The organism is Dickeya dadantii NCPPB 898 (assembly GCF_000406145.1).
Taxonomy (GTDB): Bacteria; Pseudomonadota; Gammaproteobacteria; order Enterobacterales; family Enterobacteriaceae; genus Dickeya; species Dickeya dadantii.
This window is the reverse complement of the sequence record NZ_CM001976.1, coordinates 2,999,692-3,057,362: the sequence shown is the minus strand read 5'-3', so window position 1 is coordinate 3,057,362 and position 57,671 is coordinate 2,999,692. Positions and strand designations below refer to the sequence as shown.

Genomic DNA, 57,671 nt, shown 5'->3' with positions numbered 1-57,671 from the left:
GTCGGCAGCCTACTACAGCTTTGCCCGCAGCACCTGATAGCCAGGCGACACCTTCTTCAACAAGCCGCGATTCACAGCAGAGGTGACCCACGTGAGCATGGACATGAGTGCTTTTTATCAAACATTCTTTGATGAAGCAGATGAATTGTTGGCGGACATGGAGCAGCATTTATTGCAACTTGATCCGTTAGCGCCCGATACGGAACAGATGAATGCCATATTTCGCGCTGCTCACTCGATTAAAGGGGGCGCGGGAACGTTCGGTTTCAAGGTATTGCAAGAAACCACACACATATTAGAAAACCTGTTGGATGGTGCCAGGCGCGGTGAAATGCGATTGAGCACTGATATTATCAACCTGTTTTTGGAAACCAAAGATATCATGCAGGATCAGTTGGATGCTTACAAAACCGCGCAAGAGCCCAACGCCGAAAGCTTTGAGTATATCTGCCAGGCTCTGCGCCAGCTTGCTCTGGAGTCCAAAGAAGATGGTGCTGCCGGAGCTGTCCCTGTCAAGGTAGCGGCTGAACAACCGGTTTCCGCGACCCCTGCACCGGCTTCCGCCGGCGGTCATTCGGGATTGCGTATTGCCCTTACCAATCTGAAAGAGTCGGATATTCCCCAGTTGCTTGAGGAACTGGGAAATCTGGGTACGGTGAAGGATACGGCGCAGACTAGCACTAGTGTTGAACTAACGCTGGATACGTCAGCCAGTGAAGATGACATCAGCGCTGTGCTGTGTTTTGTGCTGGAGCCGGACCAAATCAACTTCAAATCTGTCGCTGAGGCGGCGCCAGCCGACGCGGCACCACCCGTTGCACCGGTCGAATCTGCGCCTGCTGCGCCCGTTCAGCCTGTTGCGCCAGTGGCGTCTGCACCGACGGCCAAACCGGCAGGCGGCAATGACGCGGCCAAAGGCAGACAAAAAACTGGTGATACCAGTATTCGTGTGGCGGTGGAAAAAGTTGACCAGCTCATTAACCTGGTTGGTGAGCTGGTGATTACTCAGTCGATGCTGGCTCAGCGTTCCAGTGCTCTGGATCCGGTCGCTCATGGCGACCTGCTTAATAGCATGGGGCAGTTAGAACGCAATGCGCGTGACTTGCAAGAGTCCGTGATGTCCATCCGTATGATGCCGATGGAATATGTATTCAGCCGTTTCCCGCGTCTGGTTCGCGACCTGGCCGCCAAGCTGGGCAAAGAAGTTGAACTGACCCAGTTGGGGAGTTCAACCGAGCTGGATAAGAGTCTGATCGAACGCATTATTGACCCGTTGACGCACCTTGTGCGTAACAGTCTCGACCATGGTATCGAATCACCGGAAAAACGTATTGAAGCGGGCAAGTCGGCCGTGGGCAACCTGACGTTGTCTGCGGAACATCAGGGCGGCAATATCTGTATCGAAGTAATTGACGACGGCGCCGGTCTGAATCGCGAACGTATCCTGGCCAAAGCCCTATCTCAGGGGATGGCGGTAAGCGATAGCATGACTGATGAAGAAGTCGGCATGCTGATTTTTGCTCCCGGCTTTTCTACTGCTGAGAAAGTGACAGATGTGTCGGGCCGTGGCGTTGGCATGGATGTGGTGAAACGGAATATTCAGGAGATGGGTGGGCATGTTGAAATTCATTTCGTGAAAGGGAAAGGAACCACCATCCGCATTCTTCTGCCGTTGACGCTGGCGATCCTGGATGGGATGTCGGTCAAGGTCAATAATGAAGTATTTATCCTGCCGCTTAACGCGGTCATGGAGTCCTCGCAGCCGCAGGCCGAGGATTTGTATCCTCTGGCGGGTGGGGAGCGTGTGCTGCAGGTTCGTGGCGAATATCTGCCACTGGTTGAGCTGTATCAGGTGTTCGATGTCGCCGGAGCAAAAACGGATGCCACTCAGGGTATCGTTGTTATCCTGCAGAGTGCCGGTCGTCGTTATGCCTTGCTGGTTGACCAGTTGATTGGTCAGCATCAGGTTGTTGTGAAAAACCTGGAAAGCAATTATCGCAAGGTGCCAGGCGTTTCAGCCGCAACTATTTTGGGTGATGGTAGCGTAGCGCTGATTGTGGATGTTTCTGCGTTGCAGGCGCTTTATCGGGAAAAGCGTGTGGTTGAAACCGCAGCTTAACAGCAAATTACAGCTATAGATTAAAGGTGAGAAACATGACTGGACTTGCAAATGTCACAAAATTAGCAGGCGAGACAGTAGGTCAGGAATTTTTGATTTTCACGCTGGGTGACGAAGAGTACGGCGTGGATATTTTGAAGGTTCAAGAGATTCGCGGTTACGATCAAGTCACTCGCATTGCCAACACGCCTAGCTTTATTAAAGGCGTTACCAATCTTCGCGGCGTCATTGTGCCGATTGTCGATTTGCGCATTAAATTCATGCAGCAGGAAGTCGACTATGATGACAATACGGTCGTCATTGTTTTGAATTTGGGGCAGCGTGTCGTGGGTATTGTGGTTGATGGCGTGTCTGACGTGTTGTCACTGACTGCCGATCAAATTCGTCCGGCGCCGGAGTTTGCGGTGACCCTGTCGACGGAATATCTCACCGGTCTGGGTTCTCTGGGCGAACGTATGCTGATTCTGGTTGATATTGAGAAACTACTCAGCAGCGAGGAAATGGCGTTGGTTGACAGCGTCATGAAGGTTTAATAAACCAGCCATATTGGGCCACTTCGGTGGCCCATGTCATTTGATACCCTCAATCTCTGGAATTCAAAAGTTATAGAGATGCTCAAGCATCAGTGATCGTTGTTATTAAGGCTTAATATGCTGAATCGTGTAAAAGTTGTTACCGGGCTCGTTATTGTTCTTGGACTATTCATTGCTCTTCAAATCATTTCTGGTGGGTTATTTTTTAATGCACTGAAGTCGGATAGAGATATCTTCACGACAACGCGAATTATTAATCAGCAGAAATCAGAACTGGAATCTACCTGGTCTTATTTATTGCAGACGCGCAACACGTTAAACCGTGCCGGAACGCGTTATGCCATGGACGCATCAGGCGGCGCTTCTGGCGGCGTGTCAGCCAAGGAACTGATTGAACTGGCGAAAAAACAGCTGGTTATCGCTAATACTCACTTCGCCAACTATGAAAAAATCCCTTATACCAATCAGCAGGATCCGGCTGTAGCTCAAGTGGTGAAAGATAATTACACCGTATTGAACAGCGCATTAAGTGATCTGATTGTTTTTATTTCCAATGGCAAGCTGAAGGAGTTTTTTGATCAGCCGACCCAAAGTTTCCAGGACAAGTTCGAGAAGGCCTATTATTCTTACAAAGAATCTTACGACAAAGTCTATGCCAATGCCGTGGAGGAAAATAATTCGGCTTATTCGACGGCATTATGGCTGCTGATATCGGTAGCGATACTGGTTGTCGTGATGGCGCTGCTCGTCTGGCTGGGTATCAACCGTTCGCTTATTCAGCCATTGACTAATCTTATCGAACATATCCGACATATGGCGAAAGGCGACCTGACTACCCGGATTGATTTCCATGGCACGAACGAAATGGGGATCCTGGCCGATAGCCTGCGTCACATGCAGACTGAGTTCTTTACGACGGTCAGCGCGGTTCGTCAGGGGGCAGAAGCCATTTATACCGGTGCATCGGAAATCAGCGCCGGCAATAGTGACTTGTCCTCAAGAACCGAACAGCAGGCTGCCGCGCTGGAGGAAACCGCAGCCAGCATGGAACAGTTGACATCCACCGTGAAGCAGAACGCCGAAAATGCGCGTCAGGCAAGTCAACTGGCGTTGAGCGCCTCTGAAACAGCGCAGAAAGGCGGTAAGGTTGTCGATAACGTGGTGAAAACCATGCATAACATTGCCGGTAGTTCGCAGAAGATTGCTGATATCACCAGCGTGATCGACGGTATCGCTTTTCAGACCAATATCCTGGCGCTGAACGCTGCTGTCGAAGCGGCCAGAGCCGGGGAGCAGGGAAGAGGCTTTGCTGTTGTGGCAGGAGAGGTACGTAATCTGGCACAACGAAGCGCTCAAGCGGCAAAAGAGATTAAATCTCTGATTGAGGATTCGGTAAATCGGGTTGAAGAAGGCTCTGTACTGGTTGAAAGTGCGGGTGAAACCATGGGCGAGATCGTTGGTGCCGTTACACGCGTTACTGACATCATGGGGGAAATTGCTTCGGCGTCTGAGGAGCAAAGCCGCGGTATCGATCAGGTTGGCCTGGCGGTAACCGAGATGGACCGAGTGACCCAACAGAATGCTTCGCTGGTGGAAGAGTCGGCTTCTGCGGCGCACGCGCTTGAAGAGCAGGTTCGGGTGCTGAATCAGGCGGTGGCCGTATTCCGGTTGTCAGACAACGCGATGGCTGGACGCCCAACTGCGATTGCCTCGCGGGCGCCGGTCGCGAAACCAGTTCTTCTGGCAACGTCGGCTTCTGCAGAAAAAGAGCAAAAGGCCAGAACCAGTAAAACCACCGAGAACTGGGAAACCTTTTAATCGCTGAGTCGGATGGGCCAGGTTATCGGCCCATCCGATAAATAGACAAGCAATAATGAAAACTTATCCTGAGCAACAATAACAATGCTGAGCATAGATTTTCATCTGATGATTTTTACAGCTTTCTTTTTTCTTACTAATGAAAGCTGCATCACGGAACAAAAAAATGGCAGGGAGACGCTATATTGGATGATGTTTACTTAAGATATTTTTAAGGGATTCTGTGCCTTAATGTTATGCAGGCGGTATTGATACGGCTGCGGTTTTGAGACAAAGGTTGCAGTTTTAATTTTTGTTACCGTTATGACGCTTCTTTAGTTAAAGAAAGGTTTAATACGGCCGATTGATATAAGTAATGCCAACTGTATGGGCATATTTTAACGGGATTCTGAACGTGGTTGCTAGTCAGATACGGGTCGGCAGCGCTCAGGAGCGAATGGTGACTATATGCATATGGTGACAATATAGAGTGGCATTACTTTTCGGTGAGCAATCTTCACGGTGAACAATGCCGAAAAGGCATCAATGTAAACCATCGCATGATTACCGCCATTAATCCGTCGGAGAAGGGCTGATGAAAGCACGCTTCCCGCTGGTATTATGGATGGTACCCGGTTCATCGTATAAGAAGATGCCGGAGATTAAAGCATGAGACCTGTAATAGCTATAATGGGAAGTCTGATTGGAAAACAATAAAATCATCTATCCATTTTCGGGCGGTCAGATATGAAAAATACACCATCGCCAAATCGTTCAGGTTCTACATCTATTTTAAGTCAGATGGTTGAACGGTTGCCGCTGTCTGATGTTCATTTTCGAAGAATCAGCCAGCTTATCTATCAGCGTGCTGGCATCGTGCTGGCTGACCATAAACGTGAAATGGTCTATAACCGCCTGGTCAGACGGTTGCGCTTACTGGGAATCAACGATTTTGGCCAGTACCTTGCTTTGCTGGAGTCGGATCCGAACAGTGCTGAATGGCAGGCATTTATTAATGCGTTAACGACCAATCTGACCGCGTTTTTTCGTGAGGCACACCATTTCCCCATTCTTGCCGAGCACGCACGCAAGCGGCCTGGCGGATACAGCATCTGGTGTACTGCCGCGTCTACGGGAGAAGAACCCTATTCACTGGCGATGACCCTTGCTGAAGTCTATGGTGACCGTGCCAGTAACTGTCAGATCATAGCCAGCGATATTGATACACAGGTTTTAGAGAAAGCGTCTGCCGGCATTTACCGGCAGGAGGATCTGCGTTCGCTTTCTCCACAGCAGATGCAGCGTTTCTTTTTACGGGGAACCGGGCCGCACAGCGGGCTGGTCCGCGTGCGGCCGGATCTGGCGAACATGATACATTTTCAGCAAGTGAATCTGTTGGCTCCCGAGTGGTCTCTGCCAGCGCCTTTTGATGCGATTTTTTGTCGTAACGTAATGATTTATTTTGATAAAGAGACTCAAGAGCGCATTTTACGTCGTTTTGTTCCGCTGCTTAAACCGGGCGGATTATTGTTTGCCGGGCATTCAGAGAACTTCAGTCAGATCAGTCGGGAATTTTACCTGCGCGGGCAGACTGTTTATGGGCTGGCTAAGGAAAGATAATGAGCAAAATAAAAGTATTATGTGTTGATGATTCTGCGTTAATGCGTCAGATCATGACCGAAATCATTAATAGTCATCCCGATATGGAGGTGGTTGCCACTGCACCTGATCCTTTAGTGGCTCGTGATTTAATCAAGAAGTTCAATCCGCAGGTGTTGACGCTCGACGTGGAAATGCCGCGCATGGATGGCCTTGATTTTCTTGAAAAATTAATGCGACTCCGTCCGATGCCAGTGGTAATGGTGTCTTCGCTGACCGGCAAAGGTTCGGAAATTACTTTGCGGGCGCTTGAGCTCGGGGCGATCGATTTTGTGACCAAGCCTCAGTTAGGTATTCGCGAAGGAATGTTGGCATACAGTGAGCTGATTGCGGAAAAGATCCGTATGGCTGCCAAGGCACGTTTGCCCCAGCGCAACGCGGCGCCGGCGCCTACGGTGCTGATTCCCAGCACACCGTTGCTCAGTAGTGAAAAGCTGATCGCGATTGGCGCCTCAACCGGCGGCACCGAGGCGATCAGGCATGTCTTGCAGCCGTTGCCGCCGACCAGCCCGGCGTTGCTGATTACTCAGCATATGCCGCCGGGATTTACCAAATCTTTCGCTGAGCGGTTGAATAAACTGTGCCAGATTACAGTGAAAGAGGCCGAAGACGGTGAGCGTGTCCTGCCAGGGCATGCGTATATCGCGCCGGGTGCCCGCCACCTTGAACTGGCGCGTAGCGGTGCGAACTATCAGGTGAAATTGCATGATGGCCCGCCGGTTAATCGCCATCGTCCTTCTGTTGACGTACTGTTCCACTCTGTTGCACAGTACGCCGGGCGAAATGCGGTAGGAGTAATCCTAACCGGCATGGGAAATGATGGGGCCGCGGGAATGCTGGAGCTTCATAAAGCGGGAGCGTATACGATCGCGCAAAATGAAGCCAGCTGTGTGGTATTCGGTATGCCGCGAGAGGCTATTGCACTCGGTGGTGTCGATGAGGTGGTGGATTTGCACCAGGTGAGTCAGCGGATGCTGGCACAAGTTTCTGCCGGACAGGCATTACGTATATAGCAGCTCCGGGTGAGCAATAATATTAGGAGTAGGTATGGCTGATAAAGAACTCAGATTTTTAGTAGTGGATGATTTTTCGACGATGCGTCGTATTGTTCGAAATCTACTAAAAGAGCTGGGCTTCAACAATGTGGAAGAAGCGGAAGATGGCGCTGATGCTCTGAACAAGCTCCGTTCGGGCGGTTTCGATTTTGTCATTTCTGACTGGAATATGCCTAATATGGACGGACTTGAGCTGTTACAGGCTATCCGTGCCGATGGTGCGCTTTCCAAGCTTCCCGTACTGATGGTAACCGCTGAGGCAAAGAAAGAGAATATTATTGCTGCAGCACAGGCTGGTGCCAGTGGTTATGTTGTTAAACCGTTTACTGCCGCTACGCTTGAAGAAAAACTGAGTAAGATTTTCGAAAAGCTTGGTATGTAAGGAGATGCCATGAATCCACATCCGATGCCCATTAACGATCATGCGTCTGCCACAGAGATTATTTCTCGTATCGGGCAATTGACACGCATGCTGCGTGACAGCCTGAAAGAGCTTGGTTTAGATCAGGCGATCACTGAAGCGGCGGAAGCGATTCCTGACGCTCGCGATCGTCTTGATTATGTAGTCCAGATGACCGCGCAGGCGGCAGAGCGTGCATTGAGTTGTGTTGAAGCAGCTCAACCGCGTCAGAATCAACTGGAAGAAGAGTCTAAATCCCTGAAGGTTCGCTGGGATCAGTGGTTTGAAAATCCGATTGAACTGTCGGAGGCGCGTGAGTTGGTTACCGATACGCGTAACTACCTCGAATCCGTCCCGGACCATACTGCGTTTACCAATGCGCAGTTGCTGGAAATCATGATGGCTCAGGATTTCCAGGATTTAACCGGACAAGTGATTAAGCGCATGATGGATGTTGTCCAGGAAATCGAAAAACAACTGCTGATGGTCTTGCTGGAAAACATTCCGGAAAAACCGTCTGAAACCCGTCGTGCGAATGAAGGCCTGCTTAATGGGCCCCAGGTTGATAAAACCGCTGCAGGTATTGTTTCTAACCAGGATCAGGTTGATGACCTGTTGGATAGCCTGGGTTTCTGATTTTCCCCCGACACCCATTGCATCCGTATGAGTGGGCATCGTGGCGTAAGGTATGTGGATGTTTACGATCGGGCGTGTCTCGATCGTAAATTCCTGCGCCCCGTCTTATGCAATAAAATAAATAGCCGCTTATTTTCTCCTTTTTTCTACCCATCGCGATTTGCCGGATTTGTCATGCTAGCGGTGTATAACTTTATGTCGGCGAGCATTAACAGGAGCGGCTGTAGTGGCAGACGATAGCGATCTGGAGAAAACAGAAGCTCCCACCCCCCAACGAACGGAAAAAGCTCGAGAAGAAGGTCAGATCCCCCGATCGCGAGAATTGACGTCGGTGCTTATGTTGATCGCCGGCCTGGCGATTTTGTGGGGCAGCGGCTCCGGCATGGCTGCCAGGTTGACGGATATGATGGCCAAAGGATTGATCTTTGACCATAACTTCATCAGTGATGAGCGGTTAATCATTTCCCATGTCGGCTCGCTGATCGAGCAGGCGGTGATGGCGCTTGTTCCCATCTTATTCGGTCTGGTGCTGGTTGCCCTGGCTGCGCCGGTATTGCTGGGGGGACTGATTTTTAGCACCAAGGCGATCAGCTTCGATTTTGGTAAAATGAATCCGCTATCGGGGTTGAAACGTATGTTTTCAACTCATGTATTGGCCGAATTATTTAAAGCCATCCTCAAAGCCGTCATTGTCGGCTGCATTACTTTCTGGTTTCTCAAGCACAACTGGAATAGCATGCTGCACCTTGTGTCAGAGCCATTGGGGAGCGCGATAAAAGATGCGCTGAACATTGCTTTCCTGTGCTGCTTTTGGGTGATTCTGGGGCTGTTTCCCATGGTGGCTTTTGACGTGGGCTGGCAGATATGGAGCCATATTAAGCGGCTGCGTATGAGCAAGCAGGAAATTCGCGACGAATACAAAGAACATGAAGGGGATCCGCATGTCAAAGGCCGTGTTCGTCAACAGCAGCGTGCGATGGCCCAGCGCCGAATGATGGCGGATGTGCCGAAAGCGGATGTGATTGTTACCAACCCGACCCACTATGCCGTTGCACTAAAGTATGATGAGAAAAAAATGCATGCGCCCAAGGTGCTGGCAAAAGGCGCCGATCAGATAGCGCTGCGCATTCGTGAACTGGGGTCAGAGCATCGTATCCCGATTCTGGAAGCACCACCGCTGGCGCGAGCCCTTTACCGCCATACTGAGATCGGGCATCACATTCCTACCGGACTATATGCGGCGGTTGCTGAAGTGCTTTCCTGGGTCTACCAGCTCAAGCGCTGGAAACGTGAAGGCGGTTTGATACCGCGTAAACCTAAAAACTTACCTGTGCCGGATGCACTGGATTTTTCTAAAGAGAAAACAACCGATGGCTAATCTGGCCTCTTTGCTTCGCCTACCAGGCAATATGAAAGGTTCACAATGGCAGATTTTGGCAGGACCTGTTCTGATATTGCTCATCTTGTCGATGATGGTTCTGCCGTTGCCACCGTTTGTTCTGGACTTGCTGTTTACGTTCAACATCGCACTGTCCATCATGGTGCTGCTGGTCGCCATGTTTACCCAGCGCACACTCGATTTTGCCGCCTTTCCCACCATCCTGCTGTTTTCCACGCTGTTGCGTCTGTCGCTCAACGTGGCATCGACACGTGTCATTCTGATGGATGGGCATACCGGCGCCGGCGCCGCCGGACGTGTGGTTGAAGCATTCGGCCATTTCCTGGTCGGCGGCAACTTCGCTATCGGTATTGTGGTGTTCATTATCCTGGTGCTGATCAACTTTATGGTTATCACGAAGGGTGCTGGCCGTATCGCTGAGGTGGGCGCGCGCTTTACGTTGGACGGTATGCCGGGTAAGCAAATGGCCATCGATGCCGACCTGAATGCCGGGTTGATCGGTGAAGATGAAGCCAAGAAGCGGCGTTCTGAAGTAACCCAGGAGGCGGATTTCTACGGCTCTATGGATGGTGCCAGTAAGTTCGTGCGAGGTGACGCCGTCGCCGGGCTGATGATTATGGCTATCAACATCATTGGTGGGCTGCTGGTAGGGGTAGTTCAGCATGATATGGTGCTGGGGCAGGCGGTTGAGAACTACACGCTGTTGACCATCGGTGATGGTCTGGTGGCGCAAATCCCTGCTCTGGTGATTTCAACCGCGGCCGGTGTGATCGTGACTCGCGTCAGTACCGATCAGGATGTTGGCCAGCAGATGGTGACTCAGCTGTTCAATAACCCGCGCGTCATGATCCTGAGCGCCGGGGTGTTGGGGCTGATCGGTTTGGTCCCCGGCATGCCTAACTTTGTTTTCCTGCTTTTCACCGGCGCGTTGTTAGGGTTGGCCTGGTGGATGAAGAAAGGAGAAAGCAAAGCGGAGTTTGCGGCGAATGAAGCGGCGGCTACGGCACCTGCTGCACCGCAGGTGGTGGAGGCCAGTTGGTCTGATGTACAACTGGAAGATCCGCTTGGCATGGAAGTAGGGTACCGCCTGATTCCGATGGTCGACTTTCAGCAAAATGGCGAGTTGCTCGGGCGTATTCGTAGTATCAGAAAGAAATTTGCTCAGGAAATGGGCTTTCTGCCCCCGGTGGTGCACATTCGGGACAATCTGGATCTGCAACCGGCCAGCTATCGTATCCTGATGAAAGGGGTTGAGATCGGCAGCGGAGAAGCCCATCCGGGGCGCTGGATGGCGATTAACCCCGGCAATGCGGTAGGCACCTTGCCAGGGGATTTGACGAAAGACCCCGCTTTTGGCTTGCCTGCGATCTGGATTGAAAGTGCGCTGAAAGAGCAGGCGCAAACACAGGGGTACACCGTGGTTGAGGCCAGCACGGTCGTGGCTACGCACCTGAATCATTTACTCAGTCTGCATGCCAGTGAGTTGTTCGGTCGCCAGGAAGCGCAGCAATTGATGGACCGTGTGTCTCAGGAAATGCCGAAGCTGACCGAAGACTTTATTCCGGGCGTGGTGACCTTAACGACCCTGCACAAGGTGCTGCAGAATCTGTTGAGCGAACAGGTTTCGATTCGGGACATGCGCACGGTTATTGAAACACTGGCCGAACAGGCACCGGTGCAAACCGATCCCTATGAACTGACTACCGCGGTGCGTATTGCGCTGGGGCGGGCTATCACGCAACAGTGGTTCCCGGGCGATACGGAACTGCAGGTGATTGGCCTTGATAGTGCGCTGGAGCGTCTGTTGCTACAGGCGCTTCAGGGCGGCGGTGGACTGGAACCTGGATTGAGCGACAGATTGCTGGAGCAGGCAAAACAGGCATTACAACGACAGGAAATGCTGGGAGCACCGCCGGTGTTGCTGGTTAACCACGCACTGCGCGGATTATTGTCACGTTTTCTGCGCCGCAGTCTGCCGCAAATTGCGGTATTGTCGAACCTTGAGATCAGCGATAGCCGGCAGATCAGAATGACGTCGATGATTGGTGAGTCTTCCTGATGAAGAAAGTGTTGATAGCCGGTTTTATTAGTTTAGCGGCAGGGGCGTTTTCATTCAGCGCCCACGCTCAACAAGGCGGGTGGAATACAAACCTGACCGGGCCATCATTTCAATACAAGGGGGCGCTGGCTTCTTCGCCGGCGCTACTTCCTCCCTCGGGATTGGGCGTAACGGCAGCCCAGTCCGTGACGGTAATCTACTGGCGATACCAACTGAAATCTCCGGCCCCGATAGATCTTGCCGTCAAGCTTTGCGCTGCTAATCGTTGCGTCAATCTGGATGGCGCCAGCGGGCAAACCTACGGATTGCAGGGCGTACCTGCCAACAGCGAGTTTAGGATGTTGTTCTATGTACCCGGAAGCGGGCGGATGGTTACGTCGGTGGATGTGGCATCCAATGAAATATCGGTGAACTATAAATAGTGCATTACGATGATATGCACTGGCATTTCTACGACTAGATATGTGAGTAAACCGACTGGCTCAAACCAAATCAGATACTGATTCGCCGACCAGAAATCGAATTGCTGCGAGATTGGCCGTCCGGCCCGTACAGAGACTGTGCGTGACGAGGTTTCAGCACCGCCAACGCTTTTTCATTATGATCGAGATGATAACCAAGCAGTAAGCCGTTGTGCTGGTTTTTATCGCGCAGTGACTCACTTAACGCGGTGATCTGTTGCCAGGTTTGCTCCAGGGCGGCATGGTTAGAATAAGGTGCTTTCACACGCAACACTGATTCTCCCTGCAGGCGAATTTTATCCAAATGCTGGATAGTCGATAATAAAGAACCCTTTTTATCGGTAACCACTTGCAGAGCTGGCCCATCAACATGGCCTGCGCAGAGCAACAACTGCTCATCAGACAGCACAGCTTCAAGTTCACGCATGTTGAACAGAAGTTGCTCCAGCAGCTTTACAAGTTTTTCCATAGGGTTAGTCGCCTGAGATTAAGTCCTGAGCATCTTTAATTAATGCATCGGCAATTTTACCAACGTTCATTTTTAATGAGCCGTCACGAATAGCCTGCTTCAGGGTTTCCACGCGCTGCATATCGATGTCCTGCGACGACGGTTGCATCAGCTTGGACTGTGCATCGCTCAGTTTAACCTGAGTTCCGGTCACACCGCTTTGCTGCCCTGTTTCTTCCTTCCGCTTCAATTTTGCTACGTCGCCGGTATCCCGGGGTTGAACCTGGCTTACCGGTTTGACTGACTGGGTCCGATCAATGCTCATGGTAGTGTGCTCGCGTCATGAAAAATATAAATGATGATAATCAATGAGATGGTTAACACCATCTAAAGCTGGCATTTATTTAACCAGTATATCATCAGCGACTATGTACATCATATCGGCAGCATTGAGCATTACTTTAGCAAATTATTGCGAGATCAGAATAATCCCATCGTCGGTGGCGATGCCGGATACAACCTGCCCTGAAGCCGTGCGGGCTCTGGCAGACTGACCTGAAGCCGCATTGTTCATGGCCTTTCCTTCGCTACGTACGCTAAAGCCATCCCCCTGGGCCAGAATCTGCACGTTTTGCCCGGCACGGATCACCCAGGGTTTCCTAATCATGACCTGGGTAAGGGCCTGACCTGGCGCGATATCCCGCAACGCCACCGCGCCTTGGGCCTCTTCCGGGGTGAACAAAGCACGGGGAGGAAGTTGATCGATCCTGCCGCGGATGGTTCGAATATCGCCGGATGTCAGCTCAGCTCCCCGGCCGATAGGCGCTGCGGCGACCACATAGTTCCCAGTAACCTGTACTTCAACCTGAACAAAACGCCGCTCTTGGCTACAGCGCACAGACACCGAAAGATTGCCCCACATTTTGGCATTACCCGGCAGTGAAATTTGCGGATTTTCACAGTCGAGCCATTGGGCCTCAGGCGTCTTCACCACCACATTAATCGTATTGGATGAACCTTTAAAATTATCCGAAAAGAAACGGGAAATTTGTGATGCAAGATCGGCAGCATTCACCAGTACCGGGGCAAACAGGATGCCCAAAATCGATAACTGTATGTATTTTCTGATATCCGGCATCAGTCTTACGCTCTCCAAAAACCGGTTAATTTCACGCTATTAGTGTAACGGTACTTGCTTACAGTTAAGGCAATAAATAGCGCTTCATTTTATGTCTATTCTTGCGATGATTTTTACAGGATGAGAATTATCCTACCAGCACTAAAGTTTAAATTGCGGAGGGAGCATGCTCGATAAATTGGATACCGCGCTACGGTTTCAGCAAGAAGCATTGAATCTCCGTGCCCAGCGTCAGGAGATTCTGGCTGCCAACATTGCCAACGCGGATACTCCTGGTTATCAGGCGCGTGACATTGATTTTGCCAGCGAACTGAACAAGGTCATGGAGCAAGGGCGTGCCAGCGGTCAATCCGTATCGCTGAGCCTGACGTCTGCACGTCATATTCCCGCTCAGACAGTACAGCCGCCCGAACTTGATCTGCTTTATCGTGTCCCGACTCAGCCGGCTCTTGATGGAAACACGGTCGATATGGATCGCGAGCGTACCAACTTCGCGGATAACAGCCTCAAGTATCAGAGCAGCCTGACGCTCATCGGCGGGCAGATCAAAGGGATGATGTCGGTACTTCAGTCCGGGTCATCATAACAGCATTGGCGACAACTATAAGGTTGATGTCTCATGTCGTTACTTAATATTTTCGATATTTCCGGCTCGGCGCTTTCTGCCCAGTCTCAACGCCTTAACGTCAGCGCCAGTAACCTGGCCAACGCCGACAGCGTTACGGGCCCCGACGGCCAGCCCTATCGCGCCAAGCAGGTGGTTTTTGAGGTTGATGCAGCGCCGGGGCAGGCGACTGGCGGTGTTAAGGTCGCCAAAGTGGTCGAAGATCCTTCTCCGGAAAAACTGGTTTATCAGCCGGGAAATCCGCTGGCCGATGCCAAAGGCTATGTCCGCATGCCGAATGTGGATCCCGTCAATGAAATGGTTAACACCATTTCGGCGTCCCGAAGCTATCAGGCGAACGTGGAAGTATTGAATACCACAAAATCGATGATGCTGAAGACATTAACCATTGGTCAGTAATCTGGAGAACTCATGGCTACCACCTCTTCTGTCAGTGACGTCCAAAGTACATCGTCCACATCGACATCATCATCTATCAGCGGAAGTAGCAGTGCCGATTTACAGAATAGCTTCCTGACTTTGCTGGTTGCCCAGCTGAAAAATCAGGATCCAACCAACCCGATGGATAACAACCAGTTGGTCTCTCAGCTGGCTCAGTTAAACACGGTGAGCGGCATCGAGAAGCTGAATACCACTCTGGGATCCATTTCTACGCAAATCAACAGTAACCAGTCCATTCAGGCTGCATCATTGATTGGTCATGGCGTGCTGGTGCCGGGCACCAAAGTGTTGGTGGGCAATGAAACGACTACGCCGTTCGGCGTTGAGCTGGAAAATGCGGCGGAGAACGTTACCGTCAATATCACCGATAGCTCCGGCAAAGTAGTTCGCAGTATGGAACTGGGTTCATTGAGCGCCGGGGTTCATGCCTATTCCTGGGATGGCAAGGCCTCTGACGGTACCACCGCGCCAGATGGTGCTTATACAATCTCTGTTTCCGCTACCTCAAATGGGACTCAGCAGGTAGTAGAGGCTCTGAACTACGCGTACGTGAATGGTGTGGTTACCAACAGCAGCGGAGCATTACTGGATCTGGGCCTGAGCGGCCAGTCCACGCTGGATAACGTACGTCAGATTTTGTAGCAGTTACGGATATAACGCGCGTCACTTTTTAGTGAATAACAGTTCATCAATATTCAGGAGAGCACTATGAGCTTTTCTCAGGCGGTCAGTGGTTTAAACGCTGCCTCTAACAATCTGGACGTGATTGGCAACAACATTGCCAACTCCGCTACCGTTGGTTTCAAGGCCAGTAATATCTCTTTCGCCGATATGTATGCCGGCTCCAACGTAGGCCTGGGGACCCGGGTTGCATCCGTACTGCAGGATTTCAGCAACGGTTCTATCACCAGTACCTCTCGTTCATTAGATGTGGCAATCAACGGTAATGGTTTTTACCGTCTGCTCAATAGCAATGGCAGCGTCGTATATAGCCGTAACGGCCAGTTCACGCTGGATAGCAGCCGTAACATCGTTAACGCGCAGGGTTTGCAACTGACCGGCTACCCGGCTACCGGGACGCCGCCAGCGATTCAGCAGGGCGCGGATCCGGTCGGTTTGAGCATTCCGGAAACCACCATGTCGGCCAAGGCCACCAGCACTGCGTCGATCATCGCCAGTCTGAACTCGTCAGACAGCACGAATACCTGGGATCCTACCGATCCGACTAATACGTCAAACTATAAAGGTTCTATTACCACCTACGATAGTTTGGGTAACGCACATAACTTCGCGTTGTATTTTGTGAAATCAGCCTCTAACAGCTGGGATGTCTATGCTCAGGACACCAGCATTACCGGTGCGGGTTTCCAGGGGCCGACCACGCTGTCTTTCAATACCAGCGGTGCGTTAACCACCACGACTCCTGCTACGATTAGCATGGCGACGCTGAACGGTTCTGCCGCCAGCACGTTCAATCTGTCTTTTACGGGTACCGTTCAGCAGAATAGCGGTTCCAACAGCACCAAAACGCCGACTCAGGATGGCTATGAGCCGGGCGAACTGACCGGTTACAGCATCAGCGAAGACGGCAGTGTTGTTGGTTCCTATTCCAACAAGAAAACCCAGCTTCTTGGGCAGATTGCTCTGGCTAACTTCGCTAACCCGGAAGGGCTTTCTCCGCAAGGCGACAACGTATGGGCTGCAACCGGCAATTCTGGTCAGGCTGTGGTTGGATCGGCGGGTACCGGCAACCTCGGGAAACTGGTGGGTAAGGCAACGGAAAGTTCTAACGTCGATATGAGTAAGGAACTGGTTAACATGATCGTTGCTCAGCGTAACTACCAGTCGAATGCCCAGACCATCAAGACGCAGGATCAGATCCTCAACACGTTGGTTAACCTGCGTTAATTATCATAACGAGGATATTGCATGGATCACGCTATCTATACAGCGATGGGCGCGGCGAGTCAGACGCTGGAGCAACAGGCCGTTACGTCGCATAACATGGCTAACGCCTCTACGCCGGGCTTTCGTGCGCAACTGTCTGCAATGCGTGCCGTGCCAATCCAGGGCGTTACCAATGAGACGCGTACACTGGTGATATCTTCGACTCCTGGGGTGGATACCACCCCAGGTTCGATGGATTACACCGGGCGTTCCATGGACGTTGCTCTTTCGCAGGATGGCTGGCTGGCGGTGCGTTCTGCGGATGGCAGCGAGGCATATACCCGCAACGGTAATATGGAAATTAACGCCAATGGGCAGTTGACCATTCAGGGCAACCTGGTGATGGGCGACGGTGGCCCGATTGACGTTCCGCCTCAGACGCAGCTTACTATCGGCCCCGACGGCACCATCAACGCGCTGAACCCTAGCGATGCCGCGAACACAGTTACCCAGATCGGGCGCCTGAAGCTGGTCAAGGCGACAGGAACCGAAGTGACCCGTGGCGACGACGGCCTTTTCCGCGTGTCCCCGGCTGCGCAGCAACAGCGCGGTGCGGCATTACAGAATGACGCAACGGTCAGGGTAATGCCGGGGGTACTGGAAGGCAGTAACGTCAATACGGTTGAATCGATGGTGGAGATGATTTCCAACTCGCGCCGTTTTGAAATGCAGATGAAAGTGATCAGCAACGTTGATGATAATACGCAACGTGCTAATCAGATACTTGCAATGAATTAAGTGCCCTTGCGCACAGGAGTGACTCGATGATCCGTTCTTTATGGATTGCCAAAACCGGTCTGAACGCCCAGCAAACCAATATGGATGTTATATCCAACAACCTGGCGAACGTCAGCACCAATGGTTTTAAGCGTCAGCGTGCCGTATTTGAAGACCTGATGTACCAGACTGTTCGTCAGCCGGGGGCGCAGTCTTCAGAACAGACCACGCTGCCGTCAGGTTTGCAACTGGGTACTGGTGTGCGTCCGGTGGCGACCGAGCGCATTCATACGCAAGGCTCCTTTTCCGAAACCGGTAACGTGAAGGATATGGCGATCAAAGGTGCCGGTTTCTTCCAGGTGCTGATGCCGGATGGAACCACGTCGTATACTCGTGATGGCTCTTTCCAGCAGGATTCCAACGGTCAGTTGGTGACATCCAGCGGCTTTCAGGTTCAGCCGGCGATCACTATCCCGGCAAACTCCAGCAACCTGACGGTTGGCCGCGACGGGGTGGTCACTGTAACGCAGCAGGGGCAGACCGCGCCGGTACAGATCGGGCAGCTTAACCTGGCTATGTTCATCAACGAGGCGGGTCTGGAAAACCTCGGTGAAAACCTGTATGCGGAAACCGCCAGTTCCGGTGCGCCGACCCAGAGCACGCCGGGCCTGAACGGCGCGGGTCTGATCTATCAGAAATTCGTTGAAACATCGAACGTGAACGTCGCCGAAGAGTTGGTGTCAATGATTCAGACTCAGCGCGCGTATGAAATCAACAGCAAGGCGATTTCTTCTACCGATCAGATGTTGCAGAAATTGACCCAGCTGTAATCTCTCCTGGGTAGCGCTTGTTAAATAGGGTGGCGTTTTACTGATTTGCGGCTGGAATGCAGATGGGTAAAGTGGCCACCTTGATTCAATATGTGGATAGATTACTGAAAGTAAGGCGATATCCGTAGTGATGATGAATACGAAGTCGGTTGCAGCGTTGCAGCCATGTCGGCCCCGTCTGCTGGCATACGTGATGATGTTAACACTGTCCGGTTGCGCCTATATACCTCACGACAAGGTGGTGACCGGCCCAACGACAGCGCAGCCTGCACCGCCTTTACAGGCTATTCCCAACGGATCCATTTTCCAGACCGGTCAGGCGATGAACTATGGTTATCAACCGATGTTTGAGGATCGCCGCCCGAGAAACGTAGGGGATACGCTGACCATTGTGCTGCAGGAAAACGTCAGCGCCAGCAAGAGTTCGTCGGCAAATGCCAGCCGTGATGCTTCCGGCTCGTTCGGCATGACCACAACGCCGCGTTTGCTGGAAGGCCCACTGGGCAACAACCGGGCCGCATTTAACGCCACCGGCAAAGATGATTTTACCGGGAAAGGCGGTGCCAACGCGAATAACACCTTCACCGGTACGATAACGGTTACCGTGGATCAGGTGCTGACGAATGGCAACCTGCATGTCGTGGGTGAAAAACAGATTGCAGTTAATCAGGGAACCGAATTTATTCGTTTCTCCGGGGTGGTGAACCCAAGAACTATCAGCGGCAGCAATACCGTACCGTCAACGCAAGTGGCGGACGCGCGTATGGAATATGTGGGTAATGGCTACATTAATGAAACGCAGACCATGGGCTGGCTGCAACGGTTCTTCCTTAATGTTTCGCCGTTCTAAATTGATGAGGCATACAATGCGGATCACTTCAATCTTTACCGTTCTTCTTGCTTTGCTGATGGTGGTGGCTCCGCCAGCATCGGCTGAGCGTATCCGCGATCTGGTGAGTATTCAGGGCGTGCGTGATAATGCTCTGATTGGCTATGGTCTGGTGGTAGGTTTGGATGGCACCGGTGACCAGACCACGCAGACGCCGTTCACCACTCAAAGTCTGAGTAACATGCTGTCCCAGTTGGGGATCACCGTTCCGGCCGGCACCAACATGCAGTTGAAAAACGTAGCTGCAGTCATGGTGACGGCTAAGCTGCCGGCGTTTGCCCGCTCCGGACAACCAGTGGATGTTGTCGTTTCTTCCCTGGGGAACGCCAAGAGCCTGCGTGGCGGTACGCTGCTGATGACGCCGTTGAAAGGGGTGGATAATCAGATTTATGCCATCGCACAGGGGAACGTCTTGATCGGCGGCGCTGGCGCGTCCGCGGGTGGCAGCAGCGTGCAGGTAAACCAACTGGCGGGCGGCCGTATTAGCGGCGGTGCAGTCATCGAACGTGAACTGCCCAATACCTTTGGCACCGGCAATACCATCATGCTGCAGTTAAATCAGGATGATTTCACCATGGCGCAGAGCATCAGCGATGCCATCAACCGTTTTGGTCGCGGTGGTTCGGCAGCGCCGCTGGACTCGCGTACTGTTCGGGTTGTGGTGCCTGCCGGCAACAGTGCTCAGGTGAGGTTCCTGGCCGATATGCAGAATATTGAGGTGAATGTCGGCACGCTGGACGCCAAGGTTATCATTAATTCCCGTACCGGCTCGGTGGTCATGAACCGTAATGTCCAACTGGAAAACTGCGCGGTCGCGCAGGGCAACCTGTCCGTCACCATCAATCAGCAAAATGTGGTTAGTCAGCCGAACACACCGCTGGCGGGTGGGCAAACGGTAGTGACGCCGCAGACGGAAATCTCCGTGCGTCAGGAGGGCGGCGCGCTGCAACGAGTAAACTCCAGCGCCAACCTTAACAGTGTGGTCAGGGCGTTGAACTCGCTTGGTGCTACGCCGATGGATCTGATGTCAATTCTTCAGGCGATGGAAAGTGCCGGTTGCCTGAGAGCGAAGCTGGAAATTATCTGATGAGCGATATGAAGACGTCTAACAATGCTGCTTATGAGACACAGTCACTTAACGCGCTGAAGCGGGATGTATCCAGTCATCCCCAGAGCCGGGAAGGGATCCGCGCTGTGGCTAAACAGTTGGAAGGCGTCTTCGTGCAGATGATGATGAAGAGCATGCGTGACGCGTTGCCGAAAGATGGTATTTTCAGCAGCGATCAAACCCGCATGCTCACATCAATGTATGACCAGCAATTGGCCCAGCAAATGTCGTCGGGCAAAGGGCTGGGATTGGCTTCCGTGATTGAAAAACAGATGATGGGTCAGGGTATTGCCGGGAACGAACCTGCATCAGCGGCACCTTTCAAGCCCGATGGCCAATTAGCCCGTGCCATGCCCTCGTTTGTACTGGAACAGATGGTGCGTAAGGCGGTACCTAAGCTGCCGGAGAAATCGTCTGCGCTGCCGATGAGCAGCACCGATTTTATCTCCCGGTTGTCCACACCGGCCATGCTGGTTAGCCAGCAAAGCGGTATTCCTCATCACCTGATTATGGCGCAGGCTGCACTGGAGTCCGGTTGGGGACAGCGTGAGATTCCTACCGCCGATGGGCGCCGCAGCCACAACATTTTTGGTATTAAAGCCGGCAGTAGCTGGGATGGTCCGGTCACTGAAGTGACTACGACAGAATACGAGCAGGGTGTCGCTAAAAAGGTCAAAGCGGCCTTCCGCGTATACGGCTCTTATCTGGAAGCATTAAACGATTACGCCAAATTGCTGACGCAGAATCCCCGTTATGCCGGCGTTTCTGCCGCGTCCACCGCGGAGCAGGCTGCGGTGGCATTGCAACAAGCAGGATATGCGACCGATCCGGCTTATGCGAAGAAACTGGTAAGCATGATTCAGCAGATGAAAAATTCGGGCGAAAAGGCAGTTCAGGCTTATACACACGACCTGAGCGGGATTTTCTAATTCTCCTCAAGTTTTCAGCCCGCCTGCCGATAGCTATACAAGTTAATTTATAACGGCGATATCTTTTTGTGCCCGGCAATAGGTACTTTCCTGTCTGTGCATGAGTAAGAGTAAAAGGAACCCAGCATGTCCAATCTGATTAACACCGGAATGAGTGGTTTAAGCGCTGCCCAGGCGGCGTTAAGTACCGTCAGTAACAACATCAGTAACCAGGCTGTTACAGGGTATAGCCGTCAAAATGCACTGTTGGCACAGAACAACGGCACCAATATTTCCGCCGGTTACATTGGCAATGGGGTCACCGTCGTCAGCATCAATCGTGACTACAACGATTTTATTGCTAAACAATTACGTGCAGCACAAACAACAAGCAGCTCGACCACGTCGTATTACAGTCAGATCTCCAAGATAGATAACTTGTTGTCGAGCAGCTCATCCAGCCTGTCCACCACGATTCAGGATTTCTTCAAAAACCTACAGAACCTGACCAGCAATTCCAGCGACTCCTCAGTACGTCAAACCGTGCTGGGTAAAGCTGAAGCCTTGGTCAACCAGTTCAAGATCGCCGATCAGTACCTGCGCGATATGGACAGCAATATCAACGGCGAGATTTCCATCACCGTTACGCAAGTTAATACTTATGCCAAGCAGATTGCTGATATCAACGATCAGATTGTTCGTCTGAAAGGTGCCAATAACGGTGCGGCGCCGAATGATCTGCTGGACCAGCGCGATAACCTGGTTAATGACTTGAATAAGTTGGTTGGTGTGGATGTGGCGGTTCAGGACGGCGACGTTTACAACGTCTCACTGAAAAATGGCCTGACCCTGGTTCAGGGCAAAAGCTACAATACGCTGGTTGCGACCCAATCCAGCACCGACCCGACTCGCACCACCGTTTCTTATAACGATGCGATTGCCGGTGCGAGCGAAGTGAAAGAAAGCACCATCACCGGTGGCTCTCTCGGCGGTTTGCTCAGTTTCCGCACCAGTACGCTGGATAGCGCCCGCAATCAGTTGGGACAGATGGCGCTGGCGTTTGCCGATGCTTTCAACCAGCAGCACAAAGCCGGGTTCGACCTGAACAACGCGCAGGGTGGGGATTTCTTTGGCGTTGGCTCATCCGTCACGTTAAAGAGTGCCAAAAATACGTCCGCTACCGAGTTGACCTCTTCCTACCTGAGCGATACTTACTCGATGCAGTACAACGGGACGTCCTGGAGTGTTACCCGCTCTGACGGTACGACAGCCGCCTCAACCCTGTCAGGCTCCGCATTGACCTTTGATGGTTTCACTATCGATATTTCCGGTTCGGCCGCATCAGGCGATACTTTCAGTTTCAAAGTATCACCGGGACAATCAGCAATTTCGCAGACTGCCCCGACAGGCTCTACTTCCGCTGCCTCACTGACCCGTAACGACACCAATTACATCAAGGCGAGCGACTATAGCGTCAAATTCGTTGGTCCGTCAGCTAATGACTGGTCGGTCACGCGCTTGTCGGATGGAGCTGACCTGTCTTCCTCTGCGACGTATACCGCCGCCAGCGGCTCGACATCGGCCAACCTGATTTTTGACGGCATGAAACTGGATATCTCTGGTACGCCGGCAGCGAAAGACCTTTTTACGGTCAAGGGTGTTCGCGATGTTATCGTGGATATGTCGGTAAAAGTGACGGATTCATCCAAGATTGCAGCGGCCGGCGTCTCGTTGACGTCAACTGGTGGCGGCGTGAGTGATAACACCAACGCCAAAGCGTTGTTGAATCTGCAAACTACTAAGGTTGTCGAGAACAAATCCAGTGTCAGTCAGGCTTATGCCAGCCTGGTCGGGGATATCGGCAACAAAACCAGCACCGCCAAGGTTACCGATACCTCGCAGAAAAATGTGGTGTCGCAACTGACTACTGAGCAACAGTCTGTATCTGGTGTCAACCTGGACGAAGAGTATGGTGACCTGGTTCGTTTCCAGCAGTATTACATGGCGAATGCCAAGGTAATCCAGACTGCTTCGACGATCTTTGATGCCCTGTTGGCGATCCGTAGCTAAATTTGTGACGGTAAAATAGTAAGGAATAAGTTATGCGACTGAGTACCAGTATTATTTTTCAGCAGAGTATGCAAGGCGTCACAGATGGATTATCAGCCTTTAGCAAGACGGGGCAGCAACTTGCCAGCAATACTCGTGTGCTCACCCCTTCTGATGATCCGATAGCGGCGTCCAAGGCGGTTATGGTTAACCAGGCGCAGGCTCAGAATGAGCAGTATGCGCTGGCGCGTACTTTTGCCGAAAATGGTATGAATAGCGAGCTGTCCGTGCTGACCAACGTGGCAACCGCATTGACCTCTGCCAGCACGACGCTGTTAAGTGCCGACGGTACAAAGAATGATAACGATCGCCAGCTTATCGCAACGTCTCTGCGCGGCCTGAAATCTCAGTTGCTCAATCTGGCTAACAGTACGGATGGCAATGGCAGTTATGTTTTCGGCGGCTACAAGACCGACTCTCAGCCGTTTACTACCAATGCGTCCGGCACCGTTAGCTATGTGGGTGGTAATCAAGCCATTTCCCAGCAGGTGGATGCTGACCGTGTCATGACTGTCGGGCATATCGGTTCCGACGTATTTAACAACGCGGGCGGCACCGCGGATATCTTCGGTGCGCTGGATAGCGTGATTAGCGCGCTGGAAACCCCACTGGAAGGCGCCACCACCGCAGTCAAAGACGCGAATCTCGCTACTATCAACGCAGCCAGTCAGGAGCTCAAGAACGCGCTGACCAACGTGTCGTCGGCTCAGGCAACGTTGGGCGTTCAGCTGCAGGAAATCGATACGCTGGATAGCATTGGTACCGATCGTACTACGGCGAACAAACAGACACTGAGCGACTTGGTTGACATCGATATGGTTGCGACCATCTCCACGTATATGATGCAACAACAGTCTCTGCAGGCGTCATACAAGGCTTTTAGCGATATGCAGAGTCTTTCGCTGTTCCAACTGAATAAATAAAACGGAATAGCGAACCGTATTTGGATACGCTTAAACCGGGCGTATTCTTTTTGGCATGTCATCCTTCATAAGATGACATGCTTTTTTTTGCTGCGTATTTTTCGATGCGATGCGAATCAGGTAATTTGGGATACGTCGTCGGGAAGATACAGGGAAGAACGGAAAAAATGAGCGGGCTACCCGACAAAGCGGCTCAATAAGTCAGCCAGCAGATCGTAGGTTTCACCAAACAGTTTTTCTGCATAAGGCGAGAGCAGGAAGATGAGAAAGCCCACGGTGATGATTCCGGCGAAGAGGGTGATGGGGAAGCCGATAGCGAAGATGGTTAGCTGTGGTGCGAGCCGGCTTAATAAGCCAAGCGCCATATTGATAGTCAGCAGTAGTGTGATGAGTGGCAGGGCAAGCATCAGCCCGTTAGAAAATATCCTTCCGCCAGCCTCGGCCAGAGTCATAAATACATTACCGCTGATAGGTTCGGCACTGATGGGGATGGTGTGAAAACTGTCGACCAGTAGCGATATCAGCCATAGATGCCCATTCATGCTCAGAAAAAGTAGCAACGCCAGCAAGTTCATGAGCCGGGCGATCACCGGCATATTCGGGCCGCCGCTGGGGTCAAAGAAGGTAGCAAACGAAAGTCCCATCTGCAGGCCGATAATATCACCGGCCAGACGGATAGCTGCAAACGCCAGTTGCATGGCGAAACCCAGCATCACGCCTATCAACACCTGCTGGAATAGCATCCAGATACCGGCGGCGGAAAATACTGGAATCGAGGTGTGAGGGATACTCGGCGTAATGACAATGGTGATCAGCACTCCTAGTCCGATCTTTACCCGACGAGTGATAGAACGTTCACTAAAGATAGGCGCGGTGCTAATAAGCGCGAGGATCCTGACCAGTGGCCAGAAAAACTGGTTAAACCAACCGATCATGTCGATGCTGCTGAGGGTGACCATGTTTATCCAATCATGTTGGGGAATTGGCTGAACATTGTGCGCATATAATCAAGAATGACGCTGAGCATCCAGGGGCCGGCAACCACCAACGTGAAAAACACTGTCAGCACTTTGGGTATGAATGACAGGGTCATTTCGTTGATTTGTGTGGCGGCCTGGAGCAGGCTGATAATCAGGCCGCTGACCAGTGCGGCGACAAGAGGAGGGCCTGCCAGCATCAGCGCTATTTTCATTGCTTCATAGCCTAAAGCCATGACGGATTCAGGAGTCATACGGGCATTCCTCTGACGTGGTGAACAGCAGTAACCGCACCGACTAAGTATAGAAACTCTGGGCCAGCGACCCCAGCAACAATTGCCACCCGTCAACCAGCACGAAGAGCATCAGCTTGAATGGTAACGAGATGGTGGCCGGGGGAACCATCATCATACCCAGCGCCATCAGCACACTGGCGACAACCAGGTCGATCAGCAGGAAAGGAATGAAAATCGTAAAACCGATCTGAAAGGCGGTTTTCAGCTCACTGGTAACATACGCCGGTACCAGTACCCGCATCGGAACCGCTTCCGGGCCTTGCAGTGAAGGAATTTGCGCCAGACGGGTAAACAAGGCTAAGTCCGCTTCCCGAGTCTGCCGGAGCATAAATTCACGCAACGGCTGTGAGCCTTTCTCGATAGCCACTTCCATACTGATTTTATCTTCGCTGAACGGGCGATAAGCTTCGTCATAGATGCGGTTCAGCACCGGCGACATCACAAAAAAAGTCAGAAACAGGCTAAGTCCCAGCAACACCTGGTTGGGCGGCGCGGTTGGCGTTCCCAATGCGTTGCGCAGCAGGCTCAGGACGATGATGATACGGGTAAAACAGGTCATCATCAGCAATACAGCCGGAATAAAGCTCAGCGATGTGATGAAAACCAGCGTTTGAATCGGCAATGACCAGCTCTGTCCGCCATTGGCCAAGGGTTGGCTGATAATACCGGGAAGTTGTGCCAGTGCGTGGGGTGCGATCAACAACAGAATAGAAGCCGCAGGATAACGTAGCAGACGCAGCCATGCAGAGAAAGAAGTCGGACGCAGGGTGGTACTCATTCGGTTTTTTCCGGACGCGTGGTCGCTTTCTTGAGAAACTTGAGAAAATCGGCTGGCGCAATTTTTTCTGCCGATGTCGCATTGCCAACAGGGCGCGCGGGCAGGGTATGCAAATGGGTGATCTGCTGAGCCGTTACCCCTAATACAAGCCAGGTATCGTCAACTTCAACAATTACGATACGTTCACGCTGCCCGACCGCGCAAGACGACACCACTTTCATAACATTACTGCTTTTTATCTGGGGCGCGATGCCCAGTTTTCGTAGCAGCCAGGCGACCAGCAAGATCAACAACAGCACACCGCACAAGGCGGTGCCGATTTGCGACAATAGCGCACCGCCGGAAATAACGGATTCAGCAGCCGCGGGCGGCTGCTGAATCGTAGAGACAGTCTGTTGTGCGGTACCCGTCATTAACGGCCTAACCTGCGCATACGTTCTGACGGCGTAATAATATCGGTAATACGTACGCCATACTTGTCAGAGACGACGACTACTTCACCCTGAGCAATCAGATACCCGTTAATCATGATATCCAACGGCTCACCGGCCAGGCCATCCAGCGCGACCACGGAGCCCTGCGACAAACGCAGCAACTCTTTGATGGTCATTTTGGTGCGGCCGAGTTCTACCGTTAGTTTGACCGGAATATCCAGAATCAGATCGATATCCTGCATTGAACCCTGAGTGTCCTGCACATCAAAGTTCTTGAAGATACCTTCGGTACCACCCGGCGCGCTTTTTTCTGCCGACTGCTGCTCGTTAAATGCATCAGCCCACAGATCGTCCACGGAATCCGTTTCTTCGGACGGTTTCTTGATGTCACTCATTGAGCGGTTCCTCGTCATTCAGAGAATTTAAAATTGGATTAATCAAGTGTTCAACACGCAAGGCATATTGGCCATCTAACGTACCGTATTGACAGGTCAATACTGGCACACCATCAACATGAGCCACCAGGCGTTCAGGTTTATCAATCGGCAAAATATCTCCGGGTTTGAGTTTCAAAACCTTTGACAGTCGAACCGGTATATCAACAAAGTTGGCAACCAGCTCCAGCTCCGAGTGCTGTACCTGTTTTGCCAGTGTTTCACGCCAGTGCTGATCTTCCTGCTGCGAGTTCTCCAACGGCGGGTTGGCCAGCAATTCGCGTAAAGGCTCAATCATGGAGAAGGGAATACAGATACTGAATTCGCCGGTCAGAGTCCCGATTTCCAGATGGAAAGGGGTTGTCACCACGATATCGTTGGGCGATGTAGTGATGTTGGTGAATTTTACCTGCATTTCCGAACGCACGTATTCCACATCTAGCTTGTAAATCGCATTCCAGGCATCACTGTAGGATTCGAGCGCCAGTTTAAGCATCCGGCGCACAACACGCTGCTCGGTATGCGTAAACTCACGACCTTCAACCTTGGTGGGGAAACGACCGTCGCCGCCGAACAGGTTGTCAACGGCAATGAAGACCAGGCTGGGGGAGAACACAAACAGCGCCGTGCCGCGCAGAGGCTTCAGATGTATCAGGTTGAGGTTGGTCGGAACCGGCAGGTTACGCGCAAACTCATGATACGGCTGAATCTTGATGGCCCCGACGGTAATATCCGGGCTACGACGAAGCAGGTTGAACAGCCCCATGCGGAACTGACGTGCAAAACGTTCGTTGATGATCTCCAGCGCCTGCAGACGTTCACGAATGACGCGCCGTTGTGTATTGGGATCGTAGGGTTTGACATCCCCGTCTTTCTGCGAAGCAGCGTTGCTGGCATCAGCGCTATTATCGCTACTGTCACCGTTTAGCAGAGCGTCAATCTCTGCCTGTGAAAGAATGCTGTCACCCATAATGATTACCGCAAAATGAAAGCAGTGAACAGGACATCGCTGACTACCTGGTTAGGTTGTCCAGGAACCAGCGGTGGGCTTAATACCTGCTTGATATCTTCAACCAGTTTTTGCTTGCCTTGTTCCGTTGCCAGAACAGACGAGCTCTGACGAGAAAACAGCATAATCAAACGACTGCGAATTTCCGGCAGATAGTTGGTCAGGCGCGCACGAGTCGCTTCATCCGGCAGTCGCAGGGTGATCCCCACATACAGCACCCGATCCGGGTTGTTATCCGCAGATAACAGGTTAACGGTGAATGTATCCAACGGCATAAATACCGGCGCAGGCGGCGGAGGCGGCTCGCTGGCTGCCATTTCGGTTTTTTTATGACTCAATAACCACCAGCCAGCACCCGCTGCGGCAGTGGCTGCCAGGGCGATAACAATCAAGAGTATCAGCCAGAGGGACCTCTTATTACCGCCTGACTGGGCTTTCTTATTAGACGTAGCCAATGATATATCCTGTTATTTATCAGTATCTAATGGCAAAGGCAGCTATTAGATAAATGCGTGATATCACGATTATCCCGCCTATTCACCGCTTCAATACAATGAATAAACAATAAAAAAAGCGTTAACTTCTTCATTAGGCAAAGATATCAACGCCATTAATACCCGTTGCCATTGACTGTAGCCGTGCCGGTACCGCCAGTGGTTCAACTTCGGCGGCGTTATGCTCAGATTGGCCGAATTGCTGCTGATAAGACGAGGCGTTGCCGCCGCCGTTACCATTGGCGTTGCTTGCCACTTGCTGCTGTGACTGCTGCCAACTGCTGGCATCCGACCCTACGCTGCTTTGTCCCAGGTTGATGCCGCTCTCGGCCATCGCGCTGCGCAAGTGGGGGAGTGCGGACTCCAGTGCGGAGCGCACCTGGCTGCTACCGGAAACCAGGTGAATCTGCGCCTGATTGTCTTCGATTTTCAGCATGATATGCAGTGAGCCCAACTCTTCCGGGTGAAGTTTCAGTTCTGCAGTCTGCTGACCGTTACGGCTAAACATCACGATCTGCTGACCCAGCGCATCATTCCACTGTTGCGTACCCAACGGCGCATTGATCTGGCTGGTTACGTGCTGGGCGGCAGGTTGCGTTGGCGTGGCATTGTTGGCGAACAGTGACGACAGCGTGTGCAATGACGAGTTGGCGCCGGCATCGGCCGGCGCGGATGCCGCTATCGGATTACTGGCGCTGTCTTCCTTACGGGATGCCAGCAGGGAGCTATCTTTGGCTTGGTCAGCCTCTACCTGCAGCCCGTTATTTTTGGCGGCGGCAGAGGTACCTGCGGCAGCCAGGGATGATGCGGCCGTACTATCCGCCGTTGCGGATCCATTCAGCGTAAATTTATCTTGTGACGATGCGTCGTCGGTTTTCGCCGAGTTCAGCAACGAGCTCAAAACGCTGTTGCTGGTCTTGCCGTTTTTCAACTCGCTCAACGCGTCGGATAAAGACGAGTTGGATGCCGTACCTTCCGTTACCGCTTTTGTCTGAGCCGTAGTTTGTACCGGAATCATGGCAAACAACGCCTGCATAGCCAGCGCATCGTTATCAGTCGTTTTCTCGTCCTTTGCACTGACTTTTTTCTGAGCCTTGGCCAGCAGCGATTCAAGAGAATTGCCTGATTGCAAGTCAGCCAGCGTCAAGGTGCCTTTAGTCAAGGCGCCCAGGATGGCATTCAATTCGTCACTGTTTGCTTCAATGCCGCTTTTTGCCAGTGCGTCTTTGAGATCGGCGCTTTCCTGATCGCTGATAATGGTCTTTTTGGCGGACTGTGCCGATGACAGTTTCTGCGAGAGCAACTGAACAAAATTTTCCGGTAGCTGGTCTTTGCCCAGCAGCGCAAGTAAAGAATTCCCCTGAGGCGCAGTTGTGCTTGCATCAGTCGTAGTGGTGATCGGCATTGCTGGCAAGTTCATAATTATGTTTTCCTCATTGATGCGCGTTGGGCGAATTCATCCATCCGCTTTTGTTCCAGGCGATTTTCATGCGCCAGCATTTTAGTCTGTTCGCGCTGTTGTAAGGTACTAAATGCATTCAGTCGCTGTTGCTTTTCCTGCCAGGCTTTCATCGCCTGATTCAAACGAGAAGACCAATTTAATAACTGATGCTGGTGCTGCTCAATCGCTTTTTCCAGAGTCAAAATAAATTGCTGATAATTTTGCCAGGAGGTATTGGCCATGCCTTCGGTCATTGAGTCATTGAGCCGCTGGCGATAATCATCATGGTAACCTAACAACGCATTAAGTTGCTGTTCAGCCTGCAAATAGGCTTTTTGTATCTGACCCAGATGCGTTGTCGCGGCATCAACCTCTTTTTGGGCCAAATCACGCAGCATGACGAAAGTAGACTGAGTCCTCATTCGTCCTCCTACCGATTATACGGGAAAATGTTATCCAGTGCCTGACAGGCTTCCTCAAATGAGCTTCGCTCAAACATTCCCTGCTGCAAAAAGTGTTGCATCTGCGGATAAAGTTGTATTGCCCGATCCAGCAGCGGATCGCTACCGGCGGCATAAGCGCCGACATTAATCAGATCGCGGTTGCGCTGATAGCTGGATAGCGACTGCTTGAATTGCCTTACCGCAGAATAATGGTTTTCATCTATTAACGCCGTCATCGCACGGCTAATAGACGCTTCGATATCAATGGCCGGATAGTGCCCGGACTCCGCCAACTGGCGGGACAGCACAATATGACCGTCCAGAATGGCGCGAGCCGAATCGGCAATTGGGTCCTGCTGGTCGTCGCCTTCGGTCAACACCGTATAAAACGCCGTGATAGAACCGCCACCGGAAATACCGTTGCCTGCACGCTCTACCAGAGCGGGTAATTTAGCAAAAACCGAAGGCGGATAACCTTTGGTTGCGGGCGGTTCGCCAATCGCCAGTGCGATTTCACGTTGAGCCATCGCATAACGCGTCAGCGAATCCATAATCAGCAATACATGATGACCACGGTCGCGGAAATCTTCTGCGATGCGCGTAGCATAAGCCGCGCCCTGCATACGCAGCAGGGGAGAGACATCCGCCGGAGCGGCGATCACCACAGAGCGGGCAAGCCCCTCTGTGCCGAGAATATTTTCGATGAAGTCTTTGACTTCTCGCCCACGCTCGCCGATCAGGCCGACTACGATCACATCGGCTTGAGTATAGCGCGCCATCATTCCGAGCAGCACACTTTTACCAACGCCGGAACCGGCGAACAGCCCCATACGTTGACCGCGGCCCACCGTCAGCAATGCGTTAATGGCACGCACGCCGACATCCAGAACGTGTTCAATCGGCGTACGCTGAAGCGGGTTGAACGGCGCGGTCACCAGTGGCGCGGTGTAGCCGGTATCAGGCGCCGGAAAGCCGTCCAGCGGCTTGGCGCTGCCATCCAGCACGCGGCCCAGCAATGCCGGACCTAGCGGTAGTTGCTTGCCCTGGCTGCTGCCGGAAAGGCCGACGCGTTCATAGACTCTCGCTCCCGGGATGATCCCCTCGACTTCTTCGAGCGGCATCAGGAACAGTTTCTGGCCGTTAAAACCGACGACTTCGCTTTCTACTTCGTCGACCTGATTGCCGGTCTGGCGTTCAATCAGGCAGGTTGAACCCAGCGGCATGTGCAGGCCGGTCGCTTCAAGCACCAATCCCGTCGCACGCGTCAGCCGTCCGTAACGGCGTATCGCAGGCGTATTGGCGATACGCTTTTCAAACGCATCGATAGAAGAGAGCCAACGGGAAAGACGCACAGTCATCAGAGTTCTCCCGGTGCTGCCAGTCGGCAAAGTTCATGCCAGCGCGTGGCAATGCTGGAGTCCAGATCCCCTTCTTCGGCGCTGACCTTGCAGCCGCCCGGGTGCAACTGGTTATCCGCCAACAACCGCCAGCCATGCAGGCTGAGAGTAGGGCCGAGGTGCTGTTCCACCCGATCCAGATCCGATGGGTGTACGCGCAACTGCGGCTTGCCGCTGAACATCGGCTCCTGCTGGATCAACTGCTGTATTTGCCCCATTAGCGCCGTACCGTCACAAACCGGTGATTGGCCAATGACCTGCTTGGCGGCGGTTAAGGCCAGTTGCATCAGGCGTGAGACAATGACGCTGTCCAGAGCGTCCAGCGTTTGCTGGAATTCATTGACCATTTGTTGCATCTGGGCAATCACCGGCTGCTGCTGCTGAGCGGCATCCTGTAAACCCTGCTGCGTGCCAGCCTGAAGTCCGTCCTGATAACCGGCGGCGTAACCCTGTTGCTTGCCTTCGGCGAACCCGTTCTCCCGCGCCTGTTGCAGCACCTGCTCGCGCAGGGTTGCCAGGTCATCCTCCGGCTGCTGAAAGTCGGACATACCGAAAAAGTCGTTGTCCCCAGGTTGCGCCGACGGCGAAGCCGGAAAAGACGATGCCGGCGTCACCACGTCCGCGACAGCAGGCGTAGGGGAGGACAGGTCATCCAGTTTCCATGGCTGCCAGTCAAGATTGCTGGAAGAGTTAGACGAACGCGTCATCGCCACCACCGATAATCATTTCGCCGCTGTCTGCCAGGCGACGTACAATGAGCAAAATGGCTTTCTGTTCGTTTTCCACCTGGGACATACGTACCGGACCACGGGTCGCCAGATCGTCGCGCAAGATTTCCGCCGCACGTTGCGACATGTTGCGCAGGAACTTCTCGCGCAGCGGCTGTTCGGCGCCTTTCAGCGCGATCAGCAGAGACTCGGATTCCACTTCCTGCAGCAGACGCTGGATACTGCGATCGTCCACTTCCACCAGGTTTTCGAACAGGAACATTTCGTCGATAATTTTCTGTGCCAACTCGCCGTCGAATTCGCGCACGGCATCGATAACCGCTTCTTCGTGCTGCGTTTTCATCAGGTTGATAATCTCTGCCGCAGTACGAACACCACCCATCTTGCTGCGCTTGAGGTTTTGACCGTCCAGCAGCCCGTTAAGCACTTCGGTCAGTTCCGCCAGAGCTGACGGTTGCACCCCGCCGAACGTGGCGATACGCAGCATAACGTCATTACGCATGCGTTCGTCGAAGTGGGCCAGAATATCCGCCGCCTGTGCGCGTTTGAGGTGCACCAGGATGGTGGCGATAATCTGCGGGTGTTCGTCGCGGATAAGGTCGGCGGCGCTTTGCGGCTCCATAAAGTTGAGCGTTTCCATACCGGTAGAGGTTTCCTTGCTTTCAAGGATATCTTCCAGCAGGCTGGAGGCACGCTCTTCACCCAATGCTTTGACCAGGACAGAACGAAGGTATTCGCCGGCGTTCACACCCAACGCCGCATACTGCTCGGCCTCAATATCAAACTCGCGCAAAACTTCCAGCAACTCAGACTGAGAGACCTGTTTCATGTTGGCCATCGCAGTACTGAGGTGCTGCACTTCGCGGGTTGAAAGGTGCGTAAAAACTTCTGCCGCACGGTCTTCGCCGATAGTCATCAATAAAACGGCGCTCTTTTCTGTACCTGTCAGACTCATAGTTCGTTACTCATCCAGTGGCGGATTACCAGCGCGACGACGCGAGGATCATTCTCGGCCAGCTCACGGACACGCTGGCTGTGCATTTCTGCATGAGCCCGCTGCTCGGATTTCCGCTGCAGTTCTTCTTCCATTGTACTGAGCGTGACGGTGACATCCGCATCCTGACCGCGCAACGAGGCTGCCGCTTCGGCTGCTTCCTGCACCTGAGCACGTCTCTGCAACTGCGGACGCACCAGTTTACGATACAGAATCCAGCCAACAATCAGCACCAGCAGCCAGCGGCCTACTTCTGTCAGCAGATCGAAGAACGCCTGTTTCTGCCAGAAGGGCAGTTCGCCGCCAGTGGCATCGGTGATGGTGAACGGTGTATTAACCACGTTCAGGGTATCACCACGATCATTGGAGAACCCCATGGATTCACGGACCAGTGCTTCGATTTTCTTTAGTTGGTCGTCATTGAGCGCAGCCGGTTTGCCGTCTTCGCCCTGCGTGTAGTTAACCACGACAGCGACGGACAAACGCTGAACATTGCCGGTGTTTTGTTTGGTGTGCCGGATGGTGCGATCAACTTCATAGTTGATCGTCTGATCATGGCGGCTGTTGTACGTCTGATTGGCCGCGTTGCCGGCGGATGTCTGAGTATTGGTACCCGCCGTATTGGCATTAGCGTTGTTCGCATTATTGGCATTGTTCGCGTTATTAGCGTTGTTTGCCGGCGGGGTAGAAATAGGCGCGGTCGGCGCCGGTGTCGGTGTATTCGATAATGCGCCAGGCACGCCACCTACGTTAGGGCCGCCGCGCTGATCGCTCTGACTGTTTTGCTGAGAACGTACCGCAGCCTGATTCGGCGTCTGGTTAGGTTGATACTGTTCATCCGTCTGTTCGCGGCTGGCGAAATCGATCTGGGCGGTGACTTGCGCATGGACATTGCCCGCGCCTACCACTGGCGTCAAAATCGCTTCAATCCGGCGCTGGTAATTACTTTCGACTTCATTGGCATATTTCAGCTGCGCGGCATTGAGGTCGCGTCCTGAGCTGTCATTTTGCGTCAGCAGCTTACCGGTCTGGTCAACGACGGTGACCTTGTCGGCCGGCAGACCGGCTACACTGCTGGAAACCAGATAGGTAATGGCACTAATCTGGCTATCGTCAAGCGCTCGACCCGGTTGCAGAGTAACGGTAACCGCTGCGGAAGGGGATTTTTGTTCGCGCACGAACAGCGATGGCTTGGGGATGGCCAGATGTACGCGCGCATTCTGGATCGGCCCCAGGGTTTCCATGGTTCTCGCCAGTTCGCCTTCCAGCGCGCGTTGATAGTTGATTTGTTCGCTGAACTGGCTAATGCCGAATTTTTCCTGGTCAAGCAGCTCAAAGCCAACAGCGCCGCCTTTCGGTAACCCCTGCTGGGCGAGTTTCAGGCGTGTTTCATAAACCTTGTCCGACGGGATCATGATGGCCGCGCCGCTTTCGGTGAAGCGGTAAGGGATATTCATTTTGCCCAGTTCGGAGACAATACTGCCGCCATCACGTTCATTGAGGTTGGTGTACAGCACCCGATAGTCGGGGCCGCGAGCCCACAATGACAGGGCGACAACAATCGCAATAGTCGCAGCGGAAGCAATCAGTAAAGGAATTTTAGGGTTGGCACGCAAACGGTTGAGTATCTCGCCAAAGCTTTTCCCACCGGTTGCGGCGCCGGATGTTAAGGCGTTCATACTCTATCTCTGCCTGGTTGCTGAACGATATGGGTAACGTTGTAACGTAACAAAACAGAACTCCCTGATTGCGCAATCATAAAAACTCATCGCCTACATTTACCGGCATGCCATTATTTTCCGTTACGCAAAATTTGATGGGTCGATAAGCTGGCATTTTTAATGTCATTTATACGATTTACTACCTTATGGATATGGTAGCGTATTGAACCTGTAAAGAGATGTATGTGAAATAAACGGTGCTGATGCCGTAGTTCGTTTGCTGCATATACATATGTTTATCATTTATTTGGTTTTTATATCATTCTCAATCTTTAGTTGAGGAAGCAGGCATGTCTATTCAGGGTATCGACGCGGTATTGCAGCAGATGCAGATTACCGCAACCAAAGCAGCCGGTGGACCGGATTCCAACGTTGCGTCCCAGGCTGGTTTTGCCAGCGAGCTGAAAGCGGCGCTTGAGAAAATCAACGAAACCAGGACGCAGGCTCAGACGCAAGCCGAAGCATTCACGTTGGGCAAACCTGGGGTCGCTCTGAATGACGTCATGGTTGACAACCAGAAGGCCTCGATTGCTTTGCAAATGGGGGTTCAGGTGCGTAATAAACTGGTCTCGGCTTACCAGGAAGTCATGAATATGACGATATAGTCGGCAAGCAAAACGCTGTTTTATTATATCTGCTTTTATTGATTGCTGTGTTTTTATTGATCGTTGTATTCGGCAAGCACTTCGAGAAAAGGGTGAATGACCATGGTTATTCACCCTGATTTTTTTGGAATAAAAGAGCCCCTTTTGGGGAAGTCAGGGCTCGTATGCAAGGGCTGTGTTAATCAGGGCTGCGGTTTTCCCGGGAGAATATCGTCGGAAAACTCGGCATAAGTGTTGTTAATCGATTTTTGATTTTGTGATTGCTGGATGAGTACCGCCAGCTCCTGCATTCTGTTCTGCAGCAGCTCTTTCACCTGTGATTCCGTATCCAGTATGTCCTGAAGAAGCTGCCGGAACTGTAATTGCACAGTGCTGGGAATATTGGCTGGAACGTTAATCTGGCTGATTCTCTCTATTGACTGGATATAAACTATCTCCTGTTCAACAACATCATCCCATAATCCGTTAAGCGCCATGGCCTTGATATTTCGGATGAGTTTGAGTAACCCCTGATACTCAATTAGTAATGGAGAGAGGTTTTCCATTAGCGCGTTTCCGTCGTTGGTTGATAACCAGGTCCAATTTGTTTCCATGCATCCGCAATATTACCGAGAAGGGCTTCCACTTCTATGATTGCCTGCAAATCATTATTAATATTGGCATGCAATAACCGACGCACCATGTAGTCGTAAAGATCGGAAAGGTTCTCTGCCAGTTCGCCGCCTTTTTCCATATCCAGTCCGAGTTTCAACCCATTACTGATAATATCGATGGCCTTGGATAGCGCGTTCCCTTTACCGACGATGTCATTCTGTTCAATAAGAATTCTAGCCCGGACAAGCGCGCTCTTGGTACCCTCAAACAGCATAACAATGAGCTGATGTGGACTGGCGCTCATCACCGCGCTTTCCACACCGACCTGAGCATAAGCCTGACTGACATTCTTTCTATACATGACCATGCGTTGGATAACCGATTAACAATAAATAAAAAGATAATAATATCTGTATGTATGACGTGCCCTAAATGCAACGCACGTCATACACCACCTAGCTTAATTAGCTGGAACTGCTGGTTTTATTAAACTGTTGTGTCAGGTAAGAACTGGTTGACGACAGTTTGGACAGCAGAGTATTGAGATTAGTAAACTGGGTCTTGTAGCGCGCCATCGTGGAATCAATACTGTCCTGGATGCTGGCGAGCTGTTTAGTTACGCTAGCCTGGCTGGTTTTGATACTCGCCTGGGCCGATTTGATCAGACCATCTGCCGAATCCACTGTCTGGGTCAGGTAATTTCCCGCTTGAGTGGCAAATCCAGTGGTGGTGCCGTTGCCAACAAAGAATTGCGCCACGCTACTGGCGCTGCTTTTCAACGTGCTTTCCAGTTTGGTGTTGTCGACAGTCAGTTTACCGTCATTGGTCGGATCTTGGGTAATTCCCAGATCGGCCATCGTGTTCAGTGAGCCGCTACCCTGAAAGTTGCTCATCAGGCCCTGTAACTGTCGCTTAATTGCACGAATGGTACTGTCACTGACCAGCGCACCATTGCTGGATGACTGGGTGCCGTCAGACTGCTCGGTTGATGTCGGCGCAGTGTAATTGGTCTGGGTCTTGATGACGTCCAGCACATTGTTATAGGCGGTCACCCAATTCTGAACTGCTTTTTCAGTATTGGTGATATCCGATGCAATCGTCAGGCTTTCCGCGTTTGAGCCGGTAGTGGAGGCCGCTTTAAGGTTCAACGTCACACCGCTGATGGCGGTAGTCACCGTATTGCTCTGGCTGGTTACTGACACGCCGTTGATCGTGAATGAGGCATCTTTGGCTGCAACCTGCTCGGTGAAACTGCCCAGTGAGCTGGAAAGCGAACCACTGACTGAGATGCTCATCGCGGATTTCGTGCCAGTGTCTTTTGCCGTCAGAATCAGTTTGTTGTTGGTGCCGTCGTTAAGGATAGTGGCGCTGACGCTACCGCCGGCGTTGTTAATAGCATCACGGATATCGTTTAATGACGTTTTGTCATCGGTTAGCGTAATCGTCAACGGCGTAGACTGGCTGGATTGCGTAATCGTGATCGTGCTGCTGGTGCTGGAAGTCCCGCCTGATACCAACGCGGTTGATGCGCTGCTAAAATTACCGGAGATTTGCGACTGCGCCTGCGCGATATTATTGACGAAAACACTGTAGGAACCCGCTACCGCAGTACTGTCGGTGCTGGCGCTGAATGCGGTATTGGTGCTGGTCACGGCCGTTGACGTGATGGTCTTCATGTTTTGCAGAGTCGTGGTAGCACTCTGCAAGTTCTTCATCGCCGATTCAACGGTGGTATAGGCGGTTGCCTGCTTGCTCAGCGAGGTCTGCTTATTGTTATAGGGGGTCAGCCGCTGCTCTTCAACGGTTTGCAGCTTGCTTATCAGTGAACTCAAGTCAAGTGAAGAACCACTGACTGACGTACCCAAGTTCATACCTATCGATGAAATGATGTCTGAGTTACTGCTAACCGTCGTAGCCATAGAGATACCCTTCCGTTTAAATTGTGAACTGACAGTCTTATCGGCACTGTATACGAAAAGTTTACAGACGTAATGTAAATTTCAGCGTAATCGTTACCATCCCTGATTTTCATCGCGCATGAACTGTCTGCGGATTTTATCCCGTCACGATGCGTATGTGCCGGGAGCAACAGTTGCAATCGAGTGTTTTCGGCTTGCCGCCGGCATTGAGTGTATCGCTGCTGGCTGCATGTTAGAAGCCGATGACATCATATCTACTCACTGGCGACGTATGTCCTGACCACAGACTGTGTTACTGACTGATATTTGGGTTTGCGTACGATGAAACCTTAACGCGCCCATGCCAGCATGACTAGGTTGATACGCAAGATACCTTATAAAGTATAGAGGGAGAATGAAGCGGCAATGACATTTTATAGCAGGCTGTTAAATGCGGTATGAGTGGTTATCACATTCCCTGCAAATTACCGTCTTTCCTTTATTCTACTTACCGCAGGTGCCGGCCTGACTGGTTTTTCCCGGGGGATACGAAAATTTCAAAAAAAACTAAAGGTTGTTTTACACCGGCCGATACAGTTAGTGACGGTGATGACACCGGGGGCAACAGCCCATCCCCATTAATAGAGATGAAAGGAATATAATTATGGCAGTCATTAATACTAACAGTATGTCGCTGTTGGCCCAGACCAACCTGAACAAATCTCAATCTTCCCTGCAGACTGCTATCGAACGTCTGTCCTCTGGCCTGGCTATCAACAGCGCCAAAGACAACGCAGCGGGTTCTGGTATCGTTAACGGTATGACCGCTCAGATCAAAGGTCTGACTCAGGCTTCTAAAAACGCTAACGACGGTGTGTCTCTGGTTCAGACCGCTGAAGGTAACCTGGATACCATCAACGACAACCTGCAGCGTATCCGTGAGCTGGCCGTACAGGCAGCGAACGACACTAACGGTACTAACGACCGTACTGCAATCCAGACTGAAATTAACCGTCGTGTTGATGAAATCAACCGTGTTGCCGCCAGCGCAAACTTCAACGGCAAAGCGCTGCTGGACGGTACTGTTACCGCTACCGGCTTCAACATTCAGGTTGGCGCAGGCACCACTGCTAACGACGCCATCTCTGTGGGTAGCTCTGCACTGATCAACGCTACTTCTGGTGGCCTGGGTATCACCACTACCAATACCGACGTGTCTACAGCTGCAGGCGCTACTGCACTGGTTTCTGCGATTGATACTGCTCTGCAGACCATCAACACCGCTAAAGCGAACATCGGTGCGACGCTGAACCGCTTCCAGTCTACCATTGACAACCTGAGCAACACCATCAACAACCTGAGCAACGCACGTAGCCGTATCCAGGATGCTGATTACGCGACCGAAGTATCCAACATGAGCCGTGCGCAGATTCTGCAGCAGGCTGGTACTTCTGTACTGGCTCAGGCTAACCAGGTACCGCAGACTGTTCTGAAACTGCTGCAGTAATCCCTGTTTACGCAGTCGCAATAGCGAATTAAAAAAGCCAACCCTTCGGGGTTGGTTTTTTATTTTGTGACACGGTCGGGATAAATAAATTTATCAGAATAAAAATCGGCTTCTTAAGCGGCGAAATAGGGAAGTTATAATTTGATGCTCAGAGGATTGGTGAAAAGGGTTTTCTTATATACTACAAACAATTTTATCTCCGCATAAAGTATTGAAGGAAATTCCTTGTGACCATGCCAGATACACAACCTTTAGCGAATAATGACGACCTGGGTGACGATACTGGTAAAATTCCATTGAGTTCGATGGCCCCTCCCGTTCCTTACACCGCGCCTTTCCATCTGCAAGCTACCGCACATCTTTATGGCATCAAGTCGGTTGCGCCGGAAAATGCACGCGTGCTTGAGATTGGGTGCAAGGATGGCGGCAATTTGCTGCCTTTTGCGCTGGCTAATCCACAGTCGCAGTCTGTCGGGGTCGATCTTGATGCGGAGCAAATTGAAAAAGGCAGTGCTCTGATAAAGCAGTTGGAACTGGACAATATCGCGTTATTTGCCCTGGACCTCGAATCTCTGCTGGCTTGCGATCCTGGAAAATTCGATTACATCATTATCCACGGCCTGTTCAGTCTTATCGGTGGCGAGACGCGGGAAGCGCTGCTGCGATTCTGTAGTGAGCACCTGACCGCGGAAGGCATCGTCTGCTATTGCTACAACACCTATCCAGGGTGGAAGACCGGTGAAATCCTGCGGGACGCTATTCAGCTTCACAGCAGCCTCGCTAATGATGAAAAGACGGCGCAAACCAGCGCCCGCGCGATGCTGACCTATCTGTCGTTGGGAACATCCCCGGATAATCCCCAGAATGCGGCGCTGAAAACCTTTATTGAACAAGCGGAAAAACAGTCCGATGTGGATTTTGCGCTGCATTATTTGCAGGGGCTGAACCAGCCTTGTTATTTCGTTGATTTCTATTCACAGATTACCCAAACCGGCTTTGCCTATGTCGGCGATGTTCGCGCCTACACAGAACTGGCGGGGCATTACGGCGATCAGGTTTCGCGCTTGCACGAGACGATTTGCCCTGAAAATACCACCTATCTGCGCCAGCAATACCTCGATTTCGCCGTTAACCGCTCCCAGCGGTTCAGTATGCTGGTTCCACAGGCGAGGGCGGAGGCGGTGCTGCCGGCCCCCGAGCTTTCCCGGCTGGCGGATTTCAACTGGGCGGGTAATTTTCAACGTGTTACGGCAAGCAATGGCGCTACGCTGAATGCCCACCGATCCGGTAACGGTGAGACCATCAGCACGGAAAACCCGGTGGTATTAAGTATTCTGGATGCGTTGGGGGAAGCCTGGCCGGCCAGTTTGACTCTGGATCAATTGGTCTTTAATACCCTGCTGCCGGAAAAGGAAGCTGAGAATCATCGGCAGAATGTGCTGGATGCGTTAAAGAACCTGTTTGTGAAAGGGATCGATGGCATTTACACGCGGATGGGGAATTGTACTTACCGGAACAGTCGACATAAGACGCTGACTGGGTTGCCCGGTATTGCCACGACCGATCTGGCATTCAATTTCTGGCATGAACCGGTGTCGCTTGATAGTGACGAGCGGCGGTTCCTGCAACAGCTGTCATCATCGACTCTGAACAAGGATAAGGCGTTTTACAGCCAGCTTTGGGCGCTGCGTAATAAAGGCGTGATATGGGGAACGCCGCGCGCGTGGCGAGACTACTTGCAGGAAGCGATCGTAGAGGCCGATGCCGGGCAGGTTGCTGTTTATATTCAGTCGCTGGTGATGTACATCAGTGAAACCAGTGCGGGCGGCTTTGTTGAACCGGAAAAATCGTCGGCGCATAAAAAGAGTAAGCCGCAGGATAGAAACACGCTCAACCGGAAGGTGTACGAAGAGATTGATCGGCTAACCACACTGGGGCAGTTTGCCGATGTCAGAACAAAAGCGGAAGAGATTATCAGTACCTATCCCGACAACCTGTGGGTCTGGTATCCCTTCGTGAATACCTATGTCCGTACCGGCGATTTTGATGGCGCGCTGAGCATCATTACCAGAGCAATTGCGCTGATGCCTTTCAACTGGGATTTTTATATTGATCTGGCGGTGTGCTTCTGGAAAAAGAACGAACTGCATCAGGGCATGGCGCTGACCAGAAAAGTCTTGCGTTGTGATAAGCAAAAAGGGCTGGCGTGGGACACGCTGGCAATTTTGTTGAATCTCACCCATAACCTGGATTCAGCGTTTAAATGTATGGAGAAGGCTCTGCAGATTGAGCCGGAAAACCCCAATTTTATCAGCCATATGGGGATGGTTTGCCATAACCTGGGGCGAAAAGACGCCATTCAGTACCATCGTAAAACCATTGAGCTGATGCCCCAGGCGTTTCATCTGTACAGCAACCTGCTGCTGGGGCTGTCTCACGATGTCAATGTGACGCCGCAGGCGCTGTTTCAGGAACACCTGTTATTCGGTAAGCGCGTGGAAGAAGCGGCCGAGCGCCATCACTGCCAGTTTGCCTACTCCCTTGATAAAGCCGCTCAACGCCCGCTACGCATTGGTTTCGTTTCCGGCGACTTTGGCAACCATCCGGTGACGAATTTCCTTGAACCTATCTGGAATTCGCTTGATCGAGGCGCGTTCTCGCTTTACGCCTACTCAAGTTTTCAACGTAACGATGAAAAGGCCGAGAGCCTAAAACAGACCGCGGCTGGCTGGCATGATGTCGACAAGATGGGCGACCTCGAATTGGCGACGCTCATCAATAAGGACGAAATCGACATTCTGATCGATCTGTCCGGACATACCGCTTATAACCGGTTGCCGGCGCTGGCGCTGAAACCCGCCCCGATCCAGATGACCTGGATCGGTTATCCCGGAACCACCGGTATGAAGAGCGTTGATTACATCCTGCTTGATTTGCATTACATCCAGGGCGGTGCGCTCGATCCGTATCTGACGGAAAAAATCATTTATTTGCCTTCGGTGAAATATTTTGAGCCGGTCAAAGATAGCCCGGAAGTGAATGAACTGCCGGCATTGAAAAACGGTTATTTGACGTTTGCCAGTTTCAATCGTCCGCAGAAAATTACTGACGAAACCCTGGCCCTGTGGGCGAAGGTTCTGACGGCGATGCCGGATTCCCGGCTAATCATGGGGTACATGACGGGTCAGGAAACCATCGACTACTTCCGTGACCGGTTGGTCGAGTTCGGGGTGAAGGAAGAGCAACTGTCTTTCCGCATGCGGACCGGCTTGAAAGAATATCTGGGAATGCACCGCGAAGTAGATCTGCTGCTGGATACCTATCCGTATACCGGTGGGACCACGGTGAGTCACGCCGCCTGGATGGGCGTACCGGTGCTGACTCGTGAAGGCGAGTCCATCGCTTCACGTCAAGGCAGCGTCACCATGCGTATTCTGGGGTTGGATGACTTTATCGCGACGGAAGAAGACGAGTTTGTACAAAAGGCGCTGTACTGGCGTCAATCACTGGAAAAACTCAGCGACGTGCGCGCCGGAATTCGTGGACGCATCGCCGCCAGAATGAATTCCGTTTTATCGCCGTCTATTTATTTCGAACGCGCCATACGCAACGCGTGGCAGATTTATTGCGAAGGAAAAGAGCCCAGAACATTCAGCATTGACTGGGAAAATGAATCATAAGCTTACGTAAAACCCGAAGGGGCTGCTTTTCACCTGGATGACAAGGCGGTGGCGGCAGCGGTAATAGCGATAATAAACAGACAATGCTGCTTTATGTATGGCGACATAAGCGCAAGGACAGGTCAATGATGAGTAAGAACATCTACGTAACGAGCCCTTTACTGCCTCCGCTTGATGAATTTACGCCCTATCTGGAAAAGATATGGGATAACAAATATCTGACGAACGGTGGGCCTTTTCACCAGCAACTTGAGCACGCTCTGGCTGAATATCTGGGCGTTAAACATCTGTGTCTGTTCACGAACGGCACGCTGGCGCTGCTGACGGCGCTGCAGGCGTTGCGTATTACCGGCGAAGTCATCACCACGCCTTATTCGTTTGTGGCGACCTCTCACTCGTTATTGTGGAATAACCTCAAGCCAGTTTTTGTCGATATCGATCCGGTTACCTGTAATCTGGATCCTAAAAAGATTGAAGAAGCGATTACGCCGCTCACGTCCGCTATTCTGCCTGTCCACTGTTATGGTATTCCTTGCGATGTCGATCGAATCCAGAATATTGCGGATGTTTACGGCCTGAAGGTGATTTATGACGCCGCACACTCTTTTGGCGTGAAAAAGGATGGCGACAGCATTCTGAATTATGGCGATCTCTCAATTCTGAGTTTCCACGCGACCAAGGTGTTCAACACCATTGAAGGCGGCGCCATTATTTGCCCCGACGCAAAAATGAAGAAACGGATCGATTATCTGAAAAACTTCGGCTTTGCGGATGAAACCACTGTGGTCGCTCCCGGTATTAACGGCAAAATGAACGAAGTGCAGGCGGCGTTTGGCCTGTTGCAACTGAATTATATCGATCAGGCGCTGGAAGACAGAAAACGTATTTATCGCTACTACCGTGATGGGTTGGCTCAGATTAATAGCATCAGGACGCTGAGCGTGCCGGATTCCATCGACTGGAATTATGCCTACTTCCCGCTTTTTGTTAATGATTACTCGTTCGATGTGCGCGAGAAACTTTATGACGCTCTGAAAGAGCACGGCATCATGTCACGCCGGTATTTCTACCCGCTGATCAGCAGTTTTCCGATGTACCGTGGTCTCGGCAGCGCGGGCGCCGAGAATTTACCGGTGGCGACCGACATCGCCAACGCTGTGCTGTGTCTGCCCATTTATCCAGGTCTGGAAAGCGGCGATCAGGATCGCATCATCGAGATTATTGGGCGCACGTTGAGTGAAAACGGGCGTTAAGTGACAGGCTTGCTTCGCCCTAAGGGGCGTGCGCGCTCCCCGTTGTAGCGGGAAGCCTGAGAAAATATTGGTAACAGAGAATGGATATGTCGACTATAGATGCCTTAATGCTTGATGCGGGTTTTTCTGCGCTGCCTCTGCTGGAAGCGTGCCTGGAACAGGGCGTTGCGATTGGTGTGTGCAGCGGCAAACCCGGTGACCCTGGTCATATCCGGGCAACCCGGTCGATTGTCGAAGATTATTCGGACAAAGAGGCCATTCTCGGCATTGTCAGAAAGGAAAATATTAAGGCTATTTTGCCGGGCGTGACGGATGTCTCTTACGAAACCGGCGCCTGGGTTGCGCAATCGCTGGGTATGCCCGGTTTCGATTCGGTTGAAACAACGGCGATCCTGCTGAAAAAGGATGCGTTTCGTGCTTATGCACAGCGTAAGGGACTGCCCATTCCTAAAGCGGTACGTGATATTGGATCGGTGGGGCAACTGTCGTATCCGATTCTGGTCAAGCCGGTTGATGCCTACAGTGGCCGCGGTATTACTCAGGTTCAGCGCGAACAGGATATTCTGCCGGCTTACCAGTCGGCCGCATCGGCATCGGTAAGCGGTCAGGTGGTGATAGAAGAATTCAAGCAGGGCTCGCTGCACAGCCATTCGGCGTTTATTCGTAACGGCGAGATTGTTTGTGAGTTCTTTGTTGATGAATATTGCACGGTCTACCCTTATCAGGTGAATAGCAGCTGTGTGGCTCATCAAATGAGTGAAACGCTGAAAAATGCCGTCAGTGACTGCATCAACAGTATTGTCGCCGACCTGAAGCTATGTGATGGCTTGCTGCATACGCAATTTATCGCCAATGGCGATGATTTTTGGCTGATTGAACTGACCCGGCGCTGTCCGGGTGATTTATATTGCCAGCTGATCCGTTATTCCACCGATATCCCTTATGCGGAATATTTTGTCGCGCCTTTCCTGTCGCTGCCGTCGACATTCGCCAGTAAGCGGCCGGCGGCTCGCCATTATGTAGCCAGACATACCGTATCGGTGGCTGAAAAAACGATCTTTAACGCACTGCGTTATCACCAGTTGCCCGGTGAGTTACTGGAAAGTGTCGTGCTGAAAAAAAGTGGTGAAGTGCTGAATCCGGCGCCAGGGGATCGGGCTGCCGTCGTCTTTATGACCTTCAATGATAAAGCGCATCTGTTAAAAAATACCGGAAACCTGAAACACCATCTGGTGGTGAGCCACTCTTTTCTGGGGAAAGAGCAATGAAAAGCATAACAAACAACGGTGGGGCATTAAAAATCGGGTTCATCGGCGGAGGCATTAATTCGGCAATCGGTGAAACGCATAAGATTGCTTCGCAGATGGATGGCCAGTTCGAACTGGTATCGGGATTTTTCAGCCGCCATGATGACATCAATCAGCAAACCGCCGCCAGTTGGGGAATTCATGAAGACCGCGTGTACCGCGATTTGACCGGTTTTTTGCACGCGGAAGCCAGTAAACTGGATGCGGTCGTCATTCTAACGCCGACGCCGACGCATAAAGAGATTGTGATTGCCTGCATTGAGCATCAGTTGCCGGTGATTTGTGAGAAATCGCTGGCGACCAGCGTGGAGGAAGTGGCCGAGATTCAGCATGCACTGGAAAAAATGAACGGGACTCTGCTGGTCACCTTCAATTATTCCGGTTACCCAATGGTCAGGGAGCTGAAACAGCGGATCGCCGATGGTGAGCTGGGCCAGATCAGGCAGGTTATGGTTGAAATGCCTCAGGAAGGCTTTTTGCGCCATGTGAAAAGCGGGGCGGTGCCGCGTCCGCAGGACTGGCGCCAGCATGACGGCGTGATCCCCACCGTGTCGCTGGATCTGGGCGTGCATGCCCACCAGATGGTGGATTACATCATTGGTGAGCTGGCGCAGGATGTATATGCGGTGCACCATCGGTTCGGCGAGATCCCGGATGTGGTGGATACGGTTCACTGCATTTCCGGTTACACCAATCAGGTCGTGTGCAATTACTGGTACACCAAGGCGGCGCTGGGTTATCGCAATGGGTTGCGTATCCGGGTTTATGGCAGCAAAGGATCGGCAGAGTGGCTACAGATGGACCCTGAGCATTTGAAACTCAGCAATATCAACGGTGTCTCTTCTGTGATCGACAGAACGCACCCGGATAACCTGATCGCATCCCAGCCTCGATACAACCGTTTTAAAGCCGGCCATCCCGCCGGATTTATTGAAGCGTTCGCCAATTACTACGAGGACATTGCTTCTTATCTGAAAGAAGGCGCGTGCGAGTATGTGTTTGGCGCCGATGTTGCGATGCGCGGTATTCGTTATCTCCAGGCCGCCGCAGCCAGCGCGCATAGAGGAGAGAAGGTTCGGATTACGGAGTAAATCCGTGATTTGATAAATATATAAATCAATGTGTTGCTGATTTTGTACTGTATCGGTTTAGAGATCACCCGGTGTTACTGTCACTAAACTTTTACTGGTAAAGCCGCGTTTGCCGACAACAGCCTGTCGGAGCGGTGCATGATGAGGGTGATGACTCATTGCGATATCAGAAGGTATTGGAGAGAAGACGAATGAATACAGCCAGTAAGCCTGCGGCAGCGAACAGCGCAACAGCTGACTTTTTTGAGCGGTTTACCCGTGCCGATGGTGTTAAACACTACGTACTGGGCGTTAACCAGTACGCGGAGGCCGTCGCCAACGTCGCGCCGGTCGACGGTTTTATTGATGAATACACCGACCTGACGACATGGTTGGGCAAGCCGGTGCTGCGCCTGAATCAAATCGAGAAGGACTGCATGGTGGTATCTGCAGTGACCAATTCCCGCCCCAGAACCGGCGTGGAAAAACTGAAGGCGGCAGGCGTCAACGAGGTGATGGACTATTTCGCGTTTGCCGATTTGAGCCACGGCACGGTGCCCCAGCTTGAATGCATTACCGAGATGCGTAAAGAGTATGCGACCAACACCGCAAAATTCGAGTGGATCCGCGGGCTGCTGGTCGATGATGAGTCCCGCCAGGTATTTGACGACATTTTGCGTTTTCGCCTGGAAGCCAACCTGACCGCGATCGATAAATACGATTTTTGTGTCGACAGGCAGTATTTCGAGCCGTTCGTTACGTTTTCCGATGGCGAGGTTTTTGTCGATGGCGGCGGGTTTGATGGCTTTACCAGCCTGGAATTCGCCAAACGTTGCCCTGGTTATGGCGGCATCCATTTCTTCGAGCCGGGCAGCGATACGCTGGTGTTGGCTAAAAAGAATATGCAGCATCTGCATGGCGTTACCTATCACCCGCTTGGATTGTTCGACCGGAATACGACGCTGAGCTTTTCCTCGGGCGATGGTTCCGCCAGCCATATTTCGGAGGAAGGGAACGTAAAAATTGAAGTGGCGACGCTGGATAGCGTAGTCAATGAGCCCGTTACCTTTATCAAGCTGGATCTGGAAGGGGCGGAAATCGCCGCACTGACCGGAATGAAACAGCATATTCAGGATGATCACCCGAAACTGGCGGTGGCGGTTTATCATTATCCGAGCGACTTCTGGAAGATTCCTGAATATATCCTGAGCCTGCGGAATGATTATCGCATTTATCTGCGCCACTATACCGAAGGGTGGGCAGAGACCATCATGTTCTTTATCCCGGCGGCCGACTGATAAGTCACTTTCCGGGTGGTTGTGCCGATCACCCGGAAAGGCATGATGTAATATGCCTGATCATGTTGCCGTAACAGTAAATACAATGAATTGAAGGTTGCTTATGGCGGACTACACGCATGTAAAATCGACACATCAATATTATCGGGATGTGTTCAGCCGGGAGTTGATGATTGGCGATATTGGCGACCTGCCGAAAGAAATTATCGTTGATGTGATTGTCAATAGAAGCTGCGATATTTATACCCTGAACAAAAAACTGGCCGCCAGTCAGAGCAATTTGCCGGAGGCGCAGGATCGCGCACTGAAATTGCTGCTGAATGCGATTGCCTTGTCTAATCTGGCGCTGGATGAAAAATGGAACGGTCAGCAGGTACATATGCCGGCCGAATATATTGACAGTGTTGTCAGTTATCTTAGCGATGTATTAGAGCTGGCGCCGAATCTTGAATATCTGGTTGCCTCTATCCAGCTGTTGTTCCGGATTGGCGCGATAGAACATGCTGTCGCTCTGATCGAGAACAACCTGGATGCTCTGCAGGATGTCCCTGTTATCTTTAAGATTCTGCTGCTCACCTGTATTCTGGAAGACGATTATGAGTATGCGTTGTTGCTCGTCAAAAGAATGACCGCCAACTCCTATCTTATTGGTGAAGACCCGCTGACTTTGCTGATGATCGTCTCGACCATATTCAAGAGCGGTGGTTATCCTGACTCATATATTGATTTCAGTTCACTGGTATCGAAAAAAGAGAATATCAGTTATGAGCATTATCAATGGTTACATAAAAGAGATCATGATAATGACAAACCCACCATACTTATCGCGTGTGATGTGAAGTATTATCATCAGCATGCCGTACATCTGATTTATTCACTCTATGAAACCAACCGTGAAAAATTCAATGTACACCTTCACGTCTATAATATTGACGAGGTGACGGCTGATGATATTAAAGCGAAACGGATGCGGTTTCCTGAACTGAATATTTCCTGTACGGTTGAATCGATTGCTGATGTGCCCGGCATTAATGTGCACTATGCTTGCAGGCGATTTGTGGCGGCTAATTATCTGTTGTCTGCCGTTAAAGGGCCGCTGATTATTGTCGATGCGGATTGCCTGATGAAAAATGGCTGGCAATTTGTCGAGCATACTGTCGCGTCAGCGGATATTGCTTTGACGAAAAGCGAAAGTTCACCGTTCTGGGAAAAAGCCATTGCCGGATTTGTCTACCTTAACGGCGGCGAGGAATCCAGACGTTTCATCAAAAAAGTTGCTTTGTTTATATGGAATAATTTGATGAAGAATAATGCTGTCTGGTTTTTGGATCAGGTTGCATTGTCTGCCGTTCTGGATAGGGTGGGAGAATCAACCCATATTGCGCGGATTGATGCGTCTTTTGTCTGTGACGTCAATCACAGAGAAAGCTCATTCGCCTGGGTGGTGACGACGATCAAGGATGCGCAAAACCGCTATTCCGAATATAAAGATTATCTTGTTGAAAAATATGGTAATAAGCTTAATAGCTAAAATTGGCTGAGCAACAGGAATAAGGCGCCGGTGGGATGGGGCCTTATTTCTCAATCATATTTTATTATGTTGATTATCCGGTAATGACGGTTTATCACCGTAGGCGTTTGCAAGTAGCCTGATTTCCCTTCTGCCATCAATGACTATTATTGTATTAATAGTTTCTTGCATTATCAGTCAATAACTGTACATCACAAAAAATGGCTTACTCTACTGGGGCAGGTACCCACCTTACGCTATAGCGGCTACAATATTCAGAAATGGGAATCCGGCTGCATATCTGAAAAAAGCCTTTTTTCTACACCTATTCTGCCGATTGCCATAGTATGCTAAACGCATAATGTTACTGAGCACCTTAATTTTATAGGTATTTATCACTGTGAGCGAACTGTATACCGCTGAAGGCACAATGGATAAAAATTCATTATGGAAGCGCTATGTTCCCCTGGTGCGCCATGAAGCCTTACGCTTACAGGTTCGTCTCCCGGCAAGCGTCGAGCTCGATGATCTCCTGCAAGCAGGGGGGATCGGGCTGCTCAGTGCCGTAGAACGTTATGATTCGTTGCAGGGCACGGCATTCACCACCTATGCCGTGCAACGTATTCGTGGCGCGATGCTGGATGAGCTGCGCAGCCGGGACTGGGCGCCACGCAGTGTCAGGCGTAACGCCCGGGAAGTCGCGCAGGCAATGCAGCAGGCTGAACAGTCACTCGGCCGGGCACCTACCGAACAGGAAGTGGCCCAAACCCTGAATATCTCGCTGGAGGAGTATCGCCAGATTCTTCTGGATACCAACAATAGCCAGTTGTTTTCTTACGATGAATGGCGGGAAGAGCATGGGGATAGCGCTGAGGCGTTACTGGAAGGAAATGAGGAAGCCAATCCGTTAAATCAACTGATGGACGTGAATTTACGCCAGCGAGTGATGGACGCGATTGAAAGCCTACCAGAGCGAGAGAAAATGGTGTTGACCCTCTATTATCAGGAAGAACTGAACCTAAAGGAGATTGGGGCGGTTCTGGAGGTCGGAGAGTCTCGCGTTAGTCAGTTGCATAGCCAGGCGATAAAGCGTCTGCGTGCGAAATTAATGAGTGACGTTTAATTTTGGAGCACGCAGATATGTAGTTGTACCCACACTACTGTCAGGAATGGACTCATGCCTCAAGCAACCAGGAAGAAGCAGCTTCTGAGCCGTTATTTGAAAGACTTCAAACACAGGCAAACACACTGCGCCAATTGTGCCAAGGAACTGGATCGTGTTTCGCTGGTATTTCGCGATCAGCTCATCAATAAAAAGTCGATAGCCATGATGGACCGGCTGATTGACAACACTATCTGGGAATCTGTGCAGGAAGAACTCATCCCCTTATGTCGTTTTTGCAGTGAAGTGTCCTGCAATACACACGCCAATTATTTCGATATCAAAGCGTTCACGCACTATCTGATCGAGCAGACTGAGGTGCGCCATAGCACGATGCGGGAATATGTCATCCGCTTGCGACGCCTGGATGAATTGCTGTTGTCGAAGAATTACCCGCAGGAAAGCTTCTCCTCGGATGGCAATATTCAGCAGCGTATTTGCGATTATTTGCCTGATATAGAGCAGAATACATACCGCAGCGCTCTGCGGAAGTACGATCAATATCTGCACTGGCAGAAGCATTACTAACCTTCGCGCTCCTCCGCTGACCGGCGGAGGAAATCCAGCTCATAGTTTTATGTTATGGTGATGTGAAAATACTTGCCATGCCGGGGCAAAATATAGCACTGTCATCTTAATGACATCTGTGGGCGGTAATTTCATCCTCAGATGTCGGGTGCCTGATACGGTCAATCATTATTCACCCGAATAGTTATTGTCACAGTGAGGAGCGCGAATGGTAGAGTCCTTCCCTGGACGGAATAGTCAGCAAATTCGCCCGTATTTACCGCCTCATCGATGCGGAGGCTCTCCCTCCCGCTTCATTTTCTCACTGTCCCCTGTTTGTTGCGATATGGTCCTCGGAGTGATTCCCGCTCCATGCCTCAAAGCCGATGCCGAATGCGCCGTCATGCCAGTAAAGGCGACAGCGCCAACTTCGCGTCGGCTTTTTTCATTCCACTTGTGTTACGGCTTAATAAGGAAGCCAACCTCATTTGTGAACAAAACACCGTCGACCCAGGGTCGTACGGTCAGTGAAACAAACTGTAAGGTGCCACTATGGGAAGACAAAAAGCAGTGATCAAAGCGCGTCGTGAAGCCAAACGTGTTATCAGACGCGAATCGCGCAGTCATCGTCAGCGTGAAGAAGATTCGGTCACTTCTCTGGTTCAGTTGGGAGGAATTGAAGCTATCGGTATGGCGCGTGAAAGCCGTGACACCTCAATGATTGAGGCCCGAACCCCAGCTCAGGAACACTACTTGTCTGCAATAGAAAATAAACAGTTAATCTTTGCCACCGGTGAGGCGGGTTGTGGCAAAACGTTTCTCAGTGCGGCCAAAGCGGCTGAAGCACTGCTTCATAAAGAGGTTGAACGTATTATCGTTACGCGGCCGGTATTGCAGGCGGAGGAAGATCTCGGCTTCCTGCCGGGCGACATCGCGGAGAAATTCGCACCTTATTTTCGGCCGGTGTATGACGTGTTGCAGCGTCGGCTCGGCTCTTCCTTCCTGCAATACTGCCTGCGGCCGGAAATCGCCAAGGTAGAGATCTCTCCATTCGCCTATATGCGCGGGCGGACGTTCGAAAACGCGGTGGTGATTCTGGACGAAGCGCAGAACGTTACCGTCAATCAGATGAAGATGTTCCTGACGCGTCTGGGCGAGAATGTTACGGTGATCGTCAATGGCGATATTACGCAGTGTGACTTGCCAGCCGGCGTGAAATCGGGTCTGCGCGACGCGCTGGAGCGATTTACGGAAGATGGCATGGTGGGCATTGTCACCTTTGGCAAGGAGGACTGTGTTCGCTCAGAGCTGTGTCAACGTACGCTGGTGGCGTATTCCTGATTCCTGGTTGACGTAAAAGCGAAAGGGCTGCGCGAGCAGCCCTTTTTTTCACCGTAACCTCCGGTCAATCAGTGATTGCCGAGGCGCAAAGGGTGTATGTCGTTCATGGTATGGGCGTCAATAAAATGCGCGTTCCCGTTTAGTTTGAAGGTTTCCACCGACTGGCGCAATTTGGTGGCCTGCTCGTTAAGCGAATCGGCCGCCGAGGAGGCTTGTTCCACCATCGCGGCATTCTGCTGTGTGACAGCCTCCATCTGGTTGATGGCGGTGTTAATCTGGGATATGCCGCGGCTTTGTTCTTCCGATGCCAGCGACACTTCGTTGACCAGGCTGGATACGTTCTGAATCACGCCTTTCACGTTGCTGATGGCATCGCGGACTTCATCAGCCTGTAGCGCGCCATGTTTTACGGCGGCAATCGCACTGTCGATTAGGGTCTTGATCTCTTTGGCGGCGGATGAGGAGCGCTGGGACAGCGTGCGGACCTCGCCGGCCACCACCGCGAAGCCACGGCCATGTTCACCCGCCCGGGCGGCTTCCACGGCGGCATTCAGCGCCAGAATGTTGGTCTGGAAGGCGATACCCTCAATCAGGTTGGTGATATCGGCTACTTTTGCGGACCCGTTAGCGATCTCGTCCATTGCGTGCATCATACGCTGCACCGCTTCATCGCCATGCTGGACCGCGACGCTTGCTTGCTGACCCAGCCGATTGGCTTGGGAAGTATTGTCAACGTTGCTTTCGATGGTGGACGAGATTTCATGCATACTGGCGGCGGTCTGCGCCAGCGAAGAGGCTTGCTCTTCCGTTCTGGATGAGAGGTCTTCATTGGCGGCGGCGATTTCGCCGGATGCCGTTGAAACGCTTTCGCTGGCGGAACGCACGTCGGTCAGAACGGTGGCGAATCGCTGAATCAGGTTGTTAAAGGCGCTGGCGGTTTGGCCGATTTCATCATTCTTTCTGGTGTCGGCTTGCAGGGTCAAATCCAGATTTTCACTGACGGAAATCAGCGTCTGACGCAGGGCGTTCAGGCTGGCACGCACATAGCTGATAATCACCGTGGACAAGGTACCGGCGGCGAGCAGGGCGACCACAATCAACCCGACCAGCCCGAAGAAAGCCTGTTTGAAACTGGTGTTATTTTGTTCCTGCAGTCCACCAGCCAGATCTACGTTGTAGTCGTACTGAGCCTGAAAGCCTTTTACCAGTTTCTCCTGAGCCAGCGTGACATAGCCCTGAGAGGCGAAGGCTTTCTCCGCGGCCTGAGTATCGGTTTGGGACTGCTGAAACAGCTTATCTTTGGCGGCACGGAAGTCGCTCAGATATTGCAGATTATCACTGGCCATCTGCGCATCTTTGCTATCAGAAACCAGATCCTTTTTATATGTAGCATTCAGTTTTTCAACGCTGCTCAGAGAATCATCAAGCGCGCGTTTTAAGGTATTACGTTGCTGATCTTCCCGGGTGAGAAAAATAAGCGCCAGATCGCTACGTGCATCGTTTAATGCGTTATTCGATTTCACCAGATTATCAAGGCTGGGTAATGTGTTAGTCATCACATATTCCAGACGATCTTTTGACTGGCTAAGTGAATGAAGACCAAAACCGCCTACGCTAATCAGCGCCAGCGAAAAAATACTGATTGCGATAGCTAATTTTTTCACAATGGTCATGTTGGAATGCTCCGCCAGAAATGAGGATGGAGATAAAAAAGTATAATTATCTTACAACGATGAATTTATTTTATTTAGATTAAGTGAACATTAATGGCAATAAAAAAGCGATTTTTATTTACGTCTCGCAAGCAAATATAAGCTGGGTGATTAATAGGGGGGTTCGATTGTTTTATTTTTATATCAAAGAGTTGTTTAGTATCTGGCTAATATAGCCGTTGTATCCTAAGGAGGGTAGTGTCAAAGAGAGCGGATTGGCAGTTCGTTATATAAAGGAATGCGAATATTTCCTATTTTTAACGGATGGTTCATCTTTTTCGTGAACATCAACTGCCACAATATTGTCGGGTCTTACCGACCTCTTAATGGCTCTCGTCCGTCCCGTCATCGGTTTAAAAACAAAAACCCCAGACTTGCGTCGTGGGGTTTTTGTTTTTAATCTGGCGGTGAGGGAGGGATTCGAACCCTCGATACGTTTTCACGTATACACACTTTCCAGGCGTGCTCCTTCAGCCACTCGGACACCTCACCGGATCGTCGCCGTAAGGGGCAACGGGGCGCTACTATAGGGAGTCGCCCAGTTATGGTCAAGCAGTATTTCAGGCTTTTGAAACGTCTGGCTAACTGTTGTTCGACCCAGTCGAAAGTCGGCAGAATCACCGGCAAAAAAAAAACCACCGCCGGAGCGGTGGTCGCAATAAACGAGTACCCGGCGAATTAGTTCAGCAGGGATTTAATGTAGCTGGTCAGCTCAGCGTTGGTGCTGTTAGCGAAGAAGTATTCCTGGAATTTCGGACCGGCGATAGCGCCTTTGACCAGATCCTGATCCAGACCTTTCAGAATGGTGATCAGATCCCGATAGGTCACTTCTTTCACAGCATCCAGGATTTTCTTGTTACGCTGCTGCGGGACTACGCGATCGCTCGGGTAGCCGCGGCCGCCTTCTTCTTTGAACAGCTGAGTGAACAGGTTTTCCAGATTCAGCTCGGCGCCCCAGCCAAAGCCTTTGGCGTAAGGCAGGGAAACCGCGTTACCGTTGTTGATCTGGGAGAACAGGTAAGCGTCAGACGGGTCAACAACCAGACCACAGATCACACCCGGGAAAGAGTTACAGGCCAGCATGGCACCCTGACCGGTACCGCAACCCGTGACCACGAAATCAGCGGCACCGGAGTTCAGCAGGATGGCAGTCAGAATACCGTTCTGGATGTAGGTCAGCTGCGCGGCGTCTTCAACAGCATATTGACCGTAGTTGTATACGGTGTGACCTTGCGGTTCAACGGCTTTGGACAGGGCAGCGGCGATGATCGCGTTCTTTGCGGCCTGGCTGTTCTCGTTAATCAGTGCAATTTTCATGTTCGTTCCTTTATATGTGCGGACAACTGCATTTTTTAAAACACTATTTCATTTCGATAGCCCAGTATACCTTGCTCGCCGGAAACCGCAAACCACCAGAATCCGGAATTGATCGCAAAAACGTGACCTGATCGATCTCTCGCGGTCGTCGTCACTTCTGCGATTACTCGCCGGTCGATTTATTTTTGATTGATCGTTCAATTAAAAAAAGTTTCAATGGACCCTGATAACCAGACAACAATTCGGCGGACGTAGCCGTACTGCGTCCGCGGCAGGAGGTGTTTATGCCCAAAGTCGGGATGCAACCGATCAGGCGACAGCAATTGATTGACGCCACGTTGATGGCGATTGACGAAGTCGGGCTACATGAGGCGTCCATTGCGCAGATTGCCCGGCGGGCAGGCGTTTCTAACGGCATCATCAGCCACTATTTTCAGGACAAGAATGGCCTGCTTGACGCCACCATGCGTCATCTGCTGCGCCTACTGGGTACCGCCGTCAGGACGCGCCTGACCGCACTGACCTCCGACGATCCCAAATTACGTTTGCGGGCGATGGTGGCGGGTAATTTCGATGCGAGCCAGACCAACGCGGCTGCGATGAAAACCTGGCTGGCCTTTTGGGCCAGCAGCATGCATTCCCCCAATCTTTACCGGCTACAGCGCGTCAGTAGTCGCAGGCTCTATTCCAACCTGTGTGTCGAATTTCGTCGCTGCTTGCCGCGTGAAGAGGCACGCCGCGCGGCAAGAGGTCTGGCGGGGTTGATTGACGGATTATGGCTGCGCAGTGCGTTGAGCGACAACGGGGGAAGTCGGGAGGAGCCTTTGGCGGTGGCCTGCCACTTTATCGACTGTCTGCTGAAGACGGCGCCTTGCGCCGTACCTGAACAGGAGAACTGATCATGTCACTTTATGGTTTACAGCCGTTGTTTATCCACGGAGAGCGGGTCAATAGCGACGGCCGCGACAGATTTCCTGCCGTCAACCCGGCGACGGGCGAGGTTATTGCCCAGTTACAGGAAGCCACGGCCGGCGACATTGAGCGGGCGGTTACATCTGCGCAGCATGGACAGCAGCTGTGGGCGGCGATGACCGCGATGCAACGGGCGCGAGTATTGCAGCGCGCCGTGGCGATACTGCGCGAACGTAATGATGAACTGGCGCTGATGGAAACCCACGATACCGGCAAACCGCTGGCGGGAACCCGAACGGTAGACATCGCCACCGGGGCTGATGTGCTGGAGTATTACGCCGGGCTGGCGCCGTCGCTGGAAGGACAGCAGATCCCGCTGCGCGACTTGTCCTTTGTCTATACCCGGCGAGAACCGTTGGGCGTGGTGGCGGCGATTGGCGCCTGGAATTACCCGATTCAGATCGCGCTCTGGAAATCCGCCCCTGCGCTGGCGGCGGGCAATGCCATGATCTTTAAACCCAGCGAGGTGACCTCACTGACAACTTTGCAACTGGCGGAGATCTACCATGAAGCGGGGCTACCGGCGGGTGTATTTAATGTGCTGACCGGCAGCGGAAAGCGCGTTGGTCAGGCGCTGACGCGCCATCCCGG

Annotated in this window: 56 protein-coding genes and 1 tRNA gene (2 of these 57 only partly in view); 35 read left to right on the top strand and 22 right to left on the bottom strand. The window is 51.8% G+C overall.

The features are described 5' to 3' along the window. The 11 genes from motB to DDA898_RS13840 form a co-directional block, all read left to right on the top strand. A protein-coding gene (gene motB / locus DDA898_RS13890) for a flagellar motor protein MotB (protein WP_038911478.1) crosses the window boundary here: on the top strand, positions 1 to 86 show its final stretch. The gene continues 1,045 nt to the left of window position 1, outside the view; 86 of the gene's 1,131 nt are visible here — the last part of the coding sequence; the start codon falls outside the window, past its left edge; the stop codon is at positions 84 to 86. A 17-nt stretch (positions 87 to 103) separates the two neighbouring features. Continuing rightward, entirely contained in the window at positions 104 to 2,119 is a 2,016-nt protein-coding gene (cheA, locus tag DDA898_RS13885; protein ID WP_171850361.1) for a chemotaxis protein CheA, read from the top strand. Positions 2,120 to 2,154: 35 nt separating this feature from the next. Then, positions 2,155 to 2,652: a chemotaxis protein CheW gene (gene cheW, locus DDA898_RS13880; RefSeq protein WP_013318523.1), complete on the top strand. Its 498-nt coding sequence runs from the start codon at positions 2,155 to 2,157 to the stop codon at positions 2,650 to 2,652. Positions 2,653 to 2,769: 117 nt separating this feature from the next. Next, positions 2,770 to 4,470 (top strand): methyl-accepting chemotaxis protein, encoded by a 1,701-nt coding sequence (locus DDA898_RS13875; RefSeq protein WP_038901555.1) that lies wholly within the window; start codon positions 2,770 to 2,772, stop codon positions 4,468 to 4,470. A gap of 726 nt (positions 4,471 to 5,196) precedes the next feature. Next, positions 5,197 to 6,069: a protein-glutamate O-methyltransferase CheR gene (cheR, locus tag DDA898_RS13870; protein ID WP_013318521.1), complete on the top strand. Its 873-nt coding sequence runs from the start codon at positions 5,197 to 5,199 to the stop codon at positions 6,067 to 6,069. Continuing rightward, positions 6,069 to 7,121, top strand: coding sequence for a protein-glutamate methylesterase/protein-glutamine glutaminase (locus tag DDA898_RS13865; protein ID WP_013318520.1), 1,053 nt, complete (start codon positions 6,069 to 6,071; stop codon positions 7,119 to 7,121). Before cheR ends, DDA898_RS13865 begins: the two co-directional genes overlap by 1 nt. Positions 7,122 to 7,155: 34 nt before the next feature. Beyond that, on the top strand, positions 7,156 to 7,545 hold the full coding sequence (cheY, locus tag DDA898_RS13860; protein ID WP_012884205.1) for a chemotaxis response regulator CheY: 390 nt from the start codon (positions 7,156 to 7,158) through the stop codon (positions 7,543 to 7,545). Between the two features lie 9 nt (positions 7,546 to 7,554). Further along, a complete protein-coding gene (cheZ, locus tag DDA898_RS13855) occupies positions 7,555 to 8,199 on the top strand; it encodes a protein phosphatase CheZ (protein WP_013318518.1) in 645 nt (214 codons plus the stop codon). Between the two features lie 226 nt (positions 8,200 to 8,425). Continuing rightward, entirely contained in the window at positions 8,426 to 9,577 is a 1,152-nt protein-coding gene (gene flhB / locus DDA898_RS13850) for a flagellar biosynthesis protein FlhB (protein ID WP_013318516.1), read from the top strand. Further along, complete coding sequence (flhA, locus tag DDA898_RS13845; RefSeq protein ID WP_013318515.1) at positions 9,570 to 11,657, top strand: flagellar biosynthesis protein FlhA; 2,088 nt, start codon at positions 9,570 to 9,572, stop codon at positions 11,655 to 11,657. The genes flhB and flhA overlap by 8 nt, the downstream gene beginning before the upstream one ends. Further along, on the top strand, positions 11,657 to 12,079 hold the full coding sequence (locus DDA898_RS13840) for a flagellar protein FlhE (protein ID WP_013318514.1): 423 nt from the start codon (positions 11,657 to 11,659) through the stop codon (positions 12,077 to 12,079). The genes flhA and DDA898_RS13840 overlap by 1 nt, the downstream gene beginning before the upstream one ends. Positions 12,080 to 12,149: 70 nt before the next feature. Here the strand turns inward: DDA898_RS13840 and DDA898_RS13835 are convergent, their stop codons facing one another. From DDA898_RS13835 to flgA, 3 genes are all read right to left on the bottom strand, one after another. Beyond that, positions 12,150 to 12,587 (bottom strand): flagella synthesis protein FlgN, encoded by a 438-nt coding sequence (locus tag DDA898_RS13835; protein ID WP_013318513.1) that lies wholly within the window; start codon positions 12,585 to 12,587, stop codon positions 12,150 to 12,152. 4 nt (positions 12,588 to 12,591) lie between these two features. Beyond that, positions 12,592 to 12,891: a flagellar biosynthesis anti-sigma factor FlgM gene (gene flgM / locus DDA898_RS13830; protein ID WP_013318512.1), complete on the bottom strand. Its 300-nt coding sequence runs from the start codon at positions 12,889 to 12,891 to the stop codon at positions 12,592 to 12,594. Positions 12,892 to 13,035: 144 nt separating this feature from the next. Continuing rightward, positions 13,036 to 13,704: a flagellar basal body P-ring formation chaperone FlgA gene (flgA, locus tag DDA898_RS13825; RefSeq protein ID WP_033111937.1), complete on the bottom strand. Its 669-nt coding sequence runs from the start codon at positions 13,702 to 13,704 to the stop codon at positions 13,036 to 13,038. A gap of 166 nt (positions 13,705 to 13,870) precedes the next feature. On the opposite strand from flgA, the gene flgB reads away from it, so the two are divergent. The 11 genes from flgB to flgL all read left to right on the top strand — a co-directional run bounded on the left by flgB (position 13,871) and on the right by flgL (position 24,201). Beyond that, entirely contained in the window at positions 13,871 to 14,290 is a 420-nt protein-coding gene (flgB, locus tag DDA898_RS13820) for a flagellar basal body rod protein FlgB (protein ID WP_013318510.1), read from the top strand. Positions 14,291 to 14,323: 33 nt separating this feature from the next. Continuing rightward, a complete protein-coding gene (gene flgC / locus DDA898_RS13815) occupies positions 14,324 to 14,728 on the top strand; it encodes a flagellar basal body rod protein FlgC (protein ID WP_012769280.1) in 405 nt (134 codons plus the stop codon). A gap of 12 nt (positions 14,729 to 14,740) precedes the next feature. After that, on the top strand, positions 14,741 to 15,412 hold the full coding sequence (gene flgD / locus DDA898_RS13810; RefSeq protein ID WP_013318509.1) for a flagellar hook assembly protein FlgD: 672 nt from the start codon (positions 14,741 to 14,743) through the stop codon (positions 15,410 to 15,412). Between the two features lie 66 nt (positions 15,413 to 15,478). Further along, positions 15,479 to 16,678, top strand: a complete 1,200-nt coding sequence (flgE, locus tag DDA898_RS13805) for a flagellar hook protein FlgE (RefSeq protein ID WP_038901551.1) — start codon at positions 15,479 to 15,481, stop codon at positions 16,676 to 16,678. A 21-nt stretch (positions 16,679 to 16,699) separates the two neighbouring features. Beyond that, complete coding sequence (locus DDA898_RS13800; RefSeq protein ID WP_013318507.1) at positions 16,700 to 17,455, top strand: flagellar basal body rod protein FlgF; 756 nt, start codon at positions 16,700 to 16,702, stop codon at positions 17,453 to 17,455. Positions 17,456 to 17,481: 26 nt separating this feature from the next. Next, the gene (gene flgG / locus DDA898_RS13795) at positions 17,482 to 18,264 is read left to right on the top strand and encodes a flagellar basal-body rod protein FlgG (protein ID WP_022634082.1); all 783 of its coding nucleotides are present in this window, start codon (positions 17,482 to 17,484) and stop codon (positions 18,262 to 18,264) included. A 133-nt stretch (positions 18,265 to 18,397) separates the two neighbouring features. Then, positions 18,398 to 19,114 (top strand): flagellar basal body L-ring protein FlgH, encoded by a 717-nt coding sequence (locus DDA898_RS13790; RefSeq protein WP_033112348.1) that lies wholly within the window; start codon positions 18,398 to 18,400, stop codon positions 19,112 to 19,114. 16 nt (positions 19,115 to 19,130) lie between these two features. Continuing rightward, positions 19,131 to 20,240: a flagellar basal body P-ring protein FlgI gene (locus DDA898_RS13785; RefSeq protein WP_038911476.1), complete on the top strand. Its 1,110-nt coding sequence runs from the start codon at positions 19,131 to 19,133 to the stop codon at positions 20,238 to 20,240. Next, positions 20,240 to 21,190, top strand: a complete 951-nt coding sequence (gene flgJ / locus DDA898_RS13780; protein ID WP_038911475.1) for a flagellar assembly peptidoglycan hydrolase FlgJ — start codon at positions 20,240 to 20,242, stop codon at positions 21,188 to 21,190. The genes DDA898_RS13785 and flgJ overlap by 1 nt, the downstream gene beginning before the upstream one ends. Positions 21,191 to 21,316: 126 nt before the next feature. Next, the gene (flgK, locus tag DDA898_RS13775; RefSeq protein WP_038911474.1) at positions 21,317 to 23,239 is read left to right on the top strand and encodes a flagellar hook-associated protein FlgK; all 1,923 of its coding nucleotides are present in this window, start codon (positions 21,317 to 21,319) and stop codon (positions 23,237 to 23,239) included. A gap of 32 nt (positions 23,240 to 23,271) precedes the next feature. After that, entirely contained in the window at positions 23,272 to 24,201 is a 930-nt protein-coding gene (gene flgL / locus DDA898_RS13770) for a flagellar hook-associated protein FlgL (protein WP_038901548.1), read from the top strand. Between the two features lie 176 nt (positions 24,202 to 24,377). On the opposite strand, the gene fliR is transcribed toward flgL, so the two are convergent. The 13 genes from fliR to fliF all read right to left on the bottom strand — a co-directional run bounded on the left by fliR (position 24,378) and on the right by fliF (position 35,305). Next, on the bottom strand, positions 24,378 to 25,160 hold the full coding sequence (gene fliR, locus DDA898_RS13765; protein WP_038911473.1) for a flagellar biosynthetic protein FliR: 783 nt from the start codon (positions 25,158 to 25,160) through the stop codon (positions 24,378 to 24,380). A 2-nt stretch (positions 25,161 to 25,162) separates the two neighbouring features. Beyond that, positions 25,163 to 25,432 carry a flagellar biosynthesis protein FliQ gene (gene fliQ, locus DDA898_RS13760; RefSeq protein ID WP_013318499.1) on the bottom strand — a complete coding sequence of 90 codons (270 nt, stop codon included), beginning with the start codon at positions 25,430 to 25,432 and terminating at the stop codon, positions 25,163 to 25,165. A gap of 43 nt (positions 25,433 to 25,475) precedes the next feature. After that, positions 25,476 to 26,252: a flagellar type III secretion system pore protein FliP gene (gene fliP / locus DDA898_RS13755; protein WP_013318498.1), complete on the bottom strand. Its 777-nt coding sequence runs from the start codon at positions 26,250 to 26,252 to the stop codon at positions 25,476 to 25,478. Then, complete coding sequence (gene fliO / locus DDA898_RS13750) at positions 26,249 to 26,665, bottom strand: flagellar biosynthetic protein FliO (RefSeq protein WP_013318497.1); 417 nt, start codon at positions 26,663 to 26,665, stop codon at positions 26,249 to 26,251. The genes fliP and fliO overlap by 4 nt, the downstream gene beginning before the upstream one ends. After that, positions 26,665 to 27,081, bottom strand: a complete 417-nt coding sequence (gene fliN, locus DDA898_RS13745; protein ID WP_013318496.1) for a flagellar motor switch protein FliN — start codon at positions 27,079 to 27,081, stop codon at positions 26,665 to 26,667. The genes fliO and fliN overlap by 1 nt, the downstream gene beginning before the upstream one ends. Then, positions 27,074 to 28,090: a flagellar motor switch protein FliM gene (gene fliM, locus DDA898_RS13740; protein ID WP_013318495.1), complete on the bottom strand. Its 1,017-nt coding sequence runs from the start codon at positions 28,088 to 28,090 to the stop codon at positions 27,074 to 27,076. The genes fliN and fliM overlap by 8 nt, the downstream gene beginning before the upstream one ends. A gap of 5 nt (positions 28,091 to 28,095) precedes the next feature. Further along, on the bottom strand, positions 28,096 to 28,584 hold the full coding sequence (gene fliL, locus DDA898_RS13735; protein WP_013318494.1) for a flagellar basal body-associated protein FliL: 489 nt from the start codon (positions 28,582 to 28,584) through the stop codon (positions 28,096 to 28,098). Between the two features lie 133 nt (positions 28,585 to 28,717). Then, positions 28,718 to 30,043: a flagellar hook-length control protein FliK gene (locus tag DDA898_RS13730; RefSeq protein ID WP_038911472.1), complete on the bottom strand. Its 1,326-nt coding sequence runs from the start codon at positions 30,041 to 30,043 to the stop codon at positions 28,718 to 28,720. A 2-nt stretch (positions 30,044 to 30,045) separates the two neighbouring features. Next, positions 30,046 to 30,486, bottom strand: a complete 441-nt coding sequence (gene fliJ / locus DDA898_RS13725) for a flagellar export protein FliJ (protein ID WP_013318492.1) — start codon at positions 30,484 to 30,486, stop codon at positions 30,046 to 30,048. A gap of 8 nt (positions 30,487 to 30,494) precedes the next feature. Continuing rightward, on the bottom strand, positions 30,495 to 31,865 hold the full coding sequence (gene fliI, locus DDA898_RS13720) for a flagellar protein export ATPase FliI (protein WP_013318491.1): 1,371 nt from the start codon (positions 31,863 to 31,865) through the stop codon (positions 30,495 to 30,497). Then, on the bottom strand, positions 31,865 to 32,620 hold the full coding sequence (gene fliH / locus DDA898_RS13715) for a flagellar assembly protein FliH (protein ID WP_013318490.1): 756 nt from the start codon (positions 32,618 to 32,620) through the stop codon (positions 31,865 to 31,867). The genes fliI and fliH overlap by 1 nt, the downstream gene beginning before the upstream one ends. Beyond that, complete coding sequence (gene fliG / locus DDA898_RS13710) at positions 32,595 to 33,587, bottom strand: flagellar motor switch protein FliG (protein WP_013318489.1); 993 nt, start codon at positions 33,585 to 33,587, stop codon at positions 32,595 to 32,597. Before fliG ends, fliH begins: the two co-directional genes overlap by 26 nt. Then, positions 33,584 to 35,305, bottom strand: coding sequence for a flagellar basal-body MS-ring/collar protein FliF (fliF, locus tag DDA898_RS13705; protein WP_013318488.1), 1,722 nt, complete (start codon positions 35,303 to 35,305; stop codon positions 33,584 to 33,586). The genes fliG and fliF overlap by 4 nt, the downstream gene beginning before the upstream one ends. 332 nt (positions 35,306 to 35,637) lie before the next feature. Between fliF and fliE the strand changes: the two genes are divergently transcribed. Next, positions 35,638 to 35,952 (top strand): flagellar hook-basal body complex protein FliE, encoded by a 315-nt coding sequence (gene fliE / locus DDA898_RS13700; protein ID WP_013318487.1) that lies wholly within the window; start codon positions 35,638 to 35,640, stop codon positions 35,950 to 35,952. Between the two features lie 182 nt (positions 35,953 to 36,134). On the opposite strand, the gene fliT is transcribed toward fliE, so the two are convergent. From fliT to fliD, 3 genes are all read right to left on the bottom strand, one after another. Then, positions 36,135 to 36,497 carry a flagellar protein FliT gene (gene fliT / locus DDA898_RS13695; protein WP_013318486.1) on the bottom strand — a complete coding sequence of 121 codons (363 nt, stop codon included), beginning with the start codon at positions 36,495 to 36,497 and terminating at the stop codon, positions 36,135 to 36,137. After that, complete coding sequence (gene fliS, locus DDA898_RS13690; RefSeq protein ID WP_013318485.1) at positions 36,497 to 36,907, bottom strand: flagellar export chaperone FliS; 411 nt, start codon at positions 36,905 to 36,907, stop codon at positions 36,497 to 36,499. Before fliS ends, fliT begins: the two co-directional genes overlap by 1 nt. Before the next feature lie 103 nt (positions 36,908 to 37,010). After that, positions 37,011 to 38,417, bottom strand: coding sequence for a flagellar filament capping protein FliD (gene fliD, locus DDA898_RS13685; protein WP_269077948.1), 1,407 nt, complete (start codon positions 38,415 to 38,417; stop codon positions 37,011 to 37,013). 691 nt (positions 38,418 to 39,108) lie between these two features. Here fliD and DDA898_RS13680 point away from each other — a divergent pair. The 10 genes from DDA898_RS13680 (at position 39,109) to phoH (ending at position 53,079) form a co-directional block, all read left to right on the top strand. Beyond that, positions 39,109 to 39,951 (top strand): flagellin N-terminal helical domain-containing protein, encoded by an 843-nt coding sequence (locus DDA898_RS13680; protein WP_013318483.1) that lies wholly within the window; start codon positions 39,109 to 39,111, stop codon positions 39,949 to 39,951. Positions 39,952 to 40,184: 233 nt separating this feature from the next. After that, positions 40,185 to 43,631, top strand: a complete 3,447-nt coding sequence (locus DDA898_RS13675; protein WP_050570334.1) for an O-linked N-acetylglucosamine transferase family protein — start codon at positions 40,185 to 40,187, stop codon at positions 43,629 to 43,631. A 128-nt stretch (positions 43,632 to 43,759) separates the two neighbouring features. Further along, positions 43,760 to 44,884 carry a DegT/DnrJ/EryC1/StrS family aminotransferase gene (locus DDA898_RS13670; protein ID WP_033112346.1) on the top strand — a complete coding sequence of 375 codons (1,125 nt, stop codon included), beginning with the start codon at positions 43,760 to 43,762 and terminating at the stop codon, positions 44,882 to 44,884. Between the two features lie 86 nt (positions 44,885 to 44,970). Then, the gene (locus tag DDA898_RS13665; protein ID WP_050570333.1) at positions 44,971 to 46,152 is read left to right on the top strand and encodes an ATP-grasp domain-containing protein; all 1,182 of its coding nucleotides are present in this window, start codon (positions 44,971 to 44,973) and stop codon (positions 46,150 to 46,152) included. Beyond that, positions 46,149 to 47,282 (top strand): Gfo/Idh/MocA family protein, encoded by a 1,134-nt coding sequence (locus DDA898_RS13660; RefSeq protein WP_038911470.1) that lies wholly within the window; start codon positions 46,149 to 46,151, stop codon positions 47,280 to 47,282. Before DDA898_RS13665 ends, DDA898_RS13660 begins: the two co-directional genes overlap by 4 nt. 191 nt (positions 47,283 to 47,473) lie before the next feature. Beyond that, positions 47,474 to 48,559, top strand: a complete 1,086-nt coding sequence (locus DDA898_RS13655; protein WP_038911469.1) for an FkbM family methyltransferase — start codon at positions 47,474 to 47,476, stop codon at positions 48,557 to 48,559. A gap of 103 nt (positions 48,560 to 48,662) precedes the next feature. Further along, positions 48,663 to 50,090 carry a hypothetical protein gene (locus tag DDA898_RS13650; protein WP_038911468.1) on the top strand — a complete coding sequence of 476 codons (1,428 nt, stop codon included), beginning with the start codon at positions 48,663 to 48,665 and terminating at the stop codon, positions 50,088 to 50,090. 379 nt (positions 50,091 to 50,469) lie between these two features. Continuing rightward, on the top strand, positions 50,470 to 51,192 hold the full coding sequence (locus tag DDA898_RS13645; RefSeq protein WP_013318476.1) for an RNA polymerase sigma factor FliA: 723 nt from the start codon (positions 50,470 to 50,472) through the stop codon (positions 51,190 to 51,192). A gap of 54 nt (positions 51,193 to 51,246) precedes the next feature. Next, positions 51,247 to 51,759, top strand: coding sequence for a flagella biosynthesis regulatory protein FliZ (gene fliZ, locus DDA898_RS13640; RefSeq protein WP_013318475.1), 513 nt, complete (start codon positions 51,247 to 51,249; stop codon positions 51,757 to 51,759). 531 nt (positions 51,760 to 52,290) lie between these two features. Continuing rightward, positions 52,291 to 53,079 (top strand): phosphate starvation-inducible protein PhoH, encoded by a 789-nt coding sequence (gene phoH, locus DDA898_RS13635; protein WP_013318474.1) that lies wholly within the window; start codon positions 52,291 to 52,293, stop codon positions 53,077 to 53,079. A gap of 68 nt (positions 53,080 to 53,147) precedes the next feature. On the opposite strand, the gene DDA898_RS13630 is transcribed toward phoH, so the two are convergent. The 3 genes from DDA898_RS13630 to DDA898_RS13620 all read right to left on the bottom strand — a co-directional run bounded on the left by DDA898_RS13630 (position 53,148) and on the right by DDA898_RS13620 (position 56,108). Further along, the gene (locus tag DDA898_RS13630; protein WP_013318473.1) at positions 53,148 to 54,752 is read right to left on the bottom strand and encodes a methyl-accepting chemotaxis protein; all 1,605 of its coding nucleotides are present in this window, start codon (positions 54,750 to 54,752) and stop codon (positions 53,148 to 53,150) included. 441 nt (positions 54,753 to 55,193) lie between these two features. Beyond that, positions 55,194 to 55,283 (bottom strand) — tRNA-Ser (locus tag DDA898_RS13625). Positions 55,284 to 55,469: 186 nt separating this feature from the next. Beyond that, positions 55,470 to 56,108, bottom strand: coding sequence for an RpiB/LacA/LacB family sugar-phosphate isomerase (locus DDA898_RS13620; RefSeq protein WP_013318472.1), 639 nt, complete (start codon positions 56,106 to 56,108; stop codon positions 55,470 to 55,472). A 284-nt stretch (positions 56,109 to 56,392) separates the two neighbouring features. On the opposite strand from DDA898_RS13620, the gene betI reads away from it, so the two are divergent. Together betI and betB are read left to right on the top strand one after the other, a co-directional pair. Beyond that, positions 56,393 to 57,007 carry a transcriptional regulator BetI gene (betI, locus tag DDA898_RS13615; RefSeq protein WP_013318471.1) on the top strand — a complete coding sequence of 205 codons (615 nt, stop codon included), beginning with the start codon at positions 56,393 to 56,395 and terminating at the stop codon, positions 57,005 to 57,007. 2 nt (positions 57,008 to 57,009) lie between these two features. Further along, on the top strand, positions 57,010 to 57,671 hold the start of the coding sequence (gene betB, locus DDA898_RS13610) for a betaine-aldehyde dehydrogenase (protein ID WP_038911467.1). It continues 811 nt past the right edge of the window; 662 of the gene's 1,473 nt are visible here — the first part of the coding sequence; the start codon lies at positions 57,010 to 57,012; its stop codon lies beyond the right edge, outside the window.

Bases quoted from the DNA above. Each gene is read 5' to 3' on its own strand.
- flgB (WP_013318510.1), top strand. From the start codon at position 13,871: ATGCTCGATAAATTGGATACCGCGCTACGGTTTCAGCAAGAAGCATTG.
- fliM (WP_013318495.1), bottom strand. From the start codon at position 28,090: ATGGGTGACAGCATTCTTTCACAGGCAGAGATTGACGCTCTGCTAAAC.
- DDA898_RS13785 (WP_038911476.1), top strand. From the start codon at position 19,131: ATGCGGATCACTTCAATCTTTACCGTTCTTCTTGCTTTGCTGATGGTG.
- fliN (WP_013318496.1), bottom strand. From the start codon at position 27,081: ATGAGTGACATCAAGAAACCGTCCGAAGAAACGGATTCCGTGGACGAT.
- DDA898_RS13670 (WP_033112346.1), top strand. From the start codon at position 43,760: ATGAGTAAGAACATCTACGTAACGAGCCCTTTACTGCCTCCGCTTGAT.
- flgD (WP_013318509.1), top strand. From the start codon at position 14,741: ATGGCTACCACCTCTTCTGTCAGTGACGTCCAAAGTACATCGTCCACA.
- cheR (WP_013318521.1), top strand. From the start codon at position 5,197: ATGAAAAATACACCATCGCCAAATCGTTCAGGTTCTACATCTATTTTA.
- DDA898_RS13680 (WP_013318483.1), top strand. From the start codon at position 39,109: ATGGCAGTCATTAATACTAACAGTATGTCGCTGTTGGCCCAGACCAAC.
- fliQ (WP_013318499.1), bottom strand. From the start codon at position 25,432: ATGACTCCTGAATCCGTCATGGCTTTAGGCTATGAAGCAATGAAAATA.
- flgL (WP_038901548.1), top strand. From the start codon at position 23,272: ATGCGACTGAGTACCAGTATTATTTTTCAGCAGAGTATGCAAGGCGTC.
- fliT (WP_013318486.1), bottom strand. From the start codon at position 36,497: ATGGAAAACCTCTCTCCATTACTAATTGAGTATCAGGGGTTACTCAAA.
- fliO (WP_013318497.1), bottom strand. From the start codon at position 26,665: ATGACGGGTACCGCACAACAGACTGTCTCTACGATTCAGCAGCCGCCC.
- DDA898_RS13865 (WP_013318520.1), top strand. From the start codon at position 6,069: ATGAGCAAAATAAAAGTATTATGTGTTGATGATTCTGCGTTAATGCGT.
- flhA (WP_013318515.1), top strand. From the start codon at position 9,570: ATGGCTAATCTGGCCTCTTTGCTTCGCCTACCAGGCAATATGAAAGGT.
- DDA898_RS13675 (WP_050570334.1), top strand. From the start codon at position 40,185: ATGCCAGATACACAACCTTTAGCGAATAATGACGACCTGGGTGACGAT.
- flgE (WP_038901551.1), top strand. From the start codon at position 15,479: ATGAGCTTTTCTCAGGCGGTCAGTGGTTTAAACGCTGCCTCTAACAAT.
- fliG (WP_013318489.1), bottom strand. From the start codon at position 33,587: ATGAGTCTGACAGGTACAGAAAAGAGCGCCGTTTTATTGATGACTATC.
- cheY (WP_012884205.1), top strand. From the start codon at position 7,156: ATGGCTGATAAAGAACTCAGATTTTTAGTAGTGGATGATTTTTCGACG.
- fliF (WP_013318488.1), bottom strand. From the start codon at position 35,305: ATGAACGCCTTAACATCCGGCGCCGCAACCGGTGGGAAAAGCTTTGGC.
- fliZ (WP_013318475.1), top strand. From the start codon at position 51,247: ATGCCTCAAGCAACCAGGAAGAAGCAGCTTCTGAGCCGTTATTTGAAA.
- fliR (WP_038911473.1), bottom strand. From the start codon at position 25,160: ATGGTCACCCTCAGCAGCATCGACATGATCGGTTGGTTTAACCAGTTT.
- DDA898_RS13650 (WP_038911468.1), top strand. From the start codon at position 48,663: ATGGCGGACTACACGCATGTAAAATCGACACATCAATATTATCGGGAT.
- cheA (WP_171850361.1), top strand. From the start codon at position 104: ATGAGTGCTTTTTATCAAACATTCTTTGATGAAGCAGATGAATTGTTG.
- fliJ (WP_013318492.1), bottom strand. From the start codon at position 30,486: ATGAGGACTCAGTCTACTTTCGTCATGCTGCGTGATTTGGCCCAAAAA.
- fliS (WP_013318485.1), bottom strand. From the start codon at position 36,907: ATGTATAGAAAGAATGTCAGTCAGGCTTATGCTCAGGTCGGTGTGGAA.
- flgA (WP_033111937.1), bottom strand. From the start codon at position 13,704: ATGCCGGATATCAGAAAATACATACAGTTATCGATTTTGGGCATCCTG.
- DDA898_RS13620 (WP_013318472.1), bottom strand. From the start codon at position 56,108: ATGAAAATTGCACTGATTAACGAGAACAGCCAGGCCGCAAAGAACGCG.
- fliE (WP_013318487.1), top strand. From the start codon at position 35,638: ATGTCTATTCAGGGTATCGACGCGGTATTGCAGCAGATGCAGATTACC.
- flgM (WP_013318512.1), bottom strand. From the start codon at position 12,891: ATGAGCATTGATCGGACCCAGTCAGTCAAACCGGTAAGCCAGGTTCAA.
- fliP (WP_013318498.1), bottom strand. From the start codon at position 26,252: ATGAGTACCACCCTGCGTCCGACTTCTTTCTCTGCATGGCTGCGTCTG.
- DDA898_RS13875 (WP_038901555.1), top strand. From the start codon at position 2,770: ATGCTGAATCGTGTAAAAGTTGTTACCGGGCTCGTTATTGTTCTTGGA.
- DDA898_RS13630 (WP_013318473.1), bottom strand. From the start codon at position 54,752: ATGACCATTGTGAAAAAATTAGCTATCGCAATCAGTATTTTTTCGCTG.
- flgJ (WP_038911475.1), top strand. From the start codon at position 20,240: ATGAGCGATATGAAGACGTCTAACAATGCTGCTTATGAGACACAGTCA.
- flgG (WP_022634082.1), top strand. From the start codon at position 17,482: ATGATCCGTTCTTTATGGATTGCCAAAACCGGTCTGAACGCCCAGCAA.
- DDA898_RS13655 (WP_038911469.1), top strand. From the start codon at position 47,474: ATGAATACAGCCAGTAAGCCTGCGGCAGCGAACAGCGCAACAGCTGAC.
- betI (WP_013318471.1), top strand. From the start codon at position 56,393: ATGCCCAAAGTCGGGATGCAACCGATCAGGCGACAGCAATTGATTGAC.
- fliI (WP_013318491.1), bottom strand. From the start codon at position 31,865: ATGACTGTGCGTCTTTCCCGTTGGCTCTCTTCTATCGATGCGTTTGAA.
- DDA898_RS13730 (WP_038911472.1), bottom strand. From the start codon at position 30,043: ATGAACTTGCCAGCAATGCCGATCACCACTACGACTGATGCAAGCACA.
- cheW (WP_013318523.1), top strand. From the start codon at position 2,155: ATGACTGGACTTGCAAATGTCACAAAATTAGCAGGCGAGACAGTAGGT.
- cheZ (WP_013318518.1), top strand. From the start codon at position 7,555: ATGAATCCACATCCGATGCCCATTAACGATCATGCGTCTGCCACAGAG.
- DDA898_RS13800 (WP_013318507.1), top strand. From the start codon at position 16,700: ATGGATCACGCTATCTATACAGCGATGGGCGCGGCGAGTCAGACGCTG.
- DDA898_RS13665 (WP_050570333.1), top strand. From the start codon at position 44,971: ATGTCGACTATAGATGCCTTAATGCTTGATGCGGGTTTTTCTGCGCTG.
- DDA898_RS13840 (WP_013318514.1), top strand. From the start codon at position 11,657: ATGAAGAAAGTGTTGATAGCCGGTTTTATTAGTTTAGCGGCAGGGGCG.
- flgK (WP_038911474.1), top strand. From the start codon at position 21,317: ATGTCCAATCTGATTAACACCGGAATGAGTGGTTTAAGCGCTGCCCAG.
- fliD (WP_269077948.1), bottom strand. From the start codon at position 38,417: ATGAACTTGGGTACGTCAGTCAGTGGTTCTTCACTTGACTTGAGTTCA.
- DDA898_RS13835 (WP_013318513.1), bottom strand. From the start codon at position 12,587: ATGGAAAAACTTGTAAAGCTGCTGGAGCAACTTCTGTTCAACATGCGT.
- flgC (WP_012769280.1), top strand. From the start codon at position 14,324: ATGTCGTTACTTAATATTTTCGATATTTCCGGCTCGGCGCTTTCTGCC.
- DDA898_RS13790 (WP_033112348.1), top strand. From the start codon at position 18,398: ATGAATACGAAGTCGGTTGCAGCGTTGCAGCCATGTCGGCCCCGTCTG.
- phoH (WP_013318474.1), top strand. From the start codon at position 52,291: ATGGGAAGACAAAAAGCAGTGATCAAAGCGCGTCGTGAAGCCAAACGT.
- DDA898_RS13660 (WP_038911470.1), top strand. From the start codon at position 46,149: ATGAAAAGCATAACAAACAACGGTGGGGCATTAAAAATCGGGTTCATC.